Annotated in this window: 27 protein-coding genes, 1 rRNA gene and 2 pseudogenes (1 of these 30 only partly in view); 24 read left to right on the top strand and 6 right to left on the bottom strand. The window is 49.8% G+C overall.

From position 1 onward, the window contains the following. The 8 genes from G5S52_RS18205 to G5S52_RS18240 all read left to right on the top strand — a co-directional run. Positions 1-567: the 3' end of an FAD-dependent oxidoreductase gene (locus tag G5S52_RS18205; protein WP_165017130.1), read on the top strand. 849 nt of this gene lie to the left of the window's left edge; the window shows 567 of its 1,416 coding nt (coding positions 850-1,416); its start codon lies beyond the left edge, outside the window; its stop codon occupies positions 565-567. Between the two features lie 108 nt (positions 568-675). Beyond that, on the top strand, positions 676-1,377 hold the full coding sequence (gene mtnN / locus G5S52_RS18210; protein ID WP_002540425.1) for a 5'-methylthioadenosine/S-adenosylhomocysteine nucleosidase: 702 nt from the start codon (positions 676-678) through the stop codon (positions 1,375-1,377). Next, positions 1,377-2,342, top strand: coding sequence for a cobalamin biosynthesis family protein (locus G5S52_RS18215; RefSeq protein WP_165017133.1), 966 nt, complete (start codon positions 1,377-1,379; stop codon positions 2,340-2,342). Before mtnN ends, G5S52_RS18215 begins: the two co-directional genes overlap by 1 nt. Next, positions 2,342-3,163, top strand: a complete 822-nt coding sequence (btuF, locus tag G5S52_RS18220; protein ID WP_165017194.1) for a vitamin B12 ABC transporter substrate-binding protein BtuF — start codon at positions 2,342-2,344, stop codon at positions 3,161-3,163. Before G5S52_RS18215 ends, btuF begins: the two co-directional genes overlap by 1 nt. 215 nt (positions 3,164-3,378) lie before the next feature. After that, positions 3,379-3,990 (top strand): TRIC cation channel family protein, encoded by a 612-nt coding sequence (locus G5S52_RS18225; protein ID WP_039850273.1) that lies wholly within the window; start codon positions 3,379-3,381, stop codon positions 3,988-3,990. 221 nt (positions 3,991-4,211) lie between these two features. Beyond that, entirely contained in the window at positions 4,212-4,628 is a 417-nt protein-coding gene (locus G5S52_RS18230; protein ID WP_046303922.1) for a VOC family protein, read from the top strand. Between the two features lie 28 nt (positions 4,629-4,656). After that, positions 4,657-5,637 (top strand): questin oxidase family protein, encoded by a 981-nt coding sequence (locus G5S52_RS18235; RefSeq protein WP_165017135.1) that lies wholly within the window; start codon positions 4,657-4,659, stop codon positions 5,635-5,637. A 256-nt stretch (positions 5,638-5,893) separates the two neighbouring features. After that, positions 5,894-6,445, top strand: a complete 552-nt coding sequence (locus G5S52_RS18240; RefSeq protein ID WP_165017138.1) for a flavodoxin family protein — start codon at positions 5,894-5,896, stop codon at positions 6,443-6,445. 49 nt (positions 6,446-6,494) lie between these two features. Here the strand turns inward: G5S52_RS18240 and tyrS are convergent. Beyond that, a pseudogene (tyrS, locus tag G5S52_RS18245) lies at positions 6,495-7,681 on the bottom strand (tyrosine--tRNA ligase). Between the two features lie 189 nt (positions 7,682-7,870). Here tyrS and shyC point away from each other — a divergent pair. Next, positions 7,871-9,190: a peptidoglycan DD-endopeptidase ShyC gene (shyC, locus tag G5S52_RS18250; protein ID WP_165017141.1), complete on the top strand. Its 1,320-nt coding sequence runs from the start codon at positions 7,871-7,873 to the stop codon at positions 9,188-9,190. A 91-nt stretch (positions 9,191-9,281) separates the two neighbouring features. Here shyC and G5S52_RS18255 read toward each other — a convergent pair whose 3' ends face one another. The 3 genes from G5S52_RS18255 to erpA all read right to left on the bottom strand — a co-directional run bounded on the left by G5S52_RS18255 (position 9,282) and on the right by erpA (position 14,021). Then, positions 9,282-12,452, bottom strand: a complete 3,171-nt coding sequence (locus tag G5S52_RS18255; protein WP_165017144.1) for an efflux RND transporter permease subunit — start codon at positions 12,450-12,452, stop codon at positions 9,282-9,284. 12 nt (positions 12,453-12,464) lie between these two features. Continuing rightward, complete coding sequence (locus tag G5S52_RS18260; RefSeq protein ID WP_165017147.1) at positions 12,465-13,556, bottom strand: efflux RND transporter periplasmic adaptor subunit; 1,092 nt, start codon at positions 13,554-13,556, stop codon at positions 12,465-12,467. Positions 13,557-13,679: 123 nt separating this feature from the next. After that, entirely contained in the window at positions 13,680-14,021 is a 342-nt protein-coding gene (gene erpA / locus G5S52_RS18265) for an iron-sulfur cluster insertion protein ErpA (protein ID WP_165017150.1), read from the bottom strand. A gap of 218 nt (positions 14,022-14,239) precedes the next feature. Between erpA and hemL the strand changes: the two genes are divergently transcribed. From hemL to G5S52_RS18335, 14 genes and pseudogenes are all read left to right on the top strand, one after another. Further along, positions 14,240-15,529 (top strand): glutamate-1-semialdehyde 2,1-aminomutase, encoded by a 1,290-nt coding sequence (hemL, locus tag G5S52_RS18270; protein ID WP_165017153.1) that lies wholly within the window; start codon positions 14,240-14,242, stop codon positions 15,527-15,529. Between the two features lie 245 nt (positions 15,530-15,774). Continuing rightward, positions 15,775-16,857, top strand: coding sequence for an AI-2E family transporter (locus G5S52_RS18275; protein WP_165017156.1), 1,083 nt, complete (start codon positions 15,775-15,777; stop codon positions 16,855-16,857). Positions 16,858-16,962: 105 nt separating this feature from the next. Then, positions 16,963-17,988: a 16S rRNA (guanine(1207)-N(2))-methyltransferase RsmC gene (rsmC, locus tag G5S52_RS18280; RefSeq protein ID WP_165017159.1), complete on the top strand. Its 1,026-nt coding sequence runs from the start codon at positions 16,963-16,965 to the stop codon at positions 17,986-17,988. Between the two features lie 233 nt (positions 17,989-18,221). After that, positions 18,222-21,599, top strand: coding sequence for a response regulator (locus G5S52_RS18285; RefSeq protein ID WP_165017162.1), 3,378 nt, complete (start codon positions 18,222-18,224; stop codon positions 21,597-21,599). Positions 21,600-22,421: 822 nt separating this feature from the next. After that, positions 22,422-24,104, top strand: coding sequence for an ABC transporter substrate-binding protein (locus tag G5S52_RS18290; protein ID WP_165017165.1), 1,683 nt, complete (start codon positions 22,422-22,424; stop codon positions 24,102-24,104). Between the two features lie 119 nt (positions 24,105-24,223). Further along, a complete protein-coding gene (locus G5S52_RS18295) occupies positions 24,224-25,210 on the top strand; it encodes an ABC transporter permease (RefSeq protein WP_002540447.1) in 987 nt (328 codons plus the stop codon). 2 nt (positions 25,211-25,212) lie between these two features. Beyond that, the gene (locus tag G5S52_RS18300) at positions 25,213-26,238 is read left to right on the top strand and encodes an ABC transporter permease (RefSeq protein ID WP_165017169.1); all 1,026 of its coding nucleotides are present in this window, start codon (positions 25,213-25,215) and stop codon (positions 26,236-26,238) included. Continuing rightward, positions 26,238-27,203: an ABC transporter ATP-binding protein gene (locus tag G5S52_RS18305; RefSeq protein WP_002540449.1), complete on the top strand. Its 966-nt coding sequence runs from the start codon at positions 26,238-26,240 to the stop codon at positions 27,201-27,203. The genes G5S52_RS18300 and G5S52_RS18305 overlap by 1 nt, the downstream gene beginning before the upstream one ends. Positions 27,204-27,232: 29 nt before the next feature. Next, positions 27,233-28,222, top strand: coding sequence for an ABC transporter ATP-binding protein (locus G5S52_RS18310; protein ID WP_002540450.1), 990 nt, complete (start codon positions 27,233-27,235; stop codon positions 28,220-28,222). 28 nt (positions 28,223-28,250) lie between these two features. Beyond that, positions 28,251-29,954, top strand: coding sequence for a glycoside hydrolase family 9 protein (locus tag G5S52_RS18315; RefSeq protein ID WP_165017172.1), 1,704 nt, complete (start codon positions 28,251-28,253; stop codon positions 29,952-29,954). Beyond that, positions 29,947-30,825 carry a glucosamine kinase nucleotide-binding domain-containing protein gene (locus G5S52_RS18320; protein ID WP_165017175.1) on the top strand — a complete coding sequence of 293 codons (879 nt, stop codon included), beginning with the start codon at positions 29,947-29,949 and terminating at the stop codon, positions 30,823-30,825. The genes G5S52_RS18315 and G5S52_RS18320 overlap by 8 nt, the downstream gene beginning before the upstream one ends. A gap of 3 nt (positions 30,826-30,828) precedes the next feature. Continuing rightward, positions 30,829-32,744, top strand: a pseudogene (locus G5S52_RS18325) (beta-N-acetylhexosaminidase). A 39-nt stretch (positions 32,745-32,783) separates the two neighbouring features. Beyond that, positions 32,784-35,189: a glycoside hydrolase family 94 protein gene (locus tag G5S52_RS18330; protein WP_165017182.1), complete on the top strand. Its 2,406-nt coding sequence runs from the start codon at positions 32,784-32,786 to the stop codon at positions 35,187-35,189. 58 nt (positions 35,190-35,247) lie between these two features. Continuing rightward, positions 35,248-36,660 carry a phosphoglucomutase/phosphomannomutase family protein gene (locus G5S52_RS18335; protein ID WP_165017185.1) on the top strand — a complete coding sequence of 471 codons (1,413 nt, stop codon included), beginning with the start codon at positions 35,248-35,250 and terminating at the stop codon, positions 36,658-36,660. Between the two features lie 102 nt (positions 36,661-36,762). On the opposite strand, the gene G5S52_RS18340 is transcribed toward G5S52_RS18335, so the two are convergent. Then, a complete protein-coding gene (locus G5S52_RS18340) occupies positions 36,763-37,056 on the bottom strand; it encodes an MliC family protein (protein ID WP_235956388.1) in 294 nt (97 codons plus the stop codon). Between the two features lie 378 nt (positions 37,057-37,434). Between G5S52_RS18340 and G5S52_RS18345 the strand changes: the two genes are divergently transcribed. Further along, the gene (locus G5S52_RS18345; protein WP_165017188.1) at positions 37,435-40,008 is read left to right on the top strand and encodes a beta-N-acetylhexosaminidase; all 2,574 of its coding nucleotides are present in this window, start codon (positions 37,435-37,437) and stop codon (positions 40,006-40,008) included. A gap of 156 nt (positions 40,009-40,164) precedes the next feature. Here G5S52_RS18345 and rrf read toward each other — a convergent pair. Continuing rightward, positions 40,165-40,280, bottom strand: a 5S ribosomal RNA gene (rrf, locus tag G5S52_RS18350). Positions 40,281-40,462 lie beyond the last annotated feature (182 nt).

Genomic DNA, 40,462 nt, shown 5'->3' on the forward strand with positions numbered 1-40,462 from the left:
ATGGCGGGTAAGAAAGTCGTTGTTCTTGGTGGTGGTGATACCGCCATGGACTGTGTCCGTACCTCGATTCGCCAGAAAGCCAAAAACGTTATCTGTGCTTACCGTCGTGATGAAGCCAATATGCCGGGCAGCCGCCGCGAAGTGAAAAACGCGCGCGAAGAAGGGGTGAACTTTATGTTCAACCTGCAACCGCTGGGTATTGAGCTCGACGCCAGTGGCAATGTGAGCGGCGTGAAAGTGGTGAAAACCGAGTTGGGCGAGCCAGATGAAGCGGGCCGTCGCCGTCCTCAACCTGTTGAAGGCAGCGAGCACGTGCTGGACGCGGATGCTGTGATCATGGCCTTTGGTTTCCAACCACACAAAATGACATGGCTGGAACCGTTTGGTGTCGACCTCGACCAATGGGGACGCATCAAAGCACCCGAGCAATCTGATTACGCTTATCAAACGTCTAACAAGAAGATCTTCGCGGGTGGCGATGCCGTGCGTGGCTCTGATCTCGTGGTCACCGCTATCGATGAAGGCCGTAAAGCGGCAGAAGGCATTCTCGATTATCTCGAGGTATAAGCCGACTTCAAAACCGACAGAAAAGTGCCTGCAAAGGCACTTTTTTTTCGCCCCAATTTTCGCCCGTGATACACTCTCGCTATTCCCTGATTATCAAAGAGCAACAAGATGAAAATCGGTATTATCGGTGCCATGGAGCAGGAAGTAACCCTGCTAAAAAGCAAGATCAACAACTGCCAACTGCAAGAGATTGGTGGCAGCAAGTTTTATACGGGTGACTTGAATGGCGTAGACGTGGTCCTGCTGCAATCAGGCATTGGTAAAGTGGCGGCGGCAGTGGGCACATCTATCCTGCTGGAGCGTTTCAAACCAACAGCGGTGATCAACACAGGTTCTGCGGGCGGCTTCGATACCAGCCTGAATCTGGGTGACGTTGTGATTTCTACCGATGTGGCTTATCACGATGCTGATGTGACCGCGTTTGGTTACACCATGGGTCAAATGGCAGGCCAGCCAGCGACTTTTACCTCTGACGCAAAACTAATGGATGTGGCAGAGCAGGCACTGGCAGCGATGGAGCCAGCGCCACACGCAGTTCGCGGTCTGATTTGTACCGGTGACGCGTTTGTGTGTACCGCTGAGCGTCAAAACTACATCCGTGAACACTTCCCAACTGTGATCGCAGTAGAGATGGAGGCGGCAGCGATTGCTCAGGCGTGTCACCAGTTCAAAGTACCGTTTGTGGTAGTTCGTGCTATCTCTGACGTTGCTGATAAAGAGTCGCCAATGACGTTTGATGAATTCCTGCCGCTGGCAGCGAAAAGCTCAAGCGCCATGGTTGAGAAAATGGTCGAGTTGCTGAAAGCATAATGACCGAGCTCTCCACACCGTTTGAAGCACTGTTAAACCACACCACATTGCTTGCGATGTGGGGAGCCCTTATTTTGCACTGGTTTTTCCCAGTGCCAGCCTATATCAGCCCTGTCACCATATGGCGTCGCGTTGCCGAAGCCATCTCCGACAAGGTCAATCACGAAGAAGACTCCCCGGAGCAGCAACGCCTTTCCGGCGGTTTAGCACTCGCAGTGATGTGGCTGACCCTCGCCGTGCTTTTAGTCGCCTTAAAGCAAATTGTCTGGATTGGCTGGTTGTTCGACCTTCTGCTGCTTTGGCTGGCATTAAGCTGGAAGCCCCTGACTGAGCTCGCGATGCAGGTTGAGCAAGCGCTCATTCGTGACGACAAGCCTGCAGCCAGAACCTTGCTGTCACAAACACTGAACCGCCAAACCCATTCACTCTCTCCAGTTGGTATTGCCAAAGCCAGTTGTGAAACGCTACTGGTGGGGTATGCAAGAGGCCTTGTTTGCGTGCTGTTCTGGTATGCCATTTTCGGTGGCATCGGTGCATTTCTTTACACGCTGGTAGCGCAACTTGCCCGTGTCTGGCCTCCCCGCCGACAAGAGTTCTCCCAGTTTGGATTGGCTGCCTCAGGCTTTCTTGCTTTGCTCGATTGGATACCATCCCGCTTATTTGCGCTTCTCATTGCCGCCGGACACCGCTTTGACCCAGCACTCACGGCAATCCGTGAACATGGACAAAGCTGGTCAGTAAACGGTGCAGGCTGGCTCCTTGCCGCCTCCGGCGCCAAACTGCAGCTTTCCCTGGGTGGCCCCGCCATCTATGACAGCGAGAAATGTACTCGCCCCAGCATTGGCGGAAGCGTTGCCGCTTCTCCTATGCATCTGGCGCTGCTGAATCAACAACTGAGGCAAAAGGCCTTGCTCTGGATCCTCATCCAAAGTTTCCTGATGTGGTTTGCCCACGGATTATTATGATGTTCCGTTTTTTACTGGTTTTACTTTTTCTTCCATCCTTCTCCTTTGCCGAACCGCTTCGCGTTATCAGCCTTTCTCCACATACCACAGAGCTCGCGTTTGAATCAGGGCTGGGAGATAACCTGATTGCTGTCAGTGCTCACAGCGATTACCCACCAGCAGCATTGGAACTTGAGCAGGTAGCCAACTACCGCGGGATCAATATTGAACGTGTCGTCACGCTTAAACCGGATTTGGTGCTGGCGTGGAAAGGCGGAAATCCAGATAAAGAACTCGCCAAGCTCGAAAGGCTTGGCATTGAAGTGTTCTACTCGAATCCGCATTCGCTTTACGACGCTGCCGATAACATTGAAAAGCTGGGCGAATGGTCAGAAAACCCGGCGTTAGCCAAAGCTCGCGCTGATGCCGTTCGTGAGGAGCTGGCAAGCATTGAAGCAGCGCAAGCAGGAAAGTCCAAGGTATCCTATTTTTACCAACTCAGTGAGTCTCCACTGCTCACGAACAACGGCGATCATTGGCCACAGCCTCTGTTTTCTCTCTGTGGCGGCGAAAACATCTTCGCAGAAAGCGCCGCGCCTTATCCTCAGGTCAGCATGGAGCAGATTGTAGTGAGAAAACCACTAGCAATTTTCTACCCTGCGGATCGTGAGAAACCTATGACTGGTTGGCAAAAATGGCAGGACTTTATCCCCGCAGTAAAAAACAGCGCTATCTTTGCAATAACCGGAGACTGGCTGAATCGTCCAACACCAAGAGCACTAAAAGCGGTAAGACAGATATGCCTCGCGATGGATAAGGTAAGAGGCGATCTCGATCACTAATTCAAATAGTGGCTTGCAGAAGCTCTGTCTGTTGGATTGCCCGCCACCAAGTTTCACGTAAAATCGCGCGCGTTTATACCCAAACAACTCCAGGCTGTTTAGGTATAACCAATTCGTGTTACTGGATCTCCGTGTCACAATAAAAATAAGACGCAGAGAAACACCAGCGATAGAAGTCGAATTGGATGTTTGGTTAAGGGATGAAATAGCGCTTTATGCTTCTGTATATTTTGGACATGTTTGGTACGGCAGTCTTCGCCATATCAGGCGTTTTACTTGCCAGTAAGTTAAGAATGGATCCCTTTGGGATGATCGTTCTTGCCATGGTCACCGCAATCGGTGGTGGTACCATTCGCGATATGGCATTAGGCGCAACACCGGTCTTTTGGGTGAACCAGCCGGAATACCTTTGGATGATCCTTGTCACCTGTATTCTTTCTATGTTGCTGATCCGTCAACCGCGTCGCCTGCCGTGGTACTTTTTGCCCGTGGCAGATGCCATCGGCCTGGCCGTTTTTGTTGCTATCGGCGTCGACAAAGCGCTGAGCTATGGTGCTTCACCCATGGTGGCAGTGATCATGGGTGTGATTACCGGCTGTGGTGGCGGTATCATCCGCGACGTACTCGCTCGGGAAATCCCGATGCTTTTCAGAACCGAAGTCTACGCAACTGCCTGTATTGCCGGTGGAATTATCCATACAGTGGCTTTGGCAGCCAACGTGGATGTCGAAATAGCTTCCATTGCCGGCATGATCACTACCTTGTTGATCAGGCTCGCCGCGATACGCTGGCACCTTTCTTTACCTGTATTCGGTTCAGGAAAGTAACTGCTGTTTCAAGCATTTAGAACACGCCTTTTGGGCGCGTTTTTTGTTTCTAATCCAGTAACACCCTTCTCTCATTCTGTTTCATCGTTTCCGCGCAACAGATCCCGATCTGGCGATCATCTCATCCATCCAAAGCCATTAAATAAACTTTTTACTTTATTTAATGGTAATCCGATCTATTATGTAAACATATAGCTTTACTTAATAACAAGGAGCATCCCATGAGCAGCTATGTCGAACACGCCAATATCACTGTGACCAATCTCGATAACGCTATCCAGTTTTTGCAGACCGCCATGCCGGAGTTCTCAATCCGTGGCTCAGGCCAGAATGATGATTACGGCTGGTGTCATCTGGGTACTGACACCTCTTACATCGCCCTTCAGGAAGTGGTCATCGACAAGGCTGTCGAACGAGTCCCTTACCGTCAACTTGGCGTTAATCACATTGGCTTTGTGGTGGAAGATGCGGAAGGTACGGCGGAACGTCTGCGTGAAGCGGGCTATCAAGAGGCCTCTTTTGACAAGAGCCATCCAGCCCGCAAGCGTGCGTATTTTTTCGATAGCGATGGTATGGAGTGGGAATTCATCGAATACCTGACCGATTCCATCGAAAGCCGGAACGATTACCTGCTTTAAGAGCGAATAAAAATAGAGAGAAGCAGTCATGTTTAAACCAATAACGTCAGAAGCAATATCACTCATCAGGCAGGGACATCGATATTCTCCAGTCTTTGGGCCAAGGCTTTCCAACCACTTGCCCATGGCGCTGATTGCCATGTCCCGGCTAGGTGCCTCATCAAAGGACTTACATGACGAGTTCCAACAGGCAACACCTCATCTAGAAGCGGAAAAAAATCCTGTTACCCCTCAAGCATTAAAGCTTGGGGAGAAAACACACAATGCGGATTTCGTGCTCTATTACAGCAAGGATCTGGAAACTAAAGGCATTGAAGCAACATTAAAGGAGGCTTTGCCAACCTTACTACCCGGTATAGCTGCAGGTTCTTTCCATGCCTTAATTCGCCTCGCCTATGCGGTGGAAGGTGAAGATTTCACTGAAATCAGTCACGCGCTCGCCTACTGGTCGTCCGGATTTACGCCGCTAGGGAAGCTGCAATATGCCACGGATAAAGACACCGTTTCCCATCTCAATGAAGCACTTGGGGTAATGCGGGATCACACCTATCGAGAAGGGATCATCATCGATCATGTCGAAGAATTACGGGAACTTGCTAAGTACCATGCTGTTTCCACACAGCCAGCTTCATTGACCAAAGAGTCCGTTGCCATTGTGGTGCTCTCGCAATATGCCGCGAGCAATGATTTCACCTTGCTACATGGCGTAACCGGCTTTCAGGCTCTGCTATCACTCGCGCCGTTTATCGACAATTTTGATTTCGCTCTCGACTGTTTCTGGCAGGCCTATGTCGGTGCAGCATGCACTGCGGAATACCGTGAGCCTGCCACTCTCGAATGCAGAAATATCCAACCAGATTGGGAGATTTGGTTTAACCAGGCGCTGGCAACACAAGACGATCACACCATCAAACTTATCTACAGCTGCGCCCGGATCTATAACGAATTACAACTGGACGAAGCGCTATTCGCAATCAACGTCAGGCTAGGGTCTGTTGACCTTTGGTGATGATTTTTGCAGCTGTTTGTGGGGGCTTTATGCAAGGCGGAGGCTTCGATGTGTAGCTTGTCTACATGAGAATCCGATAACGCAGGAGAAAGTCCCCACAAACGCTGCCCAGAGGGTTCTGCCATAAGCGTTTTATGCTTTGTTGAGGTGTATTTGCTTAGAGTGACTAGGCGGCACACACCTCGCCGCGCCTAAAACGCTTATGGACAGAACAAAATTTAACCACCAAAGGTCAACAGACCCTGTGGGTATCTTTATGAAAAAAATCGCCATTGTTTATTTCTCACAAACCGGTAGTACGGATGCACTGGCTAAAGCCGTGGCATGCGGCGCAGAAACGCAAGGGGCACAGGTGTTTGCTTACCGCATATTAGGTTCGGACATCGTTGAAGGACGCTTCAAAAACGACGCGTTATTCGAAGAGCTCAGTGAAATGGATGCCATCATCTTCGGCTCACCAACATACATGGGCGGTCCGACAGCACAATTCAAAGCTTTTGCTGATGCGAGCAGTGAAAGTTGGTCCAAGCAGCGATGGAAGAATAAGCTCGCTGCTGGGTTTACCATTGGCGGCAGCCCTTGTGGCGAAGTACAAAGCACGGTGGAATATTTCAATGTACTGGCTACTCAGCACAGTATGCTTTGGGTGGGCATTGATGCGCCAGAAGGCGCACTCAGCAAAGACTTTAACCGTCTGAATGCGTCGATTGGCGCAGTTGCACTGGCTGATACAGAGAGTGGTCTTCATCCGGTGGATGCAAAAACAGCGGTGCGATTAGGTGAGCGGGTGGCGGAGCTGATTCGATAGTAGCTAACTAAATTTAGAAAAAAGGCGCCGTTCGGCGCCTTTTTCGTGATTATGCTAGCGTGATACGGGCAAATTTGCGTTTACCGACCTGGTAAACGGCAGTACCGGCTGCTGGTACCAGCTTGGTATCGTCCAACTTCTCGCCATCGATTTTCACCGCACCCTGGCGGATCATACGCATTGCGTCCGAGGTTGAACCTACCAGTGCTGCATCTTTCAGCAGATTAGCGATAGCGACACCTTGCTCGAAAGAAAACTCTGGCATTTCGTCAGGCATTGCACCCTTCTGAAAACGGTTGATGAACTCTGCTTCTGCCGCTTCTGCATCCGCTTCAGAATGGAAACGAGCAATAATTTCTTTCGCCAGCAGGATCTTCACGTCACGTGGGTTGCGGCCATTAGCAATTTCTTCTTTAAGGCCCGCAATCTCTTCCAATGGACGGAACGACAACAGTTCGTAGTAGTTCCACATCAGATCGTCAGAGATAGACATGATTTTACCGAACATTTCAGTCGGTACATCGCTGATGCCGATGTAGTTGTTTGCCGACTTCGACATTTTCTTCACGCCATCCAGACCCACCAACAAAGGCATGGTGATCACGACTTGCTGTGATTGGCCGTTTTGCTTTTGCAGCTCACGACCCATCAGCAGGTTGAACTTCTGGTCAGTACCACCCAGTTCAACATCAGCTTCCAGCGCCACTGAGTCATAACCTTGCAGGAGCGGATAAATGAACTCGTGGATCGCGATTGGCTGGTTGTTGCTGTAACGCTTTTTGAAATCGTCACGCTCAAGCATACGTGCAACGGTAGAGCTTGCTGCCAGACGGATCATGCCATCCGTACCCAGCTCACTCAGCCAGCTTGAGTTGAACTCAATGCGGGTTTTCTCTGGATCCAGAATTTTGAAGATCTGCTCTTGTAAGTCTCAGCATTGCTCAGAACTTGCTCACGCGTCAGCGGTGGACGCGTTGCGTTCTTACCGCTTGGGTCACCTACCATCGCGGTATAATCACCGATCAGGAAGATAACTTCATGGCCCAGCTCCTGGAAGGCACGCAATTTATTCATGATCACAGTGTGACCAAGGTGAATATCCGGTGCAGTTGGATCCGCGCCCAACTTGATACGAAGAGGACGGTTCTCTTTCAGTTTTGCAATGAGTCCCTCTTCAGGAATCAACTCCTCAACACCACGCTTAATTTCAGCTAGCGCGGCTTCAATGCTCGCCATATTTTATCGCTCCCACAGAATCGGCATTTTTTCGTAAGCCGACATACTACTTGAATAGCGATGGTTTTTGAAACCAGTTAGACTTGTTAGTAGAGAAAAGGAATGCTTAAGCCGATCGGTTTTTTCGAGAAAGTTGGCACAAACAAGCAGCTCCCTGTTTAATTCACTTTCCTTAACGACTGTTTTTTAATGCCTGTTAAACATATTGCTGCGCTACCTAGACTTCACCAAGTCTTGATCATGGCTCTCAGTGCCCTTGTTGTGGTGCTGATTTTGCTCCCCACCGAAACTCCAGCTTCACATCCGGATGCCAAGTTCGAGGTGGGAAAACAATACCCAATTCCTCTCGATACCGTTTCCTTACTTCCACCTGAAAATGAGCAACAGCCCGTGCAGGCTTACGCCCCCTTGGAGTGGCATAAGTTCAAGGTGAAAGCCGGTGATAGCTTGGCTGTGATTTTTAACCGAGTAGGGATAAGCCCCACCACCCTTTACCGGCTGATTAACAGTGATAAAGGCACCAAATCGTTAGCCTCGTTGAAAGTGGGGGATGAAATTCACCTTGGGTTTGACGAAAACGGCCTTTTTACCCAGCTCGTGCAGCCGAAAAACGCCAATGAAAAGCTGGTAGTGACCCGCATTGGTGATGAGTTCTTTTCGAAAACAGAATCCAAACAGGTCGATACTCAGGTGAATTTTGCCTCAGCCACTATCACCTCCAGCTTCTGGAATGCTGGGGTCAGTGCAGGACTCAACGCCAATCAAATCATGGAGCTGGCAGGCATTTTCGGTTGGGACATCGACTTCGCTCTCGACATTCGTCAGGGCGACAAATTTTCGGTGCTGTTTGAAGAGCAGTTGGTTGAAGGTGAAATGATTGGCCGAGGTAATATTCTTGCCGCGACATTTACCAACCAGGGCGAAACCTTCACTGCTATCCGCTCTGAAACCGGTAAGTATTATGATGAGAAAGGCCGCGCAATGAGAAAAGCCTTCCTGCGCTCACCTGTTAACTTCCGGTACGTCAGTTCAAACTTCAACCCACGCCGCCTGCACCCTGTGACGGGTCGCGTTAAAGCACACCGCGGCACAGATTATGTCGCACCTGTTGGTACACCGATTTGGGCGGCAGGCGATGGTGTCGTGATGAAGTCGGCCTACAACAAATTCAATGGCCACTACGTTTTCATCCGTCATAGCTCAACCTACATCACCAAGTACCTTCACCTGACCAAGCGCAAAGTGAAAACGGGTCAGCGCGTCAAACAAGGACAAACCATTGGTACACTCGGTGGCACTGGCCGCGTGACAGGCCCTCACCTTCACTACGAATTTCTGGTAAACGGTGTTCATAAGAACCCAAGAACCGTCAAATTGCCGCAATCGAAATCACTGGCAGGTAAGGAAAAGACCGCTTTTATTGAACTGGCTAAAGACCGCATGGCACAACTCAATAAGTTCGAGCAATTGTTAGCATCCATCGGCACCCTAGAACGCGTTTCTTCTTAGCTGTTTGATGATAGTTTTTTGAAAGTAGTGGTTTGATAGAAAATAAAAAGCAGCGCTTATGCGCTGCTTTTTTGAACGTCAGAATTCCGCCTCAAAGCTGAGGCTCAGCTTCCCGTTGTGGCTTTGGGAGCGTCGAATCCTTCTCTTCGGTTTGCCAAATCATATTGGTTTCTTTCTTCACCCTTTTTGGCTCACGGGCCAGCATCAGAAGACAGGGCGTCAAGACCAACGTCAGTACTGTAGAGAACGCCAAACCACCGGCTACGGCTGTGGCAAGTTGAGACCACCACTGAGTACTCGGTGCGCCGAACTCAATACCGCGGTTCACCAAGTCAACGTTCATTTCCAGCACCATTGGCATTAGACCCAGAATCGTCGTTACGGTCGTTAACAGTACTGGGCGTAAACGCTGAGCACCGGTGCGTAAGATGGCGTCAACTTTTTCAAGGCCACGGCGACGCATTACATTGTAGGTATCAATCAATACAATGTTGTTGTTCACCACAATCCCCGCAAGCGTAATCACACCAACGCCAGACATGATGACCCCAAACGGACGCTGGAATACAAGAAGGCCAAGGAACACACCGACTGTCGAGAACAAGACTGCACTCAAAATCAGGAACGCCTGATAGAAGCTGTTGAATTGCGTAATAAGGATCAAAGCCATTGCCGCCAATGCCGCCATAAAGGCTGTCATCAGGAAGGCAGAGCTTTCATCCTGCTCCTCGTTCTGACCACGCAAGATCACTCGCACTTCTGGCGACAATCCCAGCGCTTCAATCTGCTCATTCAGTCCCGGCAGCGACAGACTGAGGTTATAACCTTCCGTCATATCGGCCATCACTTTCACAACACGTCTGCCGTCAACACGGTCAATGTTGCCTTGCTTTGGCTCTGGCTTAATTTGGGCAAAATTGGTGATAGGTACCAATCCATAAGCAGTTTTAACGCGAAGCTCATCAAAACGGCCGATATCGCGCTTTTCTTCCGGATAACGCACCAGAATATCAACTTCCTCAGTAGCGTCATCTGGCAGGTAATCACCAATTTTAAGACCGTTGGTCACGAACTGTACTGTGTTACCCACCAGCAAAGCATCAGCCCCGTAGCGGGCAGCATCTTCGCGGTTGATATCAATTGACCAATCAATACCCGGCTTAGTCAGAGTATCGCTGTAGTTGGTAAACGCAGGATCCTGCTCGAGCAGATCGCGGATTTGTTTCGCAGCGGGGGCGATCAGCCTATGGTCTGCAGCGCTGATTTCAATCGACAGGTCATGATCGCTCGGCGGCCCTGCATCGGGCTTTTTGAACTCCAGTTCCAAGCCTGACAAATCCGCCGTTTTCTCGCGCAGCTCTTCGATGATCTCTTTTACCTTACGACGCTCTTGCCAATCGACAGGCTTCATTTGGATCACGCCAATCTCATCCTGACCACCGGTTTTGGTGTAAACGGATTCAATCTCGTCCATGCCCATGACACGCTCTTCAACTTCGGCCATCAAGGCGTCTTTTTCGAAGATCGACAAATCACCATGGGAACGCACTTTGATGTTAAAGAACGCAGGATCCACATCAGGGAAGAATTCTGAGCCGAGACCTGACTTGCCGTACGAAAAGATAACACCAGCAGCCACAATCACAGCCGCAATCAGAATCTTAATAGGGTGTTTGATTGCAACAGAAAGCGTGTTGATATAGGCGCGTGTAATACCACGGGCTTCGGAGAAATCACCCTGCTCGAGTGCATGAGTACGAGCCTGTTGCTCGGCTGTCAAAGGCAGAGGCTTACCCACCATGCTACCCAGAACAGGTACAAACAGCAGTGCCATTGCGAGAGAAGCAGCAAGTGTTGCAATCAGCGTCAGAGGCATATAGCCCATGAACTCACCGGTGATCCCAGGCCAGAACAGAAGCGGCGCAAAAGCGGCAAGTGTAGTGGCTGTCGATGCAATGATCGGCCACGCCATGCGGTGTGCCGCTTCGCGGTAAGCCATTTTACGATCCACACCTTCGCGCATACGACGATCGGCGTATTCGGTCACTACGATCGCGCCATCTACCAGCAGGCCGACAGCCATGATGAGAGAGAACAGCACGACGATATTGACCGTCAGTCCGGCCAATGACAGCACCACCAGACCCGTCAAGAAGGAGCCAGGAATCGAAACGCCCACCAGCAGCGCAGTGCGCGCCCCCAGAATCGCGATAATAACAATCACCACCAGCAAGATAGCGGAAAGGATGTTGTTCTGGAGATCAGTCAACATCGAGCGCACATCTTCAGAGCCATCCCAAGTGTATTTCACCTGAAGTGCACCAGGCCAAAGCGGAGACTTCTGGGCTTCATTCATGACGGCTTTTGCCAGCTCAACGGTCTCGATGATGTTCTCGCCGGCGCGCTTTTTGACATCCAGCACGACTGCAGGCTTACCATCCAGACGGGCAAAGCTTTCCGGATCTTTAAACGCGCGGCGAACGGTTGCAACATCGCCCACCGTGACCACCTGATTGCCTTCAATCTTTATTGGCAAGGTCAGTATGTCATTGGCAGTTTCGAATACGGAAGGCACTTTGACGGAAAAGCGGCCATAGCCGGTATCCACATACCCTGCCGCGACAACGCGGTTGTTACGGGAAACCAGATTAAAGATGTCTTGCTGATCCAGTCCATAACTTTCCAACAACAGCGGTTCGACGATAATTTCCACCACGTCGTCACGATCGCCGGCAATATCCACTTCGAGGATTTGCTTAAAGCCTTCCAGTTCTTCCTGAAGTTGTCGGGCAATTTTGACAATCGCACGCTCAGAAACGTCGCCATACAAAGCAATCGACAATACGGGCTGCATGTTAGCGAAAGTGACTTCGTTGACGGTTGGTTCGTCGCTGTCGTCTGGCAAACGCGGTTTGACCAGATCTACAGCTTCACGCACGTCCGCCATAGCTTCATTGAGATCAACACCAACGTTGAACTCAAGCGTGACCGACGCGTGGCCTTCCGTCGCCGTTGCCGTCATTTCTTTGATGCCTTCAATCGAACGAAGTTCTTGCTCAACCGGACGCACCAAAAGACGCTCCGCATCTTCTGGGGAAATACCTTCGTGGCTCACAGAGACATAAATCACCGGAATGGTGATGTCAGGATCAGACTCTTTCGGAATGGTTTGATAGGTGTAAAAGCCCGCCACCAAAAGCACCAACAACAAGGTGACCATGGTACGGGTGCGAGCCAGTGACGCATCAATCAATGTTCTCATGTGATGCCCCCCTTATTGTGCCGATGCTTGACGCACCGCCTCGACGGCATCACCGTCACGCACAAAGCCCTGTCCTTTGGTAATAACGTCCACCGTATCACCAAGGCCTGCCAGCCAAACGCCATTTTGCTCAGCTTTGACGACTTTGGCAGAGACAAAGGCAACCTTGTCACCTTTTAAGGTTTTCACTCCCAAGTTACCTTTTTCATCCAATGCCAGCATTGATGGGCTCAGCTTCACAGCGCTTTGCTGCTCAAGCGCCAGATCCACTTCCGCACTGATACCTGCCGGTAACTTTTGCTCTGGATTTGGGATTTCCAGTTCAATGGTGAAGGTATTGGTTGCCGGAGAGGAGATACTGGATTGGTAGCGCAGACGCCCTTCTTTCATCGCGCCATTAACCAGCAAAATATTGGCTGGCAAATCCGCATCAATATCGCTGATGTGTTTTTCGCTTACATCAGCAGTCACGATGAGAGGATCGAGATCAATCAGAGTCGCCATAGGATCGCCGATGCCAAGATAGTCACCAACTTCTACATTTAGGTCATCAACAATGCCATCAAACGGTGCTTTTACCTCGGTGTGAGACAGTGCCAGTTTGAGGTTCTTCACTGTCGCACGGGCTTCCACCAAATTGGCCTGCGCCAGCGAGAACGCCACCTCGCCTTGAAGCCCTTTTTTCTTCAATGATTGGGCTGCGTTATATTCTTTTTTACGCACCAAAAGCAGTGCCTCAGCGCGTTCGAGTTGCGCCTGACGGTCGGCTTTGTCGATATAAAGCAGTAAATCCCCCTGCTTAACCGAAGCTCCTTTGCGGACAGACACTTTGGTGACCCGTCCTGCAGCTTCCGCCGAAATGGTGGCTGAGCGATCAGGTGCCGTGCGTCCATATAGCGAAATAGAGCGGGTAACCGGCTCTGCGCGGAATGTTTCAACGCCGACTTTCGTTAATGGTGCTGCCGCTGGTTCTTTTTTGTCAGAGTCAGACTGCTCATTGCTATGACCGCTGCCAACCCAAAAGACCAAACCACAAAGTAATACAAGAGAAATGACCCAGGGACGCTGGGAGAGGAAAGACGTTTTCGCGCCTGCATTCGTCATAATCGTTCCATCCTGACGTAGTTACTGCAGTGAAAGAAAATGGACGCTGATCCTGCTGGTCCATTGAAAAAACGCGGCAGCTCCGCTAAGAACTGCCGCGCCTTAAAAAGAGTGTCTTATAGTTTATACACTGAAAGAGGCACCACAACCACAGGTAGTCGTTGCATTAGGGTTATTAACGAAGAAACGTGAGCCTTCTAACCCTTCTGTGTAATCGACGACACCGCCGATCAAATATTGCAGGCTCATTGGGTCAACAACCAAGGTGACACCACTTTTTTCGATGGTCATATCGCCATCGTTGACGCTTTCATCAAACGTGAAGCCGTACTGGAACCCACTACAGCCACCACCAGTGATATACACACGTAGCTTCAGGTTCGGATTTTCCTCTTCCTGAATCAGCGTTTTTACCTTATTCGCTGCGGTTTCAGAAAACTGCAGTGGCAAAGCGGCATCACTCATTGTTACCTCACATTAACTCTTTATATTCTGACCGCATTATCTAATACCTGACTAATTCGTTCAAGTATTGCTCTTCGCACGGAAACTTACTCAGCAATATACACCAAGTTTAAGCCGGATGTGATGCTTACCTCATCATCCATCTCGCACCCTTTAAACGTATCCCGTACAATACGCACCGACAGTGAATTTTCGAGCAAAAGGCCCAGGAAAGAACCATGACAAAATCAGCCGAGCTATTTCAGCAAGCCCGTAAAACCATCCCTGGCGGTGTGAACTCTCCCGTTCGCGCTTTCGCAGGTGTAGGCGGCGACCCTATTTTTATCGAACGTGCTGATGGCGCGTACATTTATGACGCAGATGGAAAAGCCTACATCGACTACGTTGGTTCTTGGGGGCCAATGATCCTGGGTCACAACCACCCAAGCATTCGTGATGCAGTAATCACCGCAGCACAAAATGGCCTGAGCTTTGGTGCACCAACTGCCCGAGAAATCACGCTGGCTGAGCTGGTTAGCAAGCTGGTTCCATCCATGGAAATGGTTCGCATGGTGAGCTCCGGTACCGAAGCGACTATGAGTGCTATCCGTCTGGCACGTGGTTTTACCCGTCGCGACAAATTCATTAAGTTTGAAGGCTGCTACCACGGCCATGCAGACTGCTTGCTGGTGAAGGCCGGTTCTGGTGCACTGACGCTGGGTGAGCCAACCTCTCCGGGTGTGCCTGCAGACTTCGCCAAACACACCCTCACTTGTACCTTCAACGATCTGGACTCAGTGCGTGCCGCGTTCGAGCAATATCCAGAAGAGATTTCGTGCATTATCGTTGAACCTGTTGCCGGCAACATGAACTGTATTCCACCACAGGAAGGTTTCCTGGAAGGGCTTCGCGCACTGTGTGACGAATTTGGCGCACTGCTGATTTTCGATGAAGTAATGACAGGTTTCCGTGTTGCTCTGGGCGGCGCGCAGGCGCATTACAACATCAAGCCGGATCTGACGACCTTAGGTAAAGTTATCGGTGGCGGTATGCCTGTCGGTGCATTCGGTGGCCGTCGTGACGTGATGGAATACATTGCACCAACTGGCCCGGTTTATCAGGCGGGTACGCTTTCTGGTAACCCTGTCGCCATGGCAGCCGGTGAAGCGGCGCTGACCGAGTTGTCAAAAGAGGGCAATGAAGCACATCTTGCAGAGCTGACCAAGCGTTTGGCTGAAGGTTTCAAAACCACGGCTGATAAACACGGCGTTGCTCTGGCGGTAAACCAAGTTGGCGGTATGTTCGGCTTCTTCTTTACCGACAAAGATACCATCAGCTGTTTTGCTGACGTTCAACAATGTGACATTGAGAAATTCAAACGCTTCTTCCATCTAATGCTAGAAGAAGGCGTGTATTTAGCACCGTCTGCTTTTGAAGCAAGCTTCACCTCTCTCGCCCACGGTGAGAAAGAACTGGAAGCTACACTGGCAGCCGCTGACCGCGCGTTTGCAAAGCTGGCAGCAGAATAAATGTCTTTATGATCAAAAAACGGAGCTTAGGCTCCGTTTTTTATTGCCAGTAGATCACGACAAGTACCACAAGGGCGACAACACAAAGTAACGGCAAACTCAGTTTGCGTCGTTTTTTGGACTCGCAGTTGCCTTCGCAACACGCCATCATTTTTGTCCTTTCTCGTTGAATTATCACAACGTATCATAGCTTCCTTACTACACTCTTCTCCACAATTGGTGGAGAGAAACTAAGGAGCCATGCTGTGGCGTCATTCAAGGCCGAACCAAGACACTGGACATTGATAGGTGCACTGCTTCTCGCGGCGTATGCCTGTTACATGCTCATCGCCCCTTACATGGGGTCTATTGTGCTGGCATTTATTGTCTCCCTGCTTTTCTTTCCTCTGCACGAGAAGATAGAAAACAAGCTACCATCTCACCCTAACGTTGCTGCCGCGCTTTCCTGCACGTTGTTGACCGTGATGATTATCATACCCCTGATTTTTGTCGCCGCCGCCATATTGAGTCAGGGCGTTACCTTCTTTACCGGTGCCTACGAGTGGCTTACGCAAGGAGGCGCAAAAGAAATTCTGGCAGCGCCTTTGGTCAAATCAGGCCTGGCTTTAGTGGATAAATGGTTGCCTACCGACTCCATCAACCCTCAGGAATTAGTTGCCAAAGCCGCTTCGACACTGTCAGCAATGAGCTCTCAAATGCTGGGCATGAGTTCAAAAATCTTGGGTGATGTAACAGGCGTATTCGTGAATTTCCTGTTGATGCTGTTCGTGCTGTTTTTCCTGCTCCGCGATCACGACAAGATCATCAACATGCTGCGTCACGTCAGCCCCCTTTCCCGCAGTCAGGAAGATACTTTGTTGGATGAAGCAGAGAAAGTGGCCAAGTCAGCCGTGCTGGGTTCTTTCCTCACTGCACTCGCTCAAGGCATCGTGGGTGGTTTCGCGATGTGGCTTGCCGGGTTTGCGGGTCTCTTCTGGGGCACAATGATGGCCTTTGCCTCGTTTATTCCGGTTGTTGGAACCGCACTTATCTGGCTACCAGCCGCCGCTTACCTACTGTTGATTGGACAATGGGAATGGGCAGCCTTCCTCGCAGGTTGGGGCGTTATCGTGGTGGGCTCGGTCGATAACATCCTGCGTCCTCTGCTGATGCAAGGAAACTCTGGGATGAATACCCTGCTGATTTTCTTCTCACTGATTGGTGGTCTGCATGTGTATGGCCTGATGGGATTGATTTATGGCCCCATCATTTTCTCGCTCACACTGGTACTGTTCCGAATGTACGAAACAGAATTCCACAGCTTCCTTGAGAAGCAAGATAACTGCTGATACTAGGATCTGTTGAGCTTAAGGAACCTAAGGCGCGGCATATTCCCTCACAGGTGACTTTGTGGGAAAATCCGCGCCTCTTTGTTTGATAGCCCCGAGGTATCCATGTCCTACACAGCCCCTAGCCAAATTGCAGCTCGCCAGCTCGAGTATTTCGAAGGCAAACACGTTCTGCTTGCTGGTGAGTTGGAAGATACCTTTGCAACAGAGCTCGAAGGCACTGCTGCAAGCGTCAGCATCTTCACAACCAACCTTGCTTACGCCAATCAAATGCGTCGTTATCAAAACATTGATGTGCAATTTGGTGAAAGCTATCAAGCCACACCTCAGGTCGATATGGTTCTGCTCTACTGGCCGAAGGCAAAAGCCGAAGCTGACTTTCTGCTTTCAATGCTCATGGCGGAGCTTGGCACGGGTACAGAGATAGCCGTTGTAGGCGAGAACCGAAGTGGTGTAAAAAGCATTGAGAAAATGTTTGCGCCCTATGGTCGTGTCACCAAATTTGACTCGGCCCGCCGCTGCAGCTTCTATTGGGGACAATGTGATAACCAGCCAGCACCTTTCGTATTGGAAGACTGGTACAAAAGCTATCCACTCAATGTGGGTGAGCAATCACTGACCATCCGCTCTCTGCCTGGTGTATTCAGTCACGGAGAACTTGATGCAGGTACTCAACTGCTTCTGGATAACTTGCCGACACTGAAAGGCAAAGTGCTGGATTTTGGCTGTGGAGCCGGTGTGATAGGTACGGTGATTAAGCAACGTTACCCCAACGCAGAAATCACCATGGTCGACATCAGCGCGCTAGCCATTGCTTCAGCACGCGAAACCTTGCGTTTTAACAATCTTGACGGAGAAGTTTTCGCTTCTGATGTTTATAGCAATATTGACGGGCACTTCGACCATATCGTGAGTAATCCTCCGTTTCATGCGGGTCTTAAAACGCATTACGCCGCAACTGAAACCCTACTCGAACGTGCGCCAGAATACCTAAACCGCGCTGGTGAATTGACGATTGTAGCCAACAGCTTCCTTCGCTATATGCCATTTATTGAAAAGGCATTCGGTCATTGTGAAACACTGGCCAAGAGTAACAAGTTCGCGATATATCACGCCGCAAAACGCCAGTAACACCAAGGGAGCCAGCTGGCTCCTTTTTTGTTACGGGTTTTAATTCCCGTCAAAAACGTTAATTTTGCGCACTGCCACGGAGTTCATTGATAACTTACTTGCCAAGAAAAATTAAGTCAGTATAAGGGCTGGAGATGGATTAATTTCATATCCGCCTCTTTTAGCTACCGTCAAATTCGACAAAATTCGGCTAAGCAAGGCGTTTTTTGATTTCCGATTTCTCAGGCAGAGACATGCAAAAAAAACAGAAATTCAAGCGACTTCAGCACACACTGATGTTGGCTTTTCTGGTGCTGAGTATTACGCCTCTCACCCTGCTGGCTATTTTCTTCCTTGAATCGCACAGCAGCGATCTTGAACAACAAAGCACCACACACCTATCTTTCCTACGTGACAACAAAAAAGAGCAAATCATCAGCTACTTTGATGCGCGTCACTCGGAAGTAAAATCTTTTAGCCGCTCAGAACTTGCGACCGCCAGTGGCGGGCGCTTCTACGGTTTAATCGCCGCATTCCAACAGCTTGGCGATACGGAAGAAATGGCCCGCAACGTTGCCCGGGAGCGCTATGGCGCCGATTCAAATGCCACGCTGCCACCCGGCGCTAACGACAGCAACTTCATAGGCAGCGAGCGATATCGCCTGCTGCATAAGCGCTATGACTGGGCCTATAAAGAACACCTGAAGCGTTCTGATTTTTCAGATATTTTACTGGTCGACATTCACGGAAACGTGGTTTATTCCGCGTTAAAAGATGACGCTTTTGGCTCAAACCTGCTTTCTGAAAAATGGCGTGAAACCGCAGTAGGTAAAACGTTCTCTGACATCAGGGAGACGGTCGATAGCCCTCTGACAGATAGTGACAATACACCAATCGCTTTCACCGACTACACCCAGCAAGCCAATGGTGAAATGGTGGCGTGGTTTGCTGCACCTATCATGCAGCAGGGCTATTTACACAGTTATGTTTTGTTCAAACTGCCTAATACGGCGTTGGACAAAATGCTTAACAAGACGCCACAGGAAAAGGGTTACATCAGCACCCTGCTGGTGGGCAATGATCTCATCCCTCGTAATTTGGTAACGACAGAAAAACTGGCACCAATTAACAGTACCGCTATTGAAGCCGCTCTCGCAGGTCTTCGTGATGTTGGTAGTTTCCTGAGTCCAGAGAATCACCGCGTATTGGGTGCCTATGCGCCAGTTGATATTCCGGGTACTTCTTGGGCGATCGTCCTCGAGTTACCTGAAGAAGAAGCATTTGCCCGCATCTACCAGTTGGAGAAAATCTTCATAGCGGTCATGGTCATTGCCATTTTGTTGGTGGTGATTGCTTCACACATGCTGTCTAACTCTATCACGGCCCCCTTGCTCAAACTGACCTGGGCCGCAGAGCAAGTTTCAGCGGGTGATCTAGACCAGAAAATTAACAGCACAGACCGTGAAGATGAGATTGGTAGGCTGGCTGTCAGTTTTGCCCGTATGCAGCGTTCAGTGCGCGATAAACTGGCGCTCATCCGCGAGCAAAACAAAGAGCTGGAACAAAATATTCAGGTCATCAAGCAAAAGAACGAAGAGCTTCAACAAGCCGACCGCATGAAAGATGACTTTCTGGCGACAACCTCTCATGAGCTGCGTACACCACTCCACGGCATGGTGGGGATTGCCGAATCCATACTTGCCGGCGCTGAAGGCCCGCTGCCAGAACGCCAAAAGCATCAGCTTCAAATGATCATCAACAGTGGCGAGCGTCTCTCAAATCTGGTGGATGATTTGCTTGATTACCACAAGATGCGTTACGGCGAACTTGAAATCTCTCCGCAAGCCGTCGATACCGCCAATGCGGTGAGATTGGTGATTGAGCTTTCAAGTCACCTTTTGGGCGGGAAACCGGTGCGTATCATCAACCAAGTACCTATTGACCTTCCGCTTGTTCGTGCCGATGAACAGCGTCTGGAGCAGGTGCTGTATAACCTGATTGGTAATGCGATCAAATACACCGATGAAGGCAAGATCATCATCTCTGCCACAGTGCTTGAAGGACAGCTGCGCATTCAGGTTGTAGACACCGGACAAGGTATCCCGTCGGACCAGCTTGAGTATATTTTCGAACCTCTCACACAAGCGAGCGGCAATGCCGCACAGTATCGTCAGGGCGCCGGACTTGGTCTTTCCATCAGTCGTCAGCTCATCGACATCATGGGCGGCCAACTCTACGTATCCAGCCAGCCGATGGTGGGAACAACGTTCAGCTTTACCCTGCCACTCGCAACCGAGGAAGATAAAGCAAAAACCCGTCTCGCCAACAACGCGCATTTCGCTGTGCCGCGGGTAGAGCTTGATCAGGCTGATTACACCCAATTACCGGAAAACCCAGACGGTCCTTTGATTCTGGTAGTTGATGATGAGCCAGTAAACTTACAGGTTCTAAATAACTTCCTGCGTCTTGAAGGCTACCGTGTCAAAGCAGTGGAAAATGGCCGTCAGGCAATTGAGTCCGTTACGATGGAAAAACCATCGCTGATGCTGCTTGACGTCATGATGCCAGAATTAAGTGGCTATGAAGTCTGTAGCCATCTTCGGGAGCGTTACAGCCGGGCAGACCTGCCTATCATCATGCTTTCGGCCTTGGGGCAGGTTCAGGATAAGGTGAAAGGCTTTGATGCTGGTGCCAATGACTACCTGACAAAACCTTTCAACAAGGATGAACTAAGCGCCAGGATCCGCGCTTACATCAATGCTTCACTGACTGAACAGGAACGCGAACATAACCGCACGCTGCAAAAAGAAATCCACTTTAGGGAACAAGTAGAAGCGGGCCTGCGCGAAGTACAAAACAGATTGCTCGGCATGCTGGATAGCGCATCTGAAGGAATTATCTGTGTGCAGGAAAGTGGCAAGATCACCTATGCCAACGATGCGTGTAGTGAAATCTTCCATTTAAGCGCAGAGCAGATTGAACGCCACCAGCTGGATGATTTTCTGGCCATGGCGTTGCCTGAACCAGAATCAAACCGAGGACACTACAGCGGTCAGTTCAGATTTAAAGTCGATGGAGATATTGTCGATATTGACACTGACTTAATCACGCTACCTGAATCATCTGGCTTACAAATGATGCTTATCCTCAACACGGGTAAGAAGGCGTCATCACACCGGGTGCAATTGTTGGAAAATGCCGTCTCGGCACTGGCAGATTATGCCTATGACGGTGACATGGACAAACTGCAACAACTCAGGGAATTAGGTGGTGAATTCACCCGCATGGCCGACCGTTTCTCTGGCAGCAAGCCGGATAAGGCCGATATCCTGCGCGACACTCTGGTCAAAGTCATGAGTGCTACCTTGAATTTCTGGCAGAATTCGACAGGAAAAACCAAGTTTGATCTGGCGGAAGAAAGTGGGCTTTGGCGAGTCTATCTGGATAGAAGCACCCTTCAGACACGAACGCTGGATAAGTACCTCCACGTCGAAACCGTTCCAAAATCGCCGCGTTGGCGTACTGTCATCAGCACTATCGATTTTGTTCTTGAACGTTGCCCTGAAGAAAACAAAGAAAGAAGTGAGCTTGAAGTGCTCAGAGAAAGGCTTCAGGCTTTGATTTCAAGATAATCCAGTCATACCAATAAGCCCCGCACAGGGGCTTTTTTTTCGACATAAATTCCCTCACACTTCATCTCTCAAAAGATAAGCCCAGGCGTGCGCTTGCTCCACTCATGGCAAAATGCATTCTTGCTTTAGCCCTTCTCTCTCGCGCTAGACGCTCCTCAGAGTTGTCTTATCTAAACCTTCGCCAGAGCGCTTGAAAGCCCCTCCATAAGGGCACAGCCGGCGCTTGTATATCGCTATGCAGAGCGACAACCAAACTTAATTTTCGGCGTAAAACCCACAACTCAACACACCTTGCATAGGGCGATTTTGCCGTAAAACACACCGTTAAAAGTGTTCTATTTTTAACCTCAACATAAAAGTGTGAGACTTTTTTTCCGTTTATGAGAAGAGAATCACAACAAAATCAGCCCCCAAATTTTCAGCAGAAAATTAACGACTCAAACAAACGGAGATCGAGATCACTCAATATTTCAATCTCGTTAAAGACCATATTTAGAGGGGGCCAAATGATTAGTAACCACTAACATCAATGGGTAATAAAACCCGAATCAGGACATTTTTTGACCTTAGTCAAATGTGGTAACGCCTTGTCAAAACCGTCAATATTGACGGTTTTGACAAGAGGTAGGTTTCTTTTAACGTTTTTAACGGGCGACCCAATTGACCAAAAAACAGAACCGGAGTTTCCTTACATTGCACTGAGCCTGCACGGCCATGTGGATGACCAAGTTCACTTGAGTGGTTATCCATAGCGGGTTCCGGCCTGACCAAATTGATTACGGTCAGAACCAAGTGGAACAAAGCAACTAGTAAGGAACAGCTATGCTTGCCAATCTAAAGAAAACAAAACTTGCAGTAGCCGTCGTTGCGGCCGCAGCGTCGGTACTGACAGCTCCTGTTGTCAGCGCTGCCGATAGAGTAGAACTAACTATCGTACCTGACTTCTACCCACAACTTACTCGTAACTTCAACCCGTTCTTGCAGAACAACCTGAAGTCGACTCTGGACTTTGTTTACGAGCCACTGGTTATCTTCAACCAGTTGGACGGCAACACTCCAGTAATGCGTCTGGCGAAGGACTACACAATCTCAGATGACCTGAGAAAAGTAACTTTCGAAATCCGTGAAGGCGTTAAATGGTCTGACGGCACACCTTTCACTGCAGAGGACGTGGCATTTACTTACAACCTGATCCGTGAAAACGCAGCGCTTGACCTTGCAGGCAACGCAGCTCTGATCAGCGACGTTAAAGTGAAAGGCAACAGCGTTGAAATTTCGCTGAACGAAGCTAACTCTTCAGCACCTTTCAAACTGGTTCAAACACATCCTGTTCCTAAGCACATCTGGAGCAAGATCGACAAGCCAGAAGCTTTCGCGAACGAAACTCCAGTTGGTTCTGGCCCGTTCACCGAAGTTGATACCTTCACCAGCAACCTGTATGTACAGTGTGAAAACCCTAACTACTGGGATGCTGACAGCGTAGCTATCGACTGTCTGCGTATGCCTCTGATCAACAACAACGACGGTCTTCTGTCTAAGATTGTTGCTTCTGAGCTGGACTGGACTTCTTCGTTCATCCCAGATATCGACGCAGTTTACGCATCAGTGAACAAGAACCACAAATACTGGCCAGCACCAGTAGGCTCTTCTGTTAACCTGCTGGTTAACTTCGAGCACCCAGAAGCAGCTAAGAACGAAGCTCTGACTAACGTTGACTTCCGTCGCGCAATGTCTACTGCTATCGACCGTCAATCAATCATTGACATCGCGTTCTACGGTGCAGGTTCTCCAAACCACTCTGCAGCTGGTATCGCAGCGCTTTACCAAAGCTGGTCTAACCCTGCAACTTACGATGCAGCGAAGAAATTCAACTCATACAACGTTGAGTTTTCTAAAGAACTGCTGAAGAAAGCAGGCTTCAAAGACATCAATGGTGACGGTTTCGTAGAAACTCCATCAGGCAAGAGCTTTGAACTGGCAATCCAGACTCCTTCTGGCTGGACTGACTGGAACAACACTTCACAACTGGCAGCAGAAAACCTGGCAGATGTGGGTATCAAAGCGAAAGCTGTAACGCCTGACTTCTCTGTTTACAACGAAGCAATGGCTGGTGGTACGTTTGACGTAGCTCTGACTAACTACTTCACAGGTCCAGATCCACACCAGACTTGGGACACTGGCTTCCACTCTCGCTTCATGGCGAAAGAAGGTAACCCACGCTTCGCTATGCACCGCTTCAAGAGCGCGGAAGTAGACGAGCTGCTGGAGAAATTCTACTCAACAGCTGACCGTGACGAGCAAGTGGAAATGGCTCACCAGATTGAAAAGATCCTTTCTGACAATCAAGTAGTGATTCCAGTTCTGTCTGCGGCTTCTACTTACCAGTTCAACGAATCACGCTTCACTGGCTGGTGGAGTGCGGACAATGCCAAAGGCCGTCCAATGATTTGGCAAGGTATCAATGAGCGTCTGCTGCACATTCTTGACCTTAAGCCAAAAGCTTAATCTCTAAATCTGGCGGCGCATCCGCGCCGCCTCTTTCCAAAGATAAACAATCGGTACTTTTGACCTTGGAGCTTTAATTCTTTGGTCACGGCTTCGTCGTGCCACTTAAGGTGTGAGTTATGGGATTTTTTCTTAATAGATTAATGTTTTATTTTGGCGCATTGCTTATCGCAATCACGCTGAATTTTATTTTACCACGTGCAATGCCCGGCGACCCGGTGACCATGATGTTTGCCAACGCGAGTGTACAGGTAACCCCTGAACGTATCGCGGCAATGAAAGCACTTTTGGGTTTCGTTGATGGCCCTATCCACGTTCAGTTCCTGACTTACGTGAAAAGTATTTTCACTTGGGAGCTTGGCGTATCTACCCAATTCTATCCAATGACTGTTAACGAGCTGATTGCTAAGTCTCTGGGTTGGACTCTGTTCCTTGCAGGTACTTCCGTAGTGATGGCGTTTTGTATCGGTTCAGTGGTTGGTATCTTCGCGGCATGGCGCCGTGGCAGTCGCTTCGACTCATTCGTATCTCCAGGCTTTATGGCCTTACAGGCAATTCCACCTGTTGTTATCGGTATGCTTATCCTTTTCATATTCGGTATCACACTCAAGTGGTTCCCGACATCTTACGGCATGCCAGAGGGTGCAATCCTCGACTTCACCAGCTGGGAGACTTACAGCGGTATTCTCTACCACGCTTTTCTTCCTCTGTTCTGTGCGACCATCGCACAAATCGGTGGCTTCCTTATCAACATGCGTAACAACATGATCAACTTGTTGGCGGAAGACTACATCACCATGGCTAAGGGTAAAGGCCTTTCCGAGAACCGCGTTGTCTTCAACTACGCCGCTCGTAACGCCCTGTTGCCAACCGTGACTGCGCTATCTATGGCGCTCGGTATGGCGGTTGCCGGTCAGCTGGTTGTAGAAATGATTTTCCAATACCCAGGTTTGGGTACTGCGATGCTTAATGCCGTTAACGGCCGTGACTACCAAGTACTGCAGGGCCTGCTGATCATCCTGACCATCGTTATGCTGTGCTTCAACTTCATCGCTGATGTTCTCATCGTTTTGCTTGACCCACGTCTGCGTAAGGGAGGCAAATAATCATGAAAGATTTTCTTAATATTATTCGCGGTAATACAAAAGCTCTGGTAGGTGTCATCTTAATTCTGATGTTTATCATCGCCGCTGTGTTTGCACCGTTTCTTTCTCAGTACGACCCGCACAAGCGCACGGGCGCACCACACGAATACCCAGGTTTTGTCGTCAAAATGGCACAGGCTAATCCAGATGGCTGGGTAGCCGAGAACCTGGCAGATAACCAACGTCGTCTGCGCATGTCAAAAGATGGTGAACACGTGATGGGTACTACCCGTCTTGGCCGCGACATCTGGTCTCAGGTGGTTCACGGTGCGCGAACGTCACTGTTCGTTGGCTTCACTGCAGGTATCTTCGTGTGTGTGGTTGCCACCATCATGGGTATCTCAGCAGGTTACTTTGGCGGACGTGTAGATAACGTGCTGTCAGGTGCGATGAACGTCATGCTGGTTATGCCTCAGCTTCCAATCGTGATGGTAGTGGCAGCATTCGTCGGGCAGGCAGGTCCGCTCACCATCGCCTTGGTAATAGCCTTAACCTCCTGGGCATGGGGCGCCAGGGTAATCCGCTCCCAGACACTGGCAATTCGTGAGAAAGAGTTCGTTAAAGCCGCAGAAGTGCTTGGCGAATCCCGCACTCGCATCCTGTTTGTTGAAATCCTGCCGAACCTTATCCCTCTGGTAGGTGCAAGCTTCATCGGCTCTGTGATGTACGCCATCCTGACTGAGTCTGTGCTCTCGTTCATCGGTATGGGCGATCCGAGCGCAGTGAGCTGGGGTTCAATGCTGTACAACGTACGTACCTCTTCAGCAATGCAACTGGGTATCTGGTGGGAAGTACTGGCACCTTGTTTGGCGCTGAGCTTGCTGTCTCTTGCACTGGCACTGGTTAACTTCGCAGTCGATGAAATCGCTAACCCGCAGTTGCGTGCACAAAAAGGCCTTAAGCGCTGGAAGAAGATGCAAGCAGCAGAAACTCAGTCACGTGCAGAAACTGAGCTGACTCCACAAGTAGCAATGAGCGGAGAGAAATAATGAGCGACGCACAACTACAAATCCGCAACCTATGTGTTGACTACATTACTGACGCGGGCGATGTCCGCGCAGTAAACAACGTAAGCTTTGATATTGGTAAAGGCGAAGTATTCGGTCTGGCCGGTGAGTCTGGCTGTGGTAAATCCACCGTTGCATTCTCGCTGATGCGTCTTCATAAGCCGCCTGCATTCATCAGCGGCGGTGAAGTACTCTTCAACGGTGAAGACATCATGAAATACAGCGATGAGCGCATGAGTCGCTTCCGCTGGAAAGAAATCTCCATGGTGTTCCAGTCAGCGATGAACGCCCTGAACCCAGTGCTTACCATGGAAGAGCAGTTCTGTGACGTTATCATGCGCCACACCAACATGACCCGCGAACAGGCAAAGCGTCGCGCAGAAGGTCTGTTGGAAATCGTTGATATCCACCCAAGCCGTTTGACCGACTACCCGCACCAGTTCTCTGGTGGTATGCGTCAGCGTCTGGTTATTGCGATTGCACTGGCTCTGAATCCGAAAATGATCATCATGGACGAGCCGACAACGGCGCTGGACGTGGTGGTTCAGCGCGAGATCCTGCAAAAGATCCACGCACTGAAAGAAGAGTTTGGTTTCTCGATTCTGTTCATCACTCACGACCTGTCACTGATGGTCGAGTTCACTGACCGTATCGGCATCATGTATGCCGGCCAGTTGATTGAGGTGGCACCATCGAAAGAAATCCTCAAAAACCCTTATCACCCTTACACCGAAGGTCTGGCTAGCTCATTCCCTCCACTGACGGGTCCAAAAACACACCTTTCCGGTATCCCAGGTAACCCATTGAACCTGCTTGAGATCCCACAAGGCTGTCGTTTCCAGGCTCGTTGCGGAAAGACCAAAGACACCTGCTTCAAAGTGGCTAACACACTGACTCAGGTAGAGCCAAACCGTTTCACCAACTGCCACCTGTTTACAGGCAAGTAATTGGCTTTAGCGACTTGTAGGAGTGAGCAATGACTAAAGAATTAGGCCAACCGATTGTTGAAGGCAAAAATCTAGTAAAAGATTTCCCTATCAGCAGTAATGCGCTGAACAAGCCAATGATGCGCGCACTGAATGACGTGTCATTCAAACTGTATAAAAGCCGCGGTCTGTCGGTAGTAGGTGAATCTGGTTCAGGTAAATCTACCTCAGCAAAAATGATCGCCAAGATGTATGCACCAACCTCTGGTTCTATTGAGTACAAAGGCCGCGACATCGCGACGATCACCAAGAAAAACGATCTGATGACCTATCGCGAAGGTGTTCAGATGGTATGGCAAGACCCGTTCGGTTCTCTGAACCCAACACACACCATTTTCCACCACATCGCGCGTCCACTGCACATTCACAAGAAAGCGAGCAGCAACCCGAAAGAACTGGAAGAACAAGTGTATGACCTGCTGAATCAGGTTGGTCTGACACCGCCAAAAGAAACCGCACAGAAGTACCCTCACCAGCTTTCTGGTGGCCAGCGCCAACGCGTTAACTTGGCGCGTAACATCGCTGTAGGTGCTGAAGTTGTGCTGGCTGACGAGCCAACCTCCATGCTCGACGTGTCTATCCGTGCAGGTGTATTGAACCTGATGGAAGAGATGAAGTTCGAGAAGGAAATGGCGCTGCTGTACATCACGCACGACATCGCAACTGCACGTTACATCGCAGAAGATCTGGCGGTTATGTACGTTGGCCACATGGTGGAATGGGGTGACTGTGAAGAAATCATTCACCGTCCACAACACCCATATACACGCCTGCTGGTTTCCGCAGTACCGGATCCTTCGAAATCTATCCACACCGAGCTGGAAGGTAATAAAGGCGAAATTCCTCTATGGACGCCGGATTCTGTTGGCTGTCCATTTGCTGGCCGCTGTCTGCACGCGACAGAAAAATGTCGTCAGGCGTTACCTCCAGTCACCAAGCTGGCGGATAACCACTTCGTTCGCTGCTATCTGTTCGAGTGAGCCTCGGGCTAGAGTTTTAGGAGGTAAAATGCAGCTGTTGATCAATCATATCGGCTATGAGCGCTTCGGCAATAAACAAGCGCTGATCCTTGCAAAGCAAGAAGTCACTGCAACACATGCCGATATTGTAGATTGCCAGACTGGGCAATCAGTGATGCAGCTGCCTGTTTGTGCTTGTGGTTCTGTAGACCAATGGCATACCGGCGACGTTTACCGTATCGATTTCTCTGCACTCAATGAGTGCGGAGATTTCTTCGTCAAAGTAGGAGATGTTTTGTCTCCGGCTTTTTCTGTCGCAGAAGGTATCCTGTTTGATCGCACCTTTTCTGATGTGATCCACTACTTCAAATCCCAGCGTTGTACAGGCACGTTTGATCAGCGCGATCGCACTGCGCCCCTTCTTGGCACAGATCGTCACGTTGATGTTCATGGCGGTTGGTATGATGCGTCAGGTGACGTTAGTAAATACTTCAGCCACCTTTCATATGCTAACTATTTAAACCCTCAGCAAATTCCGATGGTTGTCTGGAATATGCTGAATACTCTGGAAACCCTTTCTTCGGAACTGGCTCCATTCTCTAAAACCCGTCTGCATGATGAAGCGCTGTTTGGTGCAGATTTTCTCGTTCGCATGCAGGACGCAGAAGGTTTCTTCTACCTGACCGTGTTCGACAAGTGGAGCAAAGACCCGTCTCAACGTGATATCTGCGCTTATGAAACCCAGCAAGGTCACAAGACCAATGCATTCCAGGCTGGTTTCCGTCAGGGTGCTGGCGTAGCAATCGCAGCACTTGCCGCTGCCGCGCGCTTTGGCGTTAACGGCGAATACGATGTTGAGACTTACCAAAAGACGGCAGAAACGGGCTACTGGCATCTAAAAGAAAACAATACGTCTTACCTGGACGATGGTCAGGAAAACACCATCGACTTTTACTGCGCGCTGCTGGCAACAACAGAACTTTTCAAACTCACCGCCAGCGAGTCATACCTTGAAGAAGCGCGTTATTGGGCAACCCGCCTTGCCGAGCAACAACAGAGTGATGAATGTATTAAGCACTTCTGGTCCGCTAACGGTGATGGTTCTCGCCCATATTTTCATGCTGCTGAAGCAGGCTTGCCTGCGATTTCGCTGATGCAATACCTTCAGGTAGAAGGCGATGACACACTGAAAGCGAAATATACGGAAACCCTTTTCAATGCGCTGAACTTTGAGCTCAGCATCTCCACCGAAGTGAACAACCCGTTCGGTTATCCGCGTCAATACATCAAGAATGTCGACGCAGAAAAGCGCACCAGCTTCTTCGTGGCCCAGCGCAACGAGACCGGATACTGGTGGCAAGGTGAAAATGCGCGTCTGGGTTCACTGGCTGCCATGGCATTTATGGCCACCAGCTATGTGTCTGACGAAGAGCAAAAAGCCAAGCTTCGTGAATACGGTCAACATGCCCTGAACTGGATTGTGGGACTCAACCCTTACGACATGTGCATGTTGGACGGCCATGGCCGCAACAACCCTGACTATCTGCCTGATCTTGGCTTTATCAATGCCAAAGGTGGCGTGTGCAACGGCATTACGGCTGGCTTTGAAAACGAGCATGACATCGCTTTCAAACCGGAAGGCCAGAAAGATGACATGCTGCAGAACTGGCGTTGGGGAGAGCAATGGATCCCACATGCAGCTTGGTATCTATTAGCGATTGCCATGCAAAAGAAGGATGTTGCCCATGGGTAATTTCTTCTGCGGCGTAGACGGTGGTGGTACTTCCTGCCGCGCGCGTATTGTTGATGAACAAGGCCAGTTTTTGGGTGAAGCCAAAACCGGCAGTGCCAACATCCTTTTGGGTGTGGAACTGGCGATGGAGAACATCCAAAGTGCTATTGCTCAAGCGGCTGAACAGGCTGGGATCACCGACCTTTCCACCCTTTCTGTCGGTCTGGCATTAGCAGCAGCCGAGCAACGCTCGGCCTGGCAGGCCTTTATGTCTCTGCCGCACCCTTACAAACACATGACTCTGAACACTGACGGTTATGGCGCGTGTATGGGCGCATTCAGCGGTGATAACGGTGCCATCGTTATCGCTGGCACAGGCTCTGTCGGCATCTATTTAGAAAACGGTCAACAGCATGTTGTCGGTGGCCGTGAATTCCCAATCTCCGATCAAGGCGGTGGCGCAGTTATGGGACTGCGCCTGATCCAACAAACACTGCTGGCACACGATGGTCTTCGCACCAGCTCAGCTCTGTCCGATCACGTCCTTGCGCATTTCAACCACGACCTCGACGCCATTGTTGAATGGTCCAAAACCGCAAAACCTCGCGATTACGGCCAATTCAGTCCGAAAGTATTCGAACTGGCAATGGAACGAGATGAACTTGCCATGGAATTACTGCAAGGCTCTGCTGATGATGTGGAGCGTCTTATCCTCGGTTTGAACCGTAAAGGCGCAACGCAAATCGCGCTGATGGGCAGCATTGGTGAACGCATTGTTCGCTGGCTGTCTCCAGCGGCCCAGTCTTTGCTGGTAAAACCCCAGGCGGATGCCATGGCCGGCGCTATTTTGATGGCGCGCGGTAACCACAATCTTTATCCGTTTTCGAGGTGAGCCATGAACTTTCGCCTAGACCTCAATGTTATTGAAGCGACGCCAAGTGAAAGCCGCTTTGCGTTAGTGCTTCATAACCTTTCTGAAACTAACATCCAGAACTGGCAGCTGACATTCAGCGCCAGCCGCTATGTGCTGCCAACGTCAGTGTCTCACGGCACCTTAAAACAGATTGGCAGTCTGTGCATTTTTGAAACGGGCGAACCTTTAAACGCAAACGATCATCTGTACCTCGAGTTCAGCCATCCTACCAAGCCTTTCTCGATGCATGATGAAGGCATTGGTGATGCATGCCTGTTAATCACCACAGAAGATGGCGTGAAGGCCGTGCCAGTTGAAACAACACCAATCAATCTCGGCACCCAAACACCAGAACGCCTTCCACTGACACTTCCAGAACCGAAAGCGATCAATCTGATCCCTCAGCCTAAAGCGCTGGTGGTAAAGCAAGGCCAGTTTGCGCTGACTGACGACATCGCGATTCAATCTGACAGTGATATCAGCAAGCCTGCAGCACGTTGGCTGGCAGACGAGATGTCTCAACACCTTCGCCGTGATGTCACCATCAAGCAAGAAGCTCAAATCCGTCTGGTTCAGGATAAAAACCTGAAGCCAGAGCACTACCGGGTAAGCGTAACCCTTCAGGGAGTAAAGATTTCAGCATCGAACGAGGCAGGCTTTGCCCATGGTGTAGCGACAGTACTTCAATTGCTGCCAACACAGGCGTCGCATCGTCATTATTTCGATTACGCCCTGCCATGCGTTGAAGTTGAAGATCATCCCCGCTTTGGTTACCGCGGCATGATGCTGGACTGTGCACGTCACTTCCACCCTATCAGCCGTGTGAAAAACCTGATCAATCAACTGGCTCGCTTTAAGTTTAACCATTTCCATTGGCACTTAACCGATGACGAAGGCTGGCGAATTCAGATTGATGCGTATCCGGAGCTGACGGAAATCGGTGCTTGGCGTGGGCCATTCGAAAGTATTGAGCCTCAGTACACTTCGCTGTCCAAGATCCACGGTGGTTTTTACACCAAGGACGAGATCCGTGAAGTCATTGCCTATGCCGCAGAGCGAGGCATCACTGTTGTACCGGAAATTGATATCCCGGGTCACTGCCGTGCCGCTATCAAATCCCTGCCACAACTGCTGGTTGAAGATGCCGACACCTCAGCGTATCGCAGCATCCAGAACTACAACGACAATGTGCTGAACCCAGGTCTCAAAGGCACTTACACCTTCTTAGAAACCGTTCTAAAAGAAGTGTGTGAGCTTTTCCCTGCGCCTTACGTGCACATCGGTGCTGACGAAGTGCCAGAAGGCGTGTGGATAGACAGCCCTGCATGTCAGGCCTTGATGAGAACCCACGGCTACAAAGACTTCAAAGATCTTCAGGGTCATGTTCTGCGTCACTGTGAAGATTTCCTCAGCACCAAAGGCAAACAAATGTTTGGCTGGGAAGAGGCCGTGTTTGGCAACAAAGTCAGCAAAGACACAGTGATCTTCTCTTGGCTGAATGAACAATCCGGCGTCGACTGCATTCGCAACGGTTACAACGTTGTGCTTCAGCCAGGCCACGAAACTTACTTGGATATGGCACAAGACTACTCGGCTTGTGAGCCGGGCACAGACTGGGCCTGTAAGGTACCGCTTGAAAAAGCCTACCACTATGAGCCTTTCGCTAACTCAACCGTCACCACAGAAGAGTTTGGGAAAGTGAAAGGAATTCAATGCGCACTTTGGTGCGAGATGACCAATACCCAAAGCCGCTTCGAGTACATGATCTTCCCTCGCCTTCTGCGATCGCAGAAGTGTGTTGGAGCGCCAAGGAACAGCGGGACTGGGCAGATTTCCAAGCCCGTCTCAGCGGACAACTGCAGTACCTGGATCGTCTGGGTATTAACTATCGTCGGTAATTACTTCAATTTTTTGAGATTTGTAGAAGGATACACGCCATGAAATACGGCTTCTTTGATAACGACAACCGGGAATATGTCATTACCCGCCCTGACGTACCGGCGCCATGGACCAACTATTTAGGTACAGAAAAGTTCTGTACCGTTATTTCACACAACGCAGGTGGCTACTCGTTCTACAACAGCCCTGAGTACAACCGCGTGACCAAATTCCGTCCAAACGGTACCTTCGACCGTCCAGGACACTACGTATACCTGCGTGATGACGAGACTGGCGACTACTGGTCAATCTCTTGGCAGCCAGTGGCTAAAAGCCTGGAAGAAGCGTCATACGAAGTGCGTCACGGCCTGTCTTACTCTAAATTCAAGTGTGAGTACAACGGCATCACCGCACAGAAAACCCTGTTCGTACCAAAAGGCGAAGACGCACAAATTTGGGATGTGAAGATTAAAAACGATGGTGACAAGCCACGCACGATCAGCGCGTTCTCTTTTGTTGAATTCTCATTCAGCCACATCCAGTCTGATAACCAGAACCATCAGATGAGCCTGTACTCTGCAGGTACTTCGTACAACGACGGTGTGATTGAGTACGACCTGTACTACAACACCAATGATTACGAAGGTTTCTACTACATGGCGTCTAGCTTCGACCCTGACAGCTACGACGGTCAGCGTGATAGCTTCCTGGGCATGTACCGTGACGAAGCAAACCCAATTGCAGTAGAGAACGGCCGTTGTTCAAACCACGTTCAAACCTGTTACAACCACTGTGGTTCACTGCACAAGCAATTCGTTATTCAGCCAGGTGAAGAAGTTCGCTTCGTGTTCCTGCTGGGTATTGGCAAAGGCGAAGGTCAGCGTCTACGTGCGAAATACCAGGACATGGCTAACGTTGATGCAGCATTTGCAGCGATCAAAGGTCACTGGGATGAGCGTTGTAACAAGTTCCAGGTAACCTCACCAAACGAAGGTCTGGACACCATGATTAACGCATGGACTCTGTACCAGGCAGAAACTTGTGTGGTTTGGTCTCGCTTCGCATCGTTCATCGAAGTAGGTGGACGTACTGGTCTGGGCTACCGCGATACCGCACAAGATGCGATTTCAGTTCCTCACGCAAACCCGCACATGACGCGTAAACGTCTGGTGGATCTGCTGCGTGGTCAGGTGAAAGAAGGCTACGGTTTGCACCTGTTCGATCCAGACTGGTTCGATCCAGAAAAAGCGGACGTTAAACCATCTAAATCACCGACTGTTGTTCCAACGCCAAGCGATGAAGATAAGATCCACGGTATCGAAGACACCTGTTCTGACGACCACCTGTGGATTGTACCAACCATCATTAACTACGTTCAGGAAACTGGCGAAGAGAGCTTCCTGGATGAGATGATCCCATACGCAAATGGTGGTGATGCATCAGTCTACGAGCACATGAAAGCAGCGCTGGACTTCTCTGCTGAGTACGTAGGTCAAACCGGTATCTGTAAAGGTCTGCGTGCAGACTGGAACGACTGTCTGAACCTGGGTGGCGGTGAGTCAGCAATGACATCATTCCTGCACTTCTGGGCACTGCAGGAGTTCATCCAACTGGCTAAATACAAAGGTCAGGAAGCCGACGTTCAGAAGTACACCGAAATGGCAGCAAACCTTCGTGAGGCGTGTGAAAAACACCTTTGGGATGATGAAGGTGGCTGGTATATCCGTGGTCTGACAAAAGATGGCGACAAGATCGGTACAGCGCAACAAGCAGAAGGTCGTGTTCACCTTGAGTCAAACACTCTGGCAGTTCTGTCTGGTCTGGCATCACAAGAACGTGGTGAGAAGGCCATGGACGCGGTTGATGAGAACCTTTACTGTGAGTACGGTCTGCACCTGAACTCTCCATCATTCGCAACGCCAAACGATGACATCGGCTTCGTCACTCGCGTATACCAAGGCGTGAAAGAAAACGGCGCAATCTTCTCGCATCCAAACCCATGGGCTTGGGTTGCAGAAACCAAACTGGGCCGCGGCGACCGCGCGATGAAGTTCTACGACGCACTGAACCCATACAACCAGAATGACATGATCGAGAAGCGTGTTGCTGAACCGTACTCTTACGTTCAGTTCATCATGGGTCGTGACCACGAAAATCATGGCCGCGCAAACCACCCATGGCTGACAGGTACGTCTGGTTGGGCTTACTTCGCGGTAACTAACTTCATTCTGGGTGTACAAACTGGTTTCGACGGTCTGATCGTAGACCCATGTATCCCAACAAGCTGGCCTGGTTTCGAAGTTCGTCGTGAATGGCGCGATGCGACTTACAACATCAAGGTTGAAAACCCGAACGGCGTTAGCAAAGGCGTGAAATCAATCACTCTGAACGGTGAAACTGTTGAAGGTGCAATTCCTGCACAAGCTGCAGGCTCTGTGAACGAAGTGGTTGTTGTTCTGGGCTAATCACAAAAACGGGGCTGAATCAGCCCCGTTATTTGTCTGTTTCTAAAGGAGTTCAACCATGATCCAATTTGGTACCGGTGGCTGGCGTGCACTGATTGGCGAAGAGTTCACCCGCGATAACGTGCGACTCGTTGCCCAGAGCCTTGCCAACATCATGATTAATGAAAACGCGATCGAGCCGGGCTTTGTTATCGGTTATGACCGCCGTTTCCTGTCTGACAAAGCGGCTGAATGGTTTGCAAGCGTGCTAGCTGCAAACGGCATCACTGTTAGCTTTATCGACAAATACGTTCCAACCCCTATCGTCATGTTCAAGGCGAAGGAGATGGAAACCCACTACTCGGCGTGTATCACCGCTTCGCACAACCCAGCGGATTACAACGGCGTCAAAGTCTTTATCAAAGGTGGCCGTGACGCAGACGAAATCATCACCGCGAAGATTGAGGAGCAAATCAGCCAGCTTCAACTGAGCGATGTGAAAACCATCGACTTCGAAGAAGCGGTTGAAGCAGGCTCGGTCAAAATCATCAACCCGATGAACGAGTTCGTGGATTCGATCATCGATTTCATCGACATTGAAGCGATCAAGAAAGCCAACCTGCGCGTGCTGATCGACCCTATGTTCGGTGTGGCGAAAAACGCCCTGCAAACCGTTCTTATCTCTGGCCGCTGTGATGTTGACGTGATCAACGACGGTGCAAACCCAGGCTTCGGCGGTTTGATGCCATCACCAAGTGCTGCAACGCTTTATCGCCTGAAACATTTGGTTGCTCATGAAGGTTACGACATTGGTATAGGTACCGATGGTGATGCAGACCGTCTTGGCATCATCGACGAGAAAGGTAACTTCATTCACCCGAACGAAGTCCTGTTGCTGCTGTACTACTACATGCTGAAGTACAAAGGCTGGAAAGGCTCTGTGGTACGTAACATCGCGACCACTCACCTGCTGGATAAAGTCGCCGCAGACCATGACGAGAAGAGTTTTGAAGTGCCTGTTGGCTTCAAACACATCAGTTCACAAATGGAAGCAGATGACTCTCTGATTGGCGGCGAGAGCTCTGGTGGCCTGACAATCCGCGGTCACATCAAAGGTAAAGATGGCGTATTCGCTTCAAGCTTATTGGTGGAAATGATCAGCGTAACGGGCAAGAAGCTATCTGAATTGCTTGATGAAATCTACAGCAAGTATGGCTACGCCTACACCGCTGAAGGTGATTGCACGTTCAAAGCTTCTCAGCGCGAAGAGCTCTACAACAAGATTTATGTAGAAAAAGCGCTGCCAGAGTTTGCTTATGAGATTGAAAAAGTTAGCTATGCCGATGGCCTGAAGGTTTACTTCAAGAACGGCGGTTGGGCATTGGCGCGCTTCTCAGGCACCGAGCCACTACTGCGTATTTTCGTAGAGTGGGAAGACAAAGACACCGCGGAAGCTCTGGTTAAACAAATCAAAGAGTTCCTGTACGTTTGATGTCAACAATGAACAGGTTAATCCACTAAATTGGCAACAATGCTGTTCATTCCTGCAAACCGAAAGGTTTTTGCAACAAGGGTAGCTTAGCTACCCTTTCTTTTATCTGCTGAGGGAGCATTCACGGAAAGAAAGGTCACCGACAACCAGCATAGCGTCATCTCCTTTTGTATATAGCCCCACAGAGCCATCTTCCAGCTCATATTGCGCGCCGGAAGCAGATCGAATTCGGGGAAGCTCATACTCAGCATCATTGACATGAATCAACGCGTAGTCTGACATCACCATAGCACCGAACATCCGGCCATCCTCACATTCATATTGGTGAGGCAATGGTGAAGCACAAGCAGCCAACAGAAAGGCCGACATCGTAACGCCAAGTAATCTCTTCATCATTCTTCTCCGTCACTGCGTTCTCATATACCCATATATCTCATCATGAATGCAAAACTTATATGAAAACTTAGTCACAATATTTCACTCTGGTTTGATCCAAGGCGAACATTTACTTCGAAACAAGATTATGAAAATACGAAATTTGAATAATTTAACGGGAAAAAATAAAGAGCGCATATTTAACGATATGTATAGCCATTTTTCTGTACATTGTGCGATCAACGAAAACAATATATTGAAATGCCCCCCATTTCAGCGTCAATCGATGACCGAATTTGCAAAAGGAAAAGTCTTCCCCAGCAACTAATTACCCTGCCTTTTTTCATCGTTATGCTCTTCTATGATTTATTTCGCGTTAGAAATTAAAGGAGCAAACTGATGTTAAAACACGCTTTATTGGCGGCCGCTATATCTGGAGCATTAGCGGCACCGAGTTATGCAGTCTCTTCGCAGGAGTTAACTCAGTTGGGCCAAGGTCTCGATCTGACGTACTCAGTCATCGATAACCAGCAAGATGAGTGGCGTACATTTAAAGGTGTCATTTCTCTCACCAATGACAGCACAACCGCGCTACCATCATCAGGATGGGCTATTTACTTCAGCCACATCCGCATGATCAAACCTTTAGCAACAGACACGCTTAAGGTTTCTCATGTTAACGGTGATATCTTCAAGATTGAACCTACTGCTTCTTTTTCTCCCCTCACACCGGGACAGTCACTTGATATCGAATTCTTATCCGAGTTCTGGCAAGTCGCGAAAACCGACGTTATGCCAAACTGGTATCTGGTTTCCGACAGTGGTGATACTGCTCTGATTGCCAGCACAAGCAACACCATCAATGGTGAAGTGCCGACTAAGCCAGGTGAAGAGCTACCTTTCGTGTCTGATTTTGACACTGAGCTACAGTGGAAGCGCTATGGCGGCAGCATCACCGATTTCTACGACCCGTTCACGGCTGCCGATCGCTACGCGAAAAACAGCGATCTCAGCAAGATTGCTAACGCAAAAGGGGTTATCCCTACACCTGCTTCAATAAGCTTCGGAGAAGGTGAGATCACTATCGATCCATCTTGGGTAGTGGTTTACGACAATGGCTACCAAACCCAGGCAGAATTTATCGCTAAGCAGTTTGGCTTGACCGTAGCGCCTTGGTCTCCAAACCAATCTAAAGTGATTCATGTTGGTTGGGGCCAAGTCACCATTGACGGAAAAGCTAAGTGGGAAGAAGCATACGAATTAAATGTTTCACCGACCGAGGAAAAGATTGAGATCAACGCTGTTGATGCCGCAGGTGCATTGTATGCTGCACAATCGCTTATTCAATTAACCGATAACGGCGCAGTGCCTGAAGCTTCGATCGCCGATGCCCCGCGCTTTGCTTACCGTGGACTTTCCATTGATGCAGCACGTAACTTCCGCAGCAAAGAATCTGTACTGGAATTACTCGACCAGATGGCTGCGGTAAAACTGAATAAACTGCACCTTCGCCTGAGTGACGATGAAGCATGGCGTATTGAAATCCCAGAGCTGCCTGAACTCGCTGACGTTGGCTCAAAGCGTTGTCATGACCTCACTGAAACCACGTGTGTATTGCCATTCCTTGGCGCTGGCCCTGATGGCACAGCCGAATCCAATGGCTTCTACACTCAGGCTGACTACAAGGAAATCCTAGCCGCCGCTAATGCGCTAAGCATTGAGGTAATCCCTGAAGTTGATATGCCGGGCCACGCGCACGCCGCTATCAAAGCGATGGACGCACGCTTTGAGAAATTTGCCGCGCAAGGTGATTTGGTCAAAGCCAATGAGTTCCGCCTGAGCGATCCTGACGACACCACAGAATACCTGTCAGTACAGATGTTTACTGATAACGCCATGAACGTTTGCATGGAGTCAACCTACAACTTCGTTGATACCGTTGTTGGTTCATTGGTTGCCCTTCATCAGGATATTCAACCACTCAAAACCTTCCACTTCGGTGGTGATGAAATCGCCGGTGCATGGAAAGACTCTCCTGTCTGTCAGGCATTCCTTGCAAATAACAGCCATGGCATCTCTACCATTGACGAGCTAAGCCAATACTTCGTTGAACGTATCTCTGCCATAACGGCGAGCCACAATCTTGATCTGGCTGGTTGGGAAGATGGCCTGATGCACAACAACAAAGTTTACCCTCGCGGGGAAATGGTGAACGCGCAGGTGACCGGTAATGCATGGCAGAACATCTGGGAATGGGGCGTTGCAGACCGCGCTTACAACCTTGCCAATAATGGCTATGGCGTAATTTATAACCAAGCAACTCACTTCTACTTCGACCACCCGCATGAGCCAGATCCAGAAGAGCGCGGTTATTACTGGGCGCCACGTTTCACTGACACCCGTAAGTCATTCGGCTTTATGCCAGATGACTTGTATGCGAATGCAGACTTTACCCGTGCTGGCGCGCCAATCACTAAAGAAGAAGTGCTCAACGCAGCAGGCGTGAAAACGCTTGAGCGTCCAGAAAATGTTCGGGGTCTTCAGGGCTCGATCTGGAGTGAAACTATCCGTACAGAAGCACAGTTCGAAGGCATGACCTTCCCTCGCGCAATCGCTTTGGCAGAGCGTGCTTGGCATTCGGCATCATGGGAAGCTCACGATGCAGACGGCAAGTTGGTTGATGAGACGGCACGTAATGCTGACTACAATCAGTTCGCAAACCTTGTTGCGAAAAACATCATGCCTAGCTTGGAAGAGGGTGGCATCGCTTTTAACCTGCCAGTACCTGGCGGCATCATCGAAGCTGGCGTATTGAAAGCGAACAGTGCTTTCCCTGGTCTTGCGATTGAATACTCCGTTGACGATGGTCAAAGCTGGCAAGCCTATGATGCGAATCAAGCGCCTGCAGTGACTAGTGCACTTATCCGCACCGTATCAGGAGATCGCTCAAGCCGAATTGCTGAGGTGAAGTAGTTCTTCATCTAGCTATATACGTCAAAAGGCCATCCTTACGGATGGCCTTTTTGTTGCGTGTCGAACAGCTGTTTTGTCAGTAGCTATGATGAATATGGAAAGTGGCAGATGCAAAAAAGCCCTGACCGCCAGGTCAGGGCTTTTTTTAAATTGGAAGCCTGGCGATGTCCTACTCTCACATGGGGAGACCCCACACTACCATCGGCGCTGTTACGTTTCACTACTGAGTTCGGCATGGAGTCAGGTGGGTCCATAACGCTATGGTCGCCAAGCAAATTCTGCTAAGTCTTCACCTTTAAAAAAGGTAAAAACCAAAATCTTGGAAAGCTGTTTCTGTGTTCTCGACACATTCAATGTTCTATTTGAGTCCGTCAAAACCCCTTGGGTGTTGTATGGTTAAGCCTCACGGGCAATTAGTATCAGTTAGCTCAACGCCTCGCAGCGCTTACACACC

This window comes from Grimontia sedimenti, assembly GCF_011045095.1.
Taxonomy (GTDB): domain Bacteria; phylum Pseudomonadota; class Gammaproteobacteria; order Enterobacterales; family Vibrionaceae; genus Enterovibrio; species Enterovibrio sedimenti.

Excerpts from the sequence above, each read along its gene's own strand:
- G5S52_RS18255 (WP_165017144.1), bottom strand. The coding sequence starts at position 12,452 with ATGAGAACATTGATTGATGCGTCACTGGCTCGCACCCGTACCATGGTC.
- G5S52_RS18290 (WP_165017165.1), top strand. The coding sequence starts at position 22,422 with ATGCTTGCCAATCTAAAGAAAACAAAACTTGCAGTAGCCGTCGTTGCG.
- G5S52_RS18340 (WP_235956388.1), bottom strand. The coding sequence starts at position 37,056 with ATGATGAAGAGATTACTTGGCGTTACGATGTCGGCCTTTCTGTTGGCT.
- mtnN (WP_002540425.1), top strand. The coding sequence starts at position 676 with ATGAAAATCGGTATTATCGGTGCCATGGAGCAGGAAGTAACCCTGCTA.
- rsmC (WP_165017159.1), top strand. The coding sequence starts at position 16,963 with ATGTCCTACACAGCCCCTAGCCAAATTGCAGCTCGCCAGCTCGAGTAT.
- shyC (WP_165017141.1), top strand. The coding sequence starts at position 7,871 with ATGCCTGTTAAACATATTGCTGCGCTACCTAGACTTCACCAAGTCTTG.
- G5S52_RS18300 (WP_165017169.1), top strand. The coding sequence starts at position 25,213 with ATGAAAGATTTTCTTAATATTATTCGCGGTAATACAAAAGCTCTGGTA.
- G5S52_RS18320 (WP_165017175.1), top strand. The coding sequence starts at position 29,947 with ATGGGTAATTTCTTCTGCGGCGTAGACGGTGGTGGTACTTCCTGCCGC.
- G5S52_RS18235 (WP_165017135.1), top strand. The coding sequence starts at position 4,657 with ATGTTTAAACCAATAACGTCAGAAGCAATATCACTCATCAGGCAGGGA.
- G5S52_RS18285 (WP_165017162.1), top strand. The coding sequence starts at position 18,222 with ATGCAAAAAAAACAGAAATTCAAGCGACTTCAGCACACACTGATGTTG.
- G5S52_RS18240 (WP_165017138.1), top strand. The coding sequence starts at position 5,894 with ATGAAAAAAATCGCCATTGTTTATTTCTCACAAACCGGTAGTACGGAT.
- G5S52_RS18335 (WP_165017185.1), top strand. The coding sequence starts at position 35,248 with ATGATCCAATTTGGTACCGGTGGCTGGCGTGCACTGATTGGCGAAGAG.
- G5S52_RS18260 (WP_165017147.1), bottom strand. The coding sequence starts at position 13,556 with ATGACGAATGCAGGCGCGAAAACGTCTTTCCTCTCCCAGCGTCCCTGG.
- G5S52_RS18305 (WP_002540449.1), top strand. The coding sequence starts at position 26,238 with ATGAGCGACGCACAACTACAAATCCGCAACCTATGTGTTGACTACATT.
- btuF (WP_165017194.1), top strand. The coding sequence starts at position 2,342 with ATGTTCCGTTTTTTACTGGTTTTACTTTTTCTTCCATCCTTCTCCTTT.
- hemL (WP_165017153.1), top strand. The coding sequence starts at position 14,240 with ATGACAAAATCAGCCGAGCTATTTCAGCAAGCCCGTAAAACCATCCCT.
- G5S52_RS18330 (WP_165017182.1), top strand. The coding sequence starts at position 32,784 with ATGAAATACGGCTTCTTTGATAACGACAACCGGGAATATGTCATTACC.
- G5S52_RS18230 (WP_046303922.1), top strand. The coding sequence starts at position 4,212 with ATGAGCAGCTATGTCGAACACGCCAATATCACTGTGACCAATCTCGAT.
- G5S52_RS18215 (WP_165017133.1), top strand. The coding sequence starts at position 1,377 with ATGACCGAGCTCTCCACACCGTTTGAAGCACTGTTAAACCACACCACA.
- G5S52_RS18310 (WP_002540450.1), top strand. The coding sequence starts at position 27,233 with ATGACTAAAGAATTAGGCCAACCGATTGTTGAAGGCAAAAATCTAGTA.
- G5S52_RS18345 (WP_165017188.1), top strand. The coding sequence starts at position 37,435 with ATGTTAAAACACGCTTTATTGGCGGCCGCTATATCTGGAGCATTAGCG.
- G5S52_RS18295 (WP_002540447.1), top strand. The coding sequence starts at position 24,224 with ATGGGATTTTTTCTTAATAGATTAATGTTTTATTTTGGCGCATTGCTT.
- G5S52_RS18225 (WP_039850273.1), top strand. The coding sequence starts at position 3,379 with ATGCTTCTGTATATTTTGGACATGTTTGGTACGGCAGTCTTCGCCATA.
- G5S52_RS18315 (WP_165017172.1), top strand. The coding sequence starts at position 28,251 with ATGCAGCTGTTGATCAATCATATCGGCTATGAGCGCTTCGGCAATAAA.
- erpA (WP_165017150.1), bottom strand. The coding sequence starts at position 14,021 with ATGAGTGATGCCGCTTTGCCACTGCAGTTTTCTGAAACCGCAGCGAAT.